This window comes from Flavobacterium hankyongi, assembly GCF_036840915.1.
GTDB classification, from domain to species: Bacteria; Bacteroidota; Bacteroidia; order Flavobacteriales; family Flavobacteriaceae; genus Flavobacterium; species Flavobacterium hankyongi.
This window is the reverse complement of record NZ_CP085725.1, coordinates 2,652,557-2,710,227: the sequence shown is the minus strand read 5'-3', so window position 1 is coordinate 2,710,227 and position 57,671 is coordinate 2,652,557. Positions and strand designations below refer to the sequence as shown.

Annotated in this window: 46 protein-coding genes (1 of these 46 cut by a window edge); 23 read left to right on the top strand and 23 right to left on the bottom strand. The window is 32.7% G+C overall.

Annotated elements, in window-relative coordinates; all coding sequences use genetic code 11:
• Positions 1 to 525, bottom strand: the 5' portion of a protein-coding gene (locus tag LJY17_RS12370) for a 3-hydroxyanthranilate 3,4-dioxygenase (RefSeq protein ID WP_264544132.1). 3 nt of this gene lie to the left of the window's left edge; the window shows 525 of its 528 coding nt (coding positions 1-525); it begins with the start codon at positions 523 to 525; the stop codon falls past the left edge of the window.
• 58 nt (positions 526 to 583) lie between these two features.
• Positions 584 to 1,690: an endonuclease/exonuclease/phosphatase family protein gene (locus LJY17_RS12365; protein WP_264544131.1), complete on the bottom strand. Its 1,107-nt coding sequence runs from the start codon at positions 1,688 to 1,690 to the stop codon at positions 584 to 586.
• A 134-nt stretch (positions 1,691 to 1,824) separates the two neighbouring features.
• On the opposite strand from LJY17_RS12365, the gene LJY17_RS12360 reads away from it, so the two are divergent.
• From LJY17_RS12360 to LJY17_RS12350, 3 genes are read left to right on the top strand one after another with little or no spacing between them, the layout of a single operon-like run.
• On the top strand, positions 1,825 to 4,638 hold the full coding sequence (locus LJY17_RS12360; protein ID WP_264544130.1) for a TonB-dependent receptor: 2,814 nt from the start codon (positions 1,825 to 1,827) through the stop codon (positions 4,636 to 4,638).
• 13 nt (positions 4,639 to 4,651) lie between these two features.
• Entirely contained in the window at positions 4,652 to 5,266 is a 615-nt protein-coding gene (locus LJY17_RS12355; protein WP_264544129.1) for a choice-of-anchor J domain-containing protein, read from the top strand.
• 13 nt (positions 5,267 to 5,279) lie between these two features.
• Entirely contained in the window at positions 5,280 to 6,587 is a 1,308-nt protein-coding gene (locus LJY17_RS12350) for a DUF5689 domain-containing protein (protein ID WP_264544128.1), read from the top strand.
• Positions 6,588 to 6,932: 345 nt separating this feature from the next.
• Here the strand turns inward: LJY17_RS12350 and LJY17_RS12345 are convergent, their stop codons facing one another.
• The 3 genes from LJY17_RS12345 to LJY17_RS12335 form a co-directional block, all read right to left on the bottom strand.
• Entirely contained in the window at positions 6,933 to 8,795 is a 1,863-nt protein-coding gene (locus LJY17_RS12345; protein ID WP_264544127.1) for an OmpA family protein, read from the bottom strand.
• A gap of 16 nt (positions 8,796 to 8,811) precedes the next feature.
• Positions 8,812 to 9,732 (bottom strand): PorP/SprF family type IX secretion system membrane protein, encoded by a 921-nt coding sequence (locus LJY17_RS12340; RefSeq protein ID WP_264544126.1) that lies wholly within the window; start codon positions 9,730 to 9,732, stop codon positions 8,812 to 8,814.
• A 65-nt stretch (positions 9,733 to 9,797) separates the two neighbouring features.
• A complete protein-coding gene (locus tag LJY17_RS12335; RefSeq protein WP_264544125.1) occupies positions 9,798 to 15,260 on the bottom strand; it encodes a fibronectin type III domain-containing protein in 5,463 nt (1,820 codons plus the stop codon).
• Between the two features lie 173 nt (positions 15,261 to 15,433).
• On the opposite strand from LJY17_RS12335, the gene hflX reads away from it, so the two are divergent.
• Positions 15,434 to 16,657, top strand: coding sequence for a GTPase HflX (gene hflX / locus LJY17_RS12330; protein ID WP_264544124.1), 1,224 nt, complete (start codon positions 15,434 to 15,436; stop codon positions 16,655 to 16,657).
• A 149-nt stretch (positions 16,658 to 16,806) separates the two neighbouring features.
• Here the strand turns inward: hflX and LJY17_RS12325 are convergent, their stop codons facing one another.
• From LJY17_RS12325 to LJY17_RS12300, 6 genes are read right to left on the bottom strand one after another with little or no spacing between them, the layout of a single operon-like run.
• Positions 16,807 to 17,757 carry a DUF3078 domain-containing protein gene (locus tag LJY17_RS12325; protein WP_264544123.1) on the bottom strand — a complete coding sequence of 317 codons (951 nt, stop codon included), beginning with the start codon at positions 17,755 to 17,757 and terminating at the stop codon, positions 16,807 to 16,809.
• A gap of 41 nt (positions 17,758 to 17,798) precedes the next feature.
• A complete protein-coding gene (locus tag LJY17_RS12320; protein ID WP_264544122.1) occupies positions 17,799 to 18,308 on the bottom strand; it encodes a DUF2480 family protein in 510 nt (169 codons plus the stop codon).
• A gap of 1 nt (position 18,309) precedes the next feature.
• On the bottom strand, positions 18,310 to 18,633 hold the full coding sequence (locus LJY17_RS12315; protein ID WP_264544121.1) for an SUF system Fe-S cluster assembly protein: 324 nt from the start codon (positions 18,631 to 18,633) through the stop codon (positions 18,310 to 18,312).
• Positions 18,634 to 18,636: 3 nt separating this feature from the next.
• A complete protein-coding gene (locus LJY17_RS12310) occupies positions 18,637 to 19,056 on the bottom strand; it encodes a SufE family protein (protein WP_264544120.1) in 420 nt (139 codons plus the stop codon).
• Positions 19,057 to 19,071: 15 nt separating this feature from the next.
• The gene (locus tag LJY17_RS12305; RefSeq protein ID WP_264544119.1) at positions 19,072 to 19,569 is read right to left on the bottom strand and encodes a hypothetical protein; all 498 of its coding nucleotides are present in this window, start codon (positions 19,567 to 19,569) and stop codon (positions 19,072 to 19,074) included.
• A gap of 15 nt (positions 19,570 to 19,584) precedes the next feature.
• A complete protein-coding gene (locus tag LJY17_RS12300) occupies positions 19,585 to 20,799 on the bottom strand; it encodes an aminotransferase class V-fold PLP-dependent enzyme (protein ID WP_264544844.1) in 1,215 nt (404 codons plus the stop codon).
• A 126-nt stretch (positions 20,800 to 20,925) separates the two neighbouring features.
• Here LJY17_RS12300 and LJY17_RS12295 point away from each other — a divergent pair, with 126 nt between their 5' ends.
• Positions 20,926 to 22,266, top strand: coding sequence for a serine hydrolase domain-containing protein (locus tag LJY17_RS12295; protein ID WP_264544118.1), 1,341 nt, complete (start codon positions 20,926 to 20,928; stop codon positions 22,264 to 22,266).
• Positions 22,267 to 22,300: 34 nt separating this feature from the next.
• Here LJY17_RS12295 and LJY17_RS12290 read toward each other — a convergent pair whose 3' ends face one another.
• On the bottom strand, positions 22,301 to 23,158 hold the full coding sequence (locus tag LJY17_RS12290) for a hypothetical protein (RefSeq protein ID WP_264544117.1): 858 nt from the start codon (positions 23,156 to 23,158) through the stop codon (positions 22,301 to 22,303).
• Between the two features lie 81 nt (positions 23,159 to 23,239).
• Here LJY17_RS12290 and LJY17_RS12285 point away from each other — a divergent pair, with 81 nt between their 5' ends.
• Positions 23,240 to 24,739 carry a S1C family serine protease gene (locus tag LJY17_RS12285; protein WP_264544116.1) on the top strand — a complete coding sequence of 500 codons (1,500 nt, stop codon included), beginning with the start codon at positions 23,240 to 23,242 and terminating at the stop codon, positions 24,737 to 24,739.
• Positions 24,740 to 24,803: 64 nt separating this feature from the next.
• Here the strand turns inward: LJY17_RS12285 and sufD are convergent, their stop codons facing one another.
• The 5 genes from sufD to LJY17_RS12260 all read right to left on the bottom strand — a co-directional run bounded on the left by sufD (position 24,804) and on the right by LJY17_RS12260 (position 30,260).
• Positions 24,804 to 26,120, bottom strand: a complete 1,317-nt coding sequence (gene sufD / locus LJY17_RS12280; protein WP_264544115.1) for a Fe-S cluster assembly protein SufD — start codon at positions 26,118 to 26,120, stop codon at positions 24,804 to 24,806.
• 73 nt (positions 26,121 to 26,193) lie between these two features.
• On the bottom strand, positions 26,194 to 26,931 hold the full coding sequence (gene sufC / locus LJY17_RS12275; protein WP_264544114.1) for a Fe-S cluster assembly ATPase SufC: 738 nt from the start codon (positions 26,929 to 26,931) through the stop codon (positions 26,194 to 26,196).
• A 30-nt stretch (positions 26,932 to 26,961) separates the two neighbouring features.
• Entirely contained in the window at positions 26,962 to 28,410 is a 1,449-nt protein-coding gene (gene sufB / locus LJY17_RS12270; protein ID WP_264544113.1) for a Fe-S cluster assembly protein SufB, read from the bottom strand.
• Positions 28,411 to 28,429: 19 nt separating this feature from the next.
• Entirely contained in the window at positions 28,430 to 28,759 is a 330-nt protein-coding gene (locus LJY17_RS12265) for a HesB/IscA family protein (protein ID WP_136667213.1), read from the bottom strand.
• A 226-nt stretch (positions 28,760 to 28,985) separates the two neighbouring features.
• The gene (locus LJY17_RS12260; protein ID WP_264544112.1) at positions 28,986 to 30,260 is read right to left on the bottom strand and encodes an acetyl-CoA hydrolase/transferase family protein; all 1,275 of its coding nucleotides are present in this window, start codon (positions 30,258 to 30,260) and stop codon (positions 28,986 to 28,988) included.
• A 143-nt stretch (positions 30,261 to 30,403) separates the two neighbouring features.
• Here LJY17_RS12260 and LJY17_RS12255 point away from each other — a divergent pair, with 143 nt between their 5' ends.
• The 3 genes from LJY17_RS12255 to LJY17_RS12245 all read left to right on the top strand — a co-directional run bounded on the left by LJY17_RS12255 (position 30,404) and on the right by LJY17_RS12245 (position 34,917).
• Positions 30,404 to 31,264, top strand: coding sequence for an MBL fold metallo-hydrolase (locus LJY17_RS12255; protein WP_264544111.1), 861 nt, complete (start codon positions 30,404 to 30,406; stop codon positions 31,262 to 31,264).
• 61 nt (positions 31,265 to 31,325) lie between these two features.
• Entirely contained in the window at positions 31,326 to 32,933 is a 1,608-nt protein-coding gene (locus LJY17_RS12250) for a S8 family peptidase (RefSeq protein ID WP_264544110.1), read from the top strand.
• Positions 32,934 to 33,048: 115 nt separating this feature from the next.
• Entirely contained in the window at positions 33,049 to 34,917 is a 1,869-nt protein-coding gene (locus LJY17_RS12245; RefSeq protein ID WP_264544109.1) for a M1 family metallopeptidase, read from the top strand.
• A 44-nt stretch (positions 34,918 to 34,961) separates the two neighbouring features.
• Here LJY17_RS12245 and LJY17_RS12240 read toward each other — a convergent pair whose 3' ends face one another.
• Positions 34,962 to 35,660: a S24 family peptidase gene (locus tag LJY17_RS12240; RefSeq protein WP_264544108.1), complete on the bottom strand. Its 699-nt coding sequence runs from the start codon at positions 35,658 to 35,660 to the stop codon at positions 34,962 to 34,964.
• 255 nt (positions 35,661 to 35,915) lie between these two features.
• Between LJY17_RS12240 and LJY17_RS12235 the strand changes: the two genes are divergently transcribed.
• From LJY17_RS12235 to LJY17_RS12185, 11 genes are all read left to right on the top strand, one after another.
• A complete protein-coding gene (locus tag LJY17_RS12235; RefSeq protein ID WP_264544107.1) occupies positions 35,916 to 39,608 on the top strand; it encodes a hypothetical protein in 3,693 nt (1,230 codons plus the stop codon).
• A gap of 55 nt (positions 39,609 to 39,663) precedes the next feature.
• Positions 39,664 to 42,378, top strand: coding sequence for a hypothetical protein (locus LJY17_RS12230; RefSeq protein WP_264544106.1), 2,715 nt, complete (start codon positions 39,664 to 39,666; stop codon positions 42,376 to 42,378).
• Between the two features lies 1 nt (position 42,379).
• Positions 42,380 to 42,844 (top strand): hypothetical protein, encoded by a 465-nt coding sequence (locus tag LJY17_RS12225; protein ID WP_264544105.1) that lies wholly within the window; start codon positions 42,380 to 42,382, stop codon positions 42,842 to 42,844.
• A gap of 539 nt (positions 42,845 to 43,383) precedes the next feature.
• Positions 43,384 to 43,839, top strand: coding sequence for a toxin glutamine deamidase domain-containing protein (locus LJY17_RS12220; RefSeq protein ID WP_264544104.1), 456 nt, complete (start codon positions 43,384 to 43,386; stop codon positions 43,837 to 43,839).
• Positions 43,840 to 43,848: 9 nt separating this feature from the next.
• The gene (locus LJY17_RS12215; protein WP_264544103.1) at positions 43,849 to 44,208 is read left to right on the top strand and encodes a hypothetical protein; all 360 of its coding nucleotides are present in this window, start codon (positions 43,849 to 43,851) and stop codon (positions 44,206 to 44,208) included.
• 403 nt (positions 44,209 to 44,611) lie between these two features.
• Complete coding sequence (locus LJY17_RS12210) at positions 44,612 to 44,914, top strand: toxin-antitoxin system YwqK family antitoxin (RefSeq protein WP_264544102.1); 303 nt, start codon at positions 44,612 to 44,614, stop codon at positions 44,912 to 44,914.
• Positions 44,915 to 44,919: 5 nt separating this feature from the next.
• Positions 44,920 to 45,417: an endonuclease V gene (locus tag LJY17_RS12205; protein WP_264544101.1), complete on the top strand. Its 498-nt coding sequence runs from the start codon at positions 44,920 to 44,922 to the stop codon at positions 45,415 to 45,417.
• Positions 45,418 to 45,897: 480 nt separating this feature from the next.
• Positions 45,898 to 46,335 carry a hypothetical protein gene (locus tag LJY17_RS12200; RefSeq protein WP_264544100.1) on the top strand — a complete coding sequence of 146 codons (438 nt, stop codon included), beginning with the start codon at positions 45,898 to 45,900 and terminating at the stop codon, positions 46,333 to 46,335.
• A gap of 242 nt (positions 46,336 to 46,577) precedes the next feature.
• Entirely contained in the window at positions 46,578 to 46,724 is a 147-nt protein-coding gene (locus tag LJY17_RS12195; RefSeq protein WP_264544099.1) for a hypothetical protein, read from the top strand.
• Positions 46,725 to 47,072: 348 nt separating this feature from the next.
• Positions 47,073 to 47,549 carry a M15 family metallopeptidase gene (locus tag LJY17_RS12190; RefSeq protein WP_264544098.1) on the top strand — a complete coding sequence of 159 codons (477 nt, stop codon included), beginning with the start codon at positions 47,073 to 47,075 and terminating at the stop codon, positions 47,547 to 47,549.
• A 274-nt stretch (positions 47,550 to 47,823) separates the two neighbouring features.
• Positions 47,824 to 48,861 (top strand): patatin-like phospholipase family protein, encoded by a 1,038-nt coding sequence (locus LJY17_RS12185; RefSeq protein WP_264544097.1) that lies wholly within the window; start codon positions 47,824 to 47,826, stop codon positions 48,859 to 48,861.
• Between the two features lie 38 nt (positions 48,862 to 48,899).
• On the opposite strand, the gene LJY17_RS12180 is transcribed toward LJY17_RS12185, so the two are convergent.
• Together LJY17_RS12180 and LJY17_RS12175 are read right to left on the bottom strand one after the other, a co-directional pair.
• Positions 48,900 to 49,919, bottom strand: a complete 1,020-nt coding sequence (locus LJY17_RS12180; RefSeq protein WP_264544096.1) for a hypothetical protein — start codon at positions 49,917 to 49,919, stop codon at positions 48,900 to 48,902.
• A 125-nt stretch (positions 49,920 to 50,044) separates the two neighbouring features.
• Positions 50,045 to 52,072, bottom strand: a complete 2,028-nt coding sequence (locus LJY17_RS12175) for a M1 family aminopeptidase (RefSeq protein WP_264544095.1) — start codon at positions 52,070 to 52,072, stop codon at positions 50,045 to 50,047.
• A gap of 156 nt (positions 52,073 to 52,228) precedes the next feature.
• Here LJY17_RS12175 and rnpA point away from each other — a divergent pair, with 156 nt between their 5' ends.
• A complete protein-coding gene (rnpA, locus tag LJY17_RS12170; RefSeq protein WP_264544094.1) occupies positions 52,229 to 52,606 on the top strand; it encodes a ribonuclease P protein component in 378 nt (125 codons plus the stop codon).
• 74 nt (positions 52,607 to 52,680) lie between these two features.
• Here the strand turns inward: rnpA and pckA are convergent, their stop codons facing one another.
• Complete coding sequence (gene pckA / locus LJY17_RS12165; RefSeq protein WP_264544093.1) at positions 52,681 to 54,306, bottom strand: phosphoenolpyruvate carboxykinase (ATP); 1,626 nt, start codon at positions 54,304 to 54,306, stop codon at positions 52,681 to 52,683.
• Positions 54,307 to 54,374: 68 nt separating this feature from the next.
• The gene (locus tag LJY17_RS12160) at positions 54,375 to 54,761 is read right to left on the bottom strand and encodes a DUF423 domain-containing protein (RefSeq protein WP_264544092.1); all 387 of its coding nucleotides are present in this window, start codon (positions 54,759 to 54,761) and stop codon (positions 54,375 to 54,377) included.
• Positions 54,762 to 54,882: 121 nt separating this feature from the next.
• Between LJY17_RS12160 and LJY17_RS12155 the strand changes: the two genes are divergently transcribed.
• Positions 54,883 to 56,235 (top strand): saccharopine dehydrogenase family protein, encoded by a 1,353-nt coding sequence (locus tag LJY17_RS12155; RefSeq protein WP_264544091.1) that lies wholly within the window; start codon positions 54,883 to 54,885, stop codon positions 56,233 to 56,235.
• A 54-nt stretch (positions 56,236 to 56,289) separates the two neighbouring features.
• Here LJY17_RS12155 and LJY17_RS12150 read toward each other — a convergent pair whose 3' ends face one another.
• Positions 56,290 to 56,898 (bottom strand): hypothetical protein, encoded by a 609-nt coding sequence (locus LJY17_RS12150; RefSeq protein WP_264544090.1) that lies wholly within the window; start codon positions 56,896 to 56,898, stop codon positions 56,290 to 56,292.
• A gap of 155 nt (positions 56,899 to 57,053) precedes the next feature.
• Between LJY17_RS12150 and LJY17_RS12145 the strand changes: the two genes are divergently transcribed.
• A complete protein-coding gene (locus LJY17_RS12145) occupies positions 57,054 to 57,524 on the top strand; it encodes an Lrp/AsnC ligand binding domain-containing protein (RefSeq protein WP_264544089.1) in 471 nt (156 codons plus the stop codon).
• Positions 57,525 to 57,671 lie beyond the last annotated feature (147 nt).

The window sequence follows — 57,671 nt, the reverse complement described above, 5'->3', positions numbered from 1 at the left end:
CTTAATAAATCTAGAATCGGTTTCCATTAATGTACCACATTTAGTGCAAGTTCTTTTTTCTTCGGATGTATAAAAATCCTTGAAGTGTTGTAGAAAATCTTTTTCGATATCGTTTAAACCAAAATAGACTTCATGTAATTTATGATTGCAATTATCACAAAACCAAAGCAGACCATCTTTCCCTTCGGTTCTTTTACGCTCTATAACCAAACCTATGGAACCTTCGGTACGATTTGGTGAATGTGGGACTTTTGCAGGATGAAGATACATATCGCCAGCCGAAAGTTTCATTGATTTTTTTTCTCCATTTTCCTGAATGTTGACAATGATTTCACCTTCAAGTTGGTAAAACAATTCTTCGGTCTCGTTATAATGATAATCTTTGCGGGCATTCGGTCCGCCAACAACCATCACAATATAATCGTCCGATTCTACATATAAATTCTTGTTTGCAACTGGCGGTTTAAGAAGGTGCCTATTCTCTTCAATCCATTTATTAAGGTTGAATGGTTTTTTTACTGACATGACTTTTTTTTAAGTAAAGTTATAAAATAAAAAATCCCGAACGAATCGGGATTAGTTATTATTTAAATTCTTTTATCAAGTAAATGTAAACTGGGAAGTGATCACTAAATCCAACTTCATTCGCTGTGTGTCGAAGGGGATAACCTTTATATTGACCTTCCTTTTGAATCAAGTAGGATTTATTATAAATTCCCGCTTTCCAATATGTCCATGAAGTATAGTTAGCTTTGACAAATTGTTCAGAAACCATGATTTGGTCAAAAATATCACCTGCATCTCTATGGAAAAGTGTTGCGTTACCTTCTTTAAACATTTGTTCAAATGGGTTATAAATATCTCTAGGCACTTCTAACTCGGTTTTTTTAAGTTTTGCACCTAGTTCAACTTTTACACTTTTATTATATGATCCATCATTTAAATCTCCCATTGTAATAAATTTAGCATTAGGTTTAATTTTAATGATAGAGTCAATAATTTGTCTATTTAATCTTCCAGCTGCCTCACGGAAAGGACTACTTTTTTTCTCACCTCCAGAACGAGATGGCCAGTGATTCACAATAATATTTATCTCTTCTCCATCTAATAATCCAGTTACTAATAATTGATCTCTTGTAAATACTCTATTTGTGGAATTATCAACTTGAACTGCATCATCTGTTTTTTCTTCTTCATCTTTTTTCTCTTTAGATGAAGACTTTTTATTGTATATGTACAAAGGTATATTTACATAACTTGTAGGCTGAAAATGTTTCTTTTGATATAATAAAGCAACATCTATACCACGCTTATCTGGAGAGTCAAAATGTACAATCCCATAACCTTTATCAATTAAATTGGGGTGCTTAACCAAATCTTCTAAAACTCCTCTATTCTCAATTTCACATCCGCCTATTAATACTGGAGAAGCTTTTTGTTGATCACTAGTACCAATTTCTGACAAAACACGACTTAAATTATCGAGTTTTTTCTTATATTTTTTTCCTGTCCAATTTTGCGCTCCATCAGGCAACCATTCTTCATCATTATTTGGTCCATTTATGGTGTCAAATAAATTCTCAAAGTTGTAAAAAGCCACTGTTCGCACATCATATTGTTTAGCTTTTTGTGCTGAAGCGGAATAACCTATCACCATGATAAACAGGCAAATAAAAGTTCTAATTTTCATATATTTACATTATTTTTTTGTAAAATCATTTACAATTTTCTCGCCAAAAGTAAATAATATTATTAAAAAATGTACATTTGTCGCCCTGCTTTTTAAAAATGGGTAGGAAAAAGTAAATTAATTTAATTTTATTTATGAAAAAACTTGTCTTAAGTACAATTTTTGTATTGCATGCTTTTTTTGTTTTTGCACAGCAACCTACTGGAATTTCTGGAAAGGTAATTGATGCTAAAACACAAAATCCATTACGTAACGTGGTAGCATCAATTCAAAACACAAATTTAACTCAGTTAACAGATGCTGACGGTAAATTTATTTTTAAAGATGTTGCTGTAGGTAGCCAATTGCTAAAAATTAAAAGTGATGGTTATAAAGAGCAATTATTACCAATTGAAGTTGTTAAAAATCAAATTCTTGATTTAGGAATTGTTGTTTTAGAAGATGACTCTCAAACAACTGAACAACAAATTAGTTTGGTTACTATTACTGAAAATGATTTAGGTGATGACAACAGTGGATCAGAAAGTACTTCTGGTTTACTACAAGCTTCACGTGATGCTTTTCAACAAGCAGCAGCTTTTAACTGGGGTCAAGCTAGATTTAGAGTTAGAGGTCTTGACAATCAGTATGCTAGCACTATGATTAATGGTGTTCCAATGAATAAAATTTATGATGGAAGACCTCAATGGGGTAACTGGGGTGGCTTAAATGATGCTACTAGAAATCAAGAATTCACTATGGGTTCTGCTCCATCAGATTACACTTTTGGTGGTATTTTAGGAACTCAAGAAATAAATACACGTGCTTCAATTTACAGACCAGGTTCAAGAATTTCATTTTCTGGAACAAACACAAACTACAACTGGAGAATGATGGGAACACATGCTTCAGGTGTTAACAAAGATGGATGGGCTTTTGTTGTTTCAGCAAGTAGAAGATGGGCTCAAGAAGGTTATTTTGAAGGAACAACATACAGTGCGAACTCATTTTTTGCAAGTGTTGAAAAGAAACTTGGGGATAGACATGCATTAAACTTCACTTCAATTTATGGGTTAAATAGCAGAGGAAAAAACTCTCCTAATTCAGATGAAGTAAATAGAATTGCTGGAATTGAATACAACTCATATTGGGGTTTACAAAATGGAGAAAAAAGAAATTCTCGTGTTAAAAGATTAGAAGAACCTATTTTAATGTTAAGTCACTATTGGAAAATTACTGACAAAACAAACTTAAACACTAATTTGATGCACCAAACTGGTAGTATTGGAAATAGCCGTATAGACTACCAAGGAGCTAGAAATCCTGACCCTACTTATTATCAAAACTTACCAAGTTATTACACTTCAAGATATAGCTTATCTGATTACTCTGATTGGCAAGGTGATGATCCTGCAAACATAGCTTTAGCAAACAATGCAAGATTCTATACTCAAAGACAGTTGAACTGGGATGCAATGTATGCAGCCAACACTAATCCTGATGGTGTTGAAAAAAATAGTTCATATATTTTATATGAAGACAGAACAGATGATAAACTTTGGGTAGCAAATACAATCTTAAACTCACAAGTTGCAGATAATATTTCTTTAAATGCTGGTGCAACTTTTAGAAAATTAAAATCACATAATTTCCAAAACTTATTAGATTTATTAGGTGGTGATTATTTTAAAGATTATGATAATTTCCAAAGTGGTTCAGAACAACAATCTGACTTAAACAACCCTAATAGAAAAGTAGTTGTTGGAGATACTTTTGGTTATAACTATAATTTATTGGCAAACACATTTAATGCGTTTACTCAATTCAAATTTAACTACAATATCATTGATTTTTACTTAGCACAAACGTATAGCCGTAATGAATACAGAAGAGAAGGTTTATACAGAAATGGATTGTACCCAACAAATTCATTTGGTCAAAGTGATAAACAAATTTTTGAAAACTTTGGCTTCAAAGGAGGTTTAGTTTATAAAATTACTGGAAAACATATGTTAAGCTTAAATGGAGTTTACATGACTCAAGCTCCAAATTTAAGAGATGTATTTCCTAATGCAAGATTAAATGATAATGTTCTTGAAGGTGTTAAAAACGAAAAAATAACAAGTTTTGACGCTAGTTACATCATCAGAACTCCTAAATTCAAGTCAAGATTAACAGGATACTATTCAAAAACCCAAAACGCATCAGAAACTTCATTCTTCTTTGGGGAAGGTATTTTTGGCGATGATGGTGGTGATGGTGGTGATGCATTCGTTGCAGAATCAGTTACTGATATTGAAAAATTAAACATTGGTGGTGAGTTAGGAATTGAATACCAACTTACATCTACTATTAAGCTAACAGCAAACGCTGCTTATGGAGAATACACTTATAACAATGATCCTCATGTAACTCTTAATAACGATAATTTAGCTTCTCCTACAAACACTAATCCAACTATTGATTTTGGTAGAGCTCATTTAAAAGGATACAGATTAGCTGGTGGACCGCAAACTGCTGCTTCATTTGGTATTGAATATAGAGATCCTAAATTCTGGTGGATAGGAGCTAACGGAAACTATTTAGCAAATAACTATTTAGATATTTCTTCTTTATTAAGAACTGATAATTTCTTTAAAAACCCAATGGATCCAAATGGAGATCCTTTTCCTGAAGCAACTCAAGAAAGAGCGGCAGAATTATTAAAACAAGAGAAATTTGCTGACTTTTATTTAGTAAATTTAACAGGAGGTAAATCTTGGAGAATTTCAGGAAACACTTTTGGATTCTTCGCTTCAGTTAATAACGTATTTGACACTAAATACAAAACAGGAGGTTTTGAACAAGCAAGAAATGCAAACTTTAGAGAGTTAAATCAAGATGTATCAAGTGGCACACCTGCATTCGCTCCTAAATATTTTTACGGTTACGGAAGAACATACTTCGTTAACGTTTATATTAATTTCTAAAAAGCATATTGTTATGAAAATAAATAAAACAACTCTTTTTGTAGCATTAGTAGCTTCAACATTAGGACTTAGCAGTTGTTCTCCTGAGGACGATATTACAACCCCTAATCTTAAGCCACTAATCCTTAACGAAGATTTTTCTAGAGGAGGAGTAGATAATGAAATCCTTATCACTCCAGGATGGACAAATTATGCAGAAACTGGAACTGCAAAATGGAAGGCTCAAGAATACAGTGGAAACCTTTATGCTGAATTTTCATCTTTCCAATCCAATGAACCAGTAAATGTTGCGTGGTTGATTTCTCCAGCTATAGATTTAGACAAACAAGAAGGTGAAAAACTTTCTTTCGAGTCTTCCCAATCATATGTTACTAGTGCTTCTAACTCATTAGAAGCATTAATTTCTACAGATTTCGACGGTACAAATGTAACAACAGCCACTTGGACGACTTTACAAGCTACATTACCTACAACATCTAGTACATATTTTCAATTTATAAAATCTGGTATAATAGATTTGTCTAGCTATAGTGGCAAAGCATATATTGCTTTCAAAGTAAAAGGTTCTGGAACTAATACATCTCTGGATGGTTCATACCAAATCGATAATGTTAAAGTTTATAATTAATAAAACAGTTGTTATGAAGAATATATTTATTAAACCAATACTTTTGGTAGTTTTTGCAGCTGGAATTATAACAAGCTGTGTAAAAGAAGATTTTGATGAGCCAACTAACCCATTAAAAACTTATGAAATGACTCCTACTAAAACTGTAGAAGACATAAACGCAGCAGCTACAACTACACCTACAGAGTATACAGGAAACGACATCATTGAAGCATATGTAACTTCTAGTGATAAAAACGGTAATTTTTACAAGACGGTATCTTTTCAAACAATACCTACAACAGGTAATCCAGTTGGATTTAGCATACCTATTGACGATGTAAGTTTATTCATAGAAGGATTTAATCCTGGAAGAAAAGTATACATTAAATTAGAAGGATTATATATTGCCAAAGTATTTGGTTCTATGCAAATTGGATATCCATTTGAAGGTTCTATTGGTAGAATACCAGTTAATAAATGGAGAGATCATTTATTCCCTTCTGCTACAGTTGTAAGTGAAGATAGCATGACAAGAACCTTAACTTTAGACGCCGCTTATACAGATGCTAATCAAAATACATTAATAGATTTAGAACCAGTACAATTTAATGATGGCTCTATAAACAGAACGTATTATGATGTTGATTCAGGAGGCGGTGCAACAAATCATTTATTAGTAGCTACAAATGGAGGCACAGGAATTTCAAGAATAATCCGTTTCAGTAGTTTTGCACCATTTACAGGTAACACTGTTCCGTTTGGAAGTGGAAAAATAAGAGGAGTATTATCAAAATATAATTCAGACTTCCAATTTATGGTTCGTTATGAAACAGATATAAGGTTAACACAAGAAAGAGTTATACCTCATGGAACACTCCCTTTTAATGAAACATTCACTACAGATTGGAATAATTGGTCAAAAGTTAGTGTTCTAGGAGCTCAAAACTGGACTCTTAATGCCTCTAACGGAAACCCAGGAAGATGTGCTGACATGAATGGATTTTCAGGTGGTGCAAAAGAAAATGATGATTGGTTAATTTCTCCAATTTTAGATTTCAGTAGTCTTACTACTGCAACATTAAACTTTGATTCAGCAAGACCATTTTCAGGAAATGCATTAGAGGTTTATGTTTCTACTAATTATTTAGCTGGTTTACCTTCAACCGCTACATGGACTAAAATAACTGCTAATGTTGCAACAGGTACTGCTTGGTTAAATTCTGGCAATATATCTTTAAATTCATATGCTGGCAAAAACAATGTAAGAATTGCTTTTAGATATACTTCTACTAATACAGCAGCTGCACAATGGCGTGTTGATAATGTTAAAGTAAACTAACTATAAGAGATTATTAAGTTATTTAATAAAGCCACGCAATTGCGTGGCTTTTCTTTTATATTTTATATCAACAAAATAAAAATATAGAAAATACACATTAAAAAATGCTAAACGTTGCATTTATCCGTTCGTAAATTAAAATTGTACTTTGAAGAAATAGAATTAATTGATGATTTTACATTGCTTTGAATCTTAGGTTACCTTGTCTTTATAAAATTTCTAACTTTTAAGCTTTCTTCAATTAAAAATAATAAGATCTGTTTTTTATATTTAAGTAGATCTATAAAAAATTGTAAATAAAAAAACCCATCACAAGGATGGGTTTTTTTATTTGTTATCAGAGAATTATTTCTTAACAATCATAAATTCTGAACGACGGTTTTGAGCATACTCTTCTTCAGTACAATTATCACCACACAATACTTTTGGTTCAGATTCACCAAATCCTTGTCCTGTTATTCTTTCTTTAGCAATTCCTTTAGAAATTACATATTGAACTGTAGCTTTTGCTCTTCGGTCAGATAAACTCATATTATATTTATCATTACCACGTGAATCAGTATGTGATTTAGCAAAAATTACCATTTCTGGATATTGATTCATAACTGCAACTAATTTATCTAACTCAGATGCACCTTGTTGAGTAATATTACTTTTATTGTAATCGAAATAGATGTTATTTAAAATAACTTCAGTCTCCGTTACAATAGCTTCAATTGGCCTTAAACTTACATTTAAAGCAATTTCTCCTTTTTGTTGAGGCACAGTCAAAGTTTCATCATAATAACCGTTTCTAGAGACAGTAATTGTTTTTGCCTGTTCACATTCAAACTGGAAATTAGCTTTCCCCATTTCATTTGAAAGTCCGTTAGCTAGACCATTTTGACTTCCTCCCATAACGCTAACTTTAGCTTCAGATACAGCAGCTCCAGATTTAACATCATTAACATTAACCATTAAATCGATATTACAAACTGGAATAGCAAGGTAAATATCATCATCACCCGCACCACCATCTCTATTACTTGATAAGAAGGCAATGTTTTTGTCTTGATTGAAAGTAAACCCGAAATCATCTTTTTCACTGTTCACAGGCTTACCAAGATTAATTGGCTCAGAACCTTTAGTTGTGTCATAAGCATAGACATCAAGACCTCCTAATCCACCACGACCGTTTGAAGCAAAATAAAGGATATTGTCATCTGCGATAAAAACAGACAATTCGTTTCCTTCAGTATTTACATTTGGTCCAAGATTTTCTGGAGTACCAAAAGTACCATCACTATTTACTGCCACTTTCCAAATATCTGTTTTTCCTATGCTTCCTGGCATATCAGAAATAAAATAAAGAGTACTTCCATCTTTACTTAGTGAAGGACTACTTGTATTAAATTCTTTACTATTGAAAGAAACTGGAGTTATGTTTGACCATTTCCCATCAACATTAGTAGCTTTAAAAATATTAACTTTTCCTTGTTTAGTTTTCTTATCAGCACTTTTCACGAACTTTTTATCAAAAAAACTTTCTCTAGAAAAATACATTGTATTTCCATCAGCGCTTATAGTGACTGGACCTTCATGATAAGAAGAGTTAATTTCATCTACTGGAGTTGCGATAGCATTTAATTGACCATCAACAAAATCAGCTTTATAAATATCTAAATAAGGTTGATCATTCCAATCATATGTTTTTCTTGCTGTGTTTCTAGCACTAGCAAAATAAACGGTTTGATCTTTCAAAAAAGCTCCAAAATCTGAATACTTAGAACTAGTTGGAACTGCTTTAACATCAAATTTCTTAGATAGCGCAATAATTTCATTTAACTGATTCTTATTACTAGCTCTTTGATCATTGGGAGCTAATGATGCAAATTTACTCATAGCAGCATTTGCCTCATCGTACTTTCCGTTAGCTTTTAGCATTTCTGCATAACGAAAATATGTTTCCGCATCCTGTTGAGATGTTATTGCTTGTGAATACCATTTTTCAGCCTCAATAGAGTTAAAAACATTGTAATAACAATCACCTAACTGTTTAAAAACGTAAGCATCTGCTTTGCCTTTATCATTAAGCTTTAAATATTCCTTTGCAGCATCAACAAACTCATAACGATTAAAAAGTTGATCTGCTACTTTAGTTTCTTTATTTTGCGCTCTTGTAGTAGATATTACAAACGCAAAACCTATAGCTATATATATTTTTTTCATTTTAAGTTTGTTTATATTAGAAATAACGTGGCGAACTTGACACTTTCTTAGGGAAGTTCAAATCAAATAACAACATAACTTCATGTGATGAAGGAGTTGTTACATCAAGATCTGAAACAATGTGATCATAAGCGTATCCAATTCTAAGTCCATCAGTAATTCTATAATTTACCAAAGCACCAAACGAATCATCTAGTCTATAAGTTGCTCCAAGTTCGAATTTATCAAAAAACAAAAAGTTAGTTGATACATCCAATGAAGTTGGCGCTCCAAAAGCTGACTTCAACATGAAGTGAGGTTTAAACTTAGTTTTTTCACTCAAATTGAAAACATAACCTCCAGTAAGGAAATAATGTTGTACTTCTGAACCGTACTTAACTCCATTATAATCTAAGTGAGCAGATTTAAGCATATTAGGAATCGAAAAAGCTAAATAATATTTATTTGTATAATAGAACAAACCTGCCCCCATGTTAAGATGAGAATTTGAAGTATCTTGAGCAAAAGGTCCATCATTAGGCACTGCTAAAGTTGAAGCTATCTGACTATTTAGACCAATTTTTTGAAAAGTAACACCTGCCTTAATACCAGCTGCTAATCTATGATCACCTCCAAGATTCAGTGTGTATGAAAAGTCTCCATAAATATTGTTTTCTTCAACTGGACCAATCCTGTCTGAAATAACCGATAATCCAAGTCCGACATTTTTACCCACTGGTGAATGACCAGTTGCAGTAAATGTAGTAGGAGAATCTTCTATTTCTACCCACTGCTTTCGGAACAACAATCCAAAACTTAAATTTTCTTTCGACCCTGCGTAGGCTGGATTCATCACGTTCATATTATACATGTATTGAGTATAATGTGGATCCTGCTGTGCATTAGCATCAGTAAATGCCAAAACAACAACTAGGGCTGTGAAAAATATTTTTTTCATTTTAATTTTATTTTATTTGGTTAGAAATGTAGTCTGTGTAAAAACACACAGACTACATTCTATTTTTATTTATTAATATAAATCCACCCTGATTTGTTTTGACCATCATTTTGTTCAAAAACAAAGTAATAAGTTCCTACTGGTAATTCATCACCTTTATCAGTTTGTCCATGCCATTGATCAGTATAGTTACTATAGCTATAAACTTTAGTTCCGTATCTGTTAAAAATACTTAACTGTTTAACACCTAAACCTCTTAAGTCAAATGTATCGTTATTTCCATCTCCGTTAGGTGAGATACCTTTTGGAATTGTACAAATAGAAGATAATACAACGAAATCTTGAGTATCTGTACATCCATCAGGTGAAGTAGTAACTTTTACAGTAAATGTAAGAGGGAAACTTCCTGATGAAATGTTATTCGTTTGAACATACTGGCTTACATTAAATGTATTTTGATTAAGACCTGAGGCAACTATATCTCCAATAGAGTTTGTCCATTCATATACGGTACTTGATGGATCAAATGAACTATTAATAGGAGAAGCTGTTAATATATAGCTAGATCCTTGACAATCACCTACTGCATCAATTGGAATTTCAGTTGTATCAGGTGAAACTGTAATTGAGTATGTACTAGAACAACCTTGATTTGTAATAGTCACAACGTATGTACCATAATCGTCATAACTTATTGAACTGGTAGTATCAGGTAATGAACCTCCTCCAAGTGTCCATGAATAAGTTACTGGGTCAGCTGCAGTATAATTTACTGGTGTAACTGTAATTACAGAAACTTCATTAATACACTTCACTAGATTAGTTCCACTTATAGTTGCTTGAGGTACAAAGTTAACAGTAAAGTTAGTTGTTATAGAAGTTACATTTGTACAACCATTTAATGTTATTTGAACTTCATACAAACCAGTTTGTGTTGGATTATATTGATAAGATGTTGCTCCAGGTATTACACCTGTATTAAACTTCCAAACATATGTAGCGTCTCCAACTGCAAAGTTTGTTGGATTAACTGTTAATGTTGCAGATTCACCAGCACAAATTGTATTATCCGCATCAGATGAAGTAATACTAGCTATTGGATTAGCATAAATTCTAATTACAAATTGTTCTTGAACTTGAGGACATCCATTAGCCGCAACAATTGTATTATAAACAGTATAGGTACCTGGTGTACTTGATGCCAAATCAATTTCTCCTGTTGTAGCATTTAAGACCAATCCAGCAGATGATGTAAATGTACCAGCAAGACCTCCACCTGTAAATACAGGTAATATAGTACCTTCACTCTGACAATGATCTGCTGTCGTATAATTAAATGTTGCAATTGGTAATGCAGTAATTGTGATTGAAGCAGTTGCAGTTACAATTGGACAAGCGCCATTTGCAGCTATTTCATTAGTTACTGTGTATGTACCCATTGTACTAGCAGCTAAATCAATCACTCCAGTTGTTGGGTTTATTACTAACCCTGTAGAAGAGGTAAATGTTCCTGCTACTCCACCACCAGTAAATACTGGGTTTGCAAATCCACCATTCGAACAATATGGTGCAGTCCCGTAATTAAATGTAGCTACAAGCACAGCGTCAATTGTAACTTGTGTTTGCGTAGTAAATGCTGGACACCCACTTCCTGCAGGAACTGTATAAATAACTGTATAAATACCCGGCGTACTTGTATTTGGTGTAATTGCACCTGTAGTTGGATTAATTGACAATCCAGTTGCTGGTGAAGTTGAGTAAAATCCACTAGCTGTACCTGTTCTAATTACTGGCTGTACTACTGTATTATTTTTACAATAAGAAGGAGAAGCATAAGCAATAGTTGCTGTAGGAGGGTTACTAATAGTAACACTAAATGTCGCAGTTGAAGTTGGACAATCAGCATCTCCAGGAATTGTACTAGTTACTATATAAGTACCAACTGCACTCGCAGCTAAATCAATAACCCCAGTAGTTGGATTAATAATCAAGTTTGGATTTGTACATGCATAAGTACCAGCTGTGGAAGCTGTTCCCAATATAGGTGATGGATTAGCACCATCTTTACAGAAGAAAGAACTAGAATAAGTAAAACTTGCAAATGGACAACATTCTAAAGGTGCTGGCCCTACTGTTCTTGTAATTCTAATATATCCTCTTTTTCCAGGATAACTACTAGAAGCTGTATAATTAGTAACCATAATTATATATACCTGACCCGTTAAAGCTCCATTTATAGTGAAGTTTTCAGTTGGAGCAGCAGAGAAACTACATCCTTGAGGGGCTGGTCTTGTATTACTAACCGAAATCGATGTACAAGCTTGAGCTACGGAAGTAAAAGGTCCCCAAGTTACATAATCCACATCTAAATCAACTGTTGCAAAAGTAGGATCAGTACTTTGCTCCATAAAGTAGTTGTAATTTCCATCTTGTTGAATCGTTAAGAAATAGAAAGTTGGTGATGGTGCAGAACCTAAACAACCAACAGTTGCAGTTCCACTACCACTAATTGGATTAGGAGTTGCTGGAACACCAACATCGTTTCTTAAAATGATAGCATTTACAGCACAAACTGGTACTGAATTCTCACAATAAATCACTTTAGTTCCAACACAAACTTCAAATCGTTTTGTAGAAGCAGCTGTTCCTGGCGAATAAACACGTATCTTATAAGTTTCACCAATAACTAAGCCTGTTTCCATTCCTCCATTAGCTGTTCTACAACTAACTTGTACCAATGAACCACAATTAGTACCTCTATATAGGGAGTAATTTAAACCTCCAGGTGCAGCAGTAGGGAAAGCTGGCGGATTTGCTGTTGACGTATTAGGTTCTAATAATGAAATATAATGTGTTGTCGCTGTTGCCACGAAATGGAACCAAACATCATCATCATCAGCTGTTGCACCACAAGTATTTGCCTGAGGAGATGCTGTTGCCCCTGCTACAGTTCCATATACAGTTTGAATACAATGTGTATTTTGATTTACTGGTACTTCTTTAGAGTTAACACATTCGTCATTTGTATCAGGAGTGTAAAAAGTACGCACTACAGATATAGGGCTAGCATCAGTAGTAGAACAAATTGCTCTTACATAAAAATCATAACATGTTAAAGGAGTCAAACCTAAAACGTTATATGTATTTGTATTAACATTTATCCATCCTGGAGTTGTAGCAGTAGGAGCTGGCGAACCACATGGTAATAAAATAATTTGCCAAGCATTTGCTAAGCTTCCATCAGGATTCAATGGTTGAGTCCAACTTAAAGTTGCAGAAGATGCAGTTATATTTGTAGCTAAAGGATTTGTTGGTCTTGAACACGTTGGTAATGTTGTAAAATCACCAGGTCCTGCCCAAACACTTTGCTGTGTTGCTGAACAAACTGCCTGAACATAATACTGATATGTAGTGTTAGGTAACAATCCTAAAGACGATGGTATCACATATGTAGTTGCAGTTACACCTGTGACTGTTGGTGTTGATGCTGCTGTAGGTGCTGGCGATCCCATTGGTACAATATAAATATTCCAATTTGTTCCACCATTTGCAGCCCAAGTCAAAGTCGCACCATACGTTGTTGGCGTTGTATCATTTAATGCTAATGGAGGCAAACATGCTGGTACATTACAATCAAAAGTGCCTGTATAAATAGGTGTAGTTGAACTAGGTGAAAGCACCGGAGTTATTGTAGCAACAGTTTGATTAAAGTTATTAATAACCTGAACTCCTATTTCTTCAGGATTCAATCCAGGTACTGTAAAATATATTTCAAATGGCAATGTATCACATAAAGCAACTGGAGGGCTATTTAAAGCCGTCCCAGTAGTAAATGTAGAACCAATAGTTGCTACAACAATACCGTTTTGACGTATTTCCATCCTTCCAGCTCCAGCAGGATTCCATCCATCTCCCCACGTATCAGTCATTCTAAAAACAAAATTACACTTGTCTGAAGGGTCACAAATTGATGTACTAAACAAATACGGACCTGCCCATGGGCTATACAAACCACCTCCACAATCAGCTCTTACCCAGTATTCATAAGCAGTAGCTGCAGTAAGTCCAGTAAAATTAAAATTTGTATTAGTAGTTGCAGTTGCCGATAATGGCCCAGGTGCTGTTGGAACACCAGCTCCAGGTGCTTGAACAGTTACCTGCCAAGAAGTTGCAGCAGATGGGTTTGACCATGACATATTAATTGATGTTGTCGCTGGAGTATTTGTTGTTCCATTTGTAGGAGGGTCACAAAATTTTTCTTGAATAATTAATGTATAAGGAATTCCACCTGCTGGTGTTGTACTTGATGAAATAACAAAAATATAAGTTTGACCTGCTATAACAGGTAAAGTAGCAATATTTCTTGGGTTAGCAGTTGCATCTGCAACACCTGCTAAACAGCTAACACCTACGTTAGCACATCCATTATACACATATAAACTCGAACTAACTCCAGTTGGAGTCATTGAAATTGTAATATTTCCTGAAACAGTAGGAGTGTAAGAGTAAAATACTTCTGCTCCTTGCATATAGTTAGTTGTACCACCTGCACAACCCGCTCCTTGAGGTGTGTCTACCTCATCACCATAAGTGCTCGTGTTAGCAGTATGACTATATGGTAAACCACCTATTAATATTGGTGAAGAACATATAGAACCTGCTGGACTTGTCGTGAAGTTAAAAGGACCAACCCAATTACTTACTACACCTCCAGCACATTGAGCTCTTACCCAAAATTTATATGCTGTCCCTGGAGAAAAACCAGTTGCAGGATAAGCAGTAGTATTAACGTCATTAAAAGACGGTGTTGTTGATACGTCTGGCACCGTTGGATCTAGTTGTAGATTATAATAAATGTCCCACAATGTAGCAGAACCGTTATTTGTCCAACCTAAAGTTGCTGTAGTTGGACCTGTTACAGTAGCCGTCAAAATTGATGGATCCAAACATTGTTGTACTAAATTGATATCATCAATAATCCATCTATCACCTGTAGTAACCGTAGAAGGTTGTGTATTTATTTTAACAAAAGCTATATAAACTTGTGTTCCAGCTGGATAAGCTGATAGACTTACTAACTTTTCTTCATACACATTAAATGTAGCATTCAAAGTAGTTTCTGTCCAGCTTTGCACAGTTGTAAAAGCTGCTTGGTTAGTTTGTGATGCATTTGTAGACACTCTTATCTCATAGGTAGAACCATTGTTCCCTGTGAGTGTTTGTCTGGTCCAAAATCTTAACTGGCCGTTTGCAGGCAGAGTTATTTGAGGAGTAATCAACCAGTCCTGAGAAGTGTTCCCTGCACCGATATTTTCTCGATCAATAATTGCTGCTTTTGTCCCCGTATGAACAAATGCTGCGTTTGTTGTTTCCGCCCAATCTATCCCTGTTCCTACGCCGTTATTCATAACAGCCCAGTTCCCAGGAGTGGTTGGCGGGAAAGTCGCTCCTTCAAATCCTTCTGTTATTTGGGAGAATCCCAATAAAGGAAGAATCATCATGAAAAAGCACAAAGTAATTTTTTTCATAGTTTATAAAGTTTCGGTTAACGAGTTTGTATAATTTCCAAATGTAAAAAAAATTAACAATTTAATAACGAATTTTAACATAATGTCATTTTTTTTCGACGAAATGCATATTTTTAGTGAATATAAAATAATAACCTCCTTACATTTTGTTAGTTTTGTGTTTTATTTTTAGTATGTTAGAGAAAGAAAAAATAAATTTCGAAAAAACGGTTGTTGTTGGTATCATAACCCAACTTCAATCCGAAGAAAAACTAAATGAATATCTTGATGAGTTAGAGTTTTTAACTTTTACAGCTGGCGGTGAAGTAGTAAAAAGATTTTCTCAAAAAATGGATAAACCCAACCCAAAAACTTTTGTGGGATCTGGAAAACTTGAAGACATTAAGTATTATATTAAAGACAATGATGTTAAAACCGTCATTTTTGATGACGAGTTAACTCCTGCACAACAAAAAAACATAACAAGAGAACTTGATTGCAAAGTTTTAGATAGAACTAACTTAATTCTAGACATTTTTGCACAAAGAGCTGAAACATCATATGCAAGAACTCAAGTCGAATTAGCACAATGTCAATATTTACTTCCACGATTAACAGGTATGTGGACTCACTTAGAACGTCAGCGAGGTGGTATTGGTATGCGTGGTCCCGGAGAAACAGAAATTGAAACTGACCGTCGTATTGTTCGTGACCGTATTGCTTTACTTAAAGACAAGATTAAGGTTATCGACAAACAAATGGCAGTGCAACGAAGTAATCGTGGAGCAATGGTTCGTGTAGCTTTAGTTGGTTATACTAATGTTGGCAAATCTACTTTAATGAATGCTGTTGGAAAAAGTGAAGTTTTTGTAGAAAATAAATTATTTGCTACGCTTGACACTACTGTTAGAAAAGTAGTTATTAAGAATTTGCCTTTTTTACTTTCTGACACTGTTGGTTTTATCAGAAAATTACCTACTCAGTTAGTTGAATCTTTTAAAAGTACGCTTGATGAAGTTCGTGAGGCCGATTTATTGCTTCACGTAGTTGATATTTCACATCCAGAATTTGAAGATCATATTGAATCGGTAAATCAGATTTTACAAGATATTAAAAGTGCCGATAAGCCAACTATAATGGTTTTTAATAAAATTGATGCTTACAAGCACTTAACTATTGAGGCTGACGATTTAATTACCGAAAAAACAACAAAGCATTACACACTTGCTGAGTGGCAAAACACCTGGATGAGTAAACTGGGTGAGAACAACACCTTATTTATATCAGCTACTGAAAAGCATAATTTTGAAGAGTTGCGCGAGAAAGTGTACGAAGCTGTTCGCAAAATTCATATTACAAGATTTCCATACAACAACTTTTTGTATCCTGATTATAAAGACGCTGTTGAAAAAGAATAAACTAAAAAAGATGCCTTCGAGTACCTCAGGCATCTTTTTTTATAGCCCTGATTGAGCCTTTGTTGAAGCTCTTTTATTTTATGGTGATTGAGGCTCTCGAAATAACCTTAAAATAAAAAGCGACTGGCGAAAGCAGGAATAGCTCCTAATTAAAATCCGTAATTTAATCCTAATCCAAACACTTCACGAATTTGAAAAGCTCCAATGGCATTATCATCATATATTGCTTGGAACGAAAGATTTGTGGAAAGGTATTTATTGATTTTCATGACTAAGTTCATTTGATAATCGATATCGACATTTTGTGGATTTTCTAAATAATTAGAATACAAATTCAATATATTTTCCATCGAAACGTTTTCCATCACATTGAATTTGTAATAGCCATTTAAAGCTGCACCAAATTCAAATCTAAAAGAATCGCCTTGATCAACTCCAAAAGCTGAGCCAAATTCGGTGAAATGATTGTGGACAAAAATAAAACGTGAAGTGGCTGGTGCAATATTCACTTTTAGATTGTCTGATTTTTTCCAGAGCATACCAGGTCCGACTTGAAGATAAGCAGGAGAAAAGAAATGCGAAATGGTTACATTTTGTGTATCAGCAAAATCATCGGTAGTAATTAGAGGTGTACCATTATCATTCGTAAAAGCCACTTTTTTGAAACCCGTATCCATTTGGGTTTTAAAATTTAAAAATGCTGAATAATACCAATACCCTGATGCTTTTTTACCTAATAAAGATGTGAATTCAAAACGATCATCAGATTTGGTAGTTTCTTGATCTTTAAGTTTCGTTAAACCATAAGCAGCAAAGATTTTATTATCCCAAACTATATTTGGAGTCTTATAATTGAAGTCATAGTTTAGGCTTATATTTCCTGCCATATTTGAAGTTCCGCCACCAAGCCATTCATTATTAAAAGCTGATTGGTTGAAAAGAAAAACAAAATTCCCTGCTTTTTTCCAACCCATATTAGTGGTGTCTTTCGTTTTTTCTGCTGCTTCTGCAGTTTTGTTTATCAATGCTTTTTCATTGACTTGAGCCGAAATTAATCCATAAGAAAATAAAATCAAACTGGTTATTATGATTTTCTTCATAGTATTGAGTTTAGCGTTTACTCAAATTTATAAAAAAAATCTTATTTTTTTGATTTATAAATAGGTACAGCAGAGCAAGCCTCGCCATACATTATACTTTTAGCATTTTCTTGTAGTTTTTGTATTGCTAGAATATAAGCCGATTCAGGTACTGGTTTTTTTGAACAACCTTTTAAAATAACTGGTTTGTCTTTGTATTGGGAAAAATCAATAGATGATAATTCTGATTCATAAATTGAAATTTCTAAATCAGAAAGATTACCAAGAACAACTTTTTTGCTAAAAGGTGCTACATATGAAGCAACTAAAATGGAAGCCCAAGCAGGTAAAATAGCATCTGTTGAACAATTAATGGCTACATAATGATTTTGATATTGTGACCAATCGTGATTTTTTAAAGCTTCACGAAAATCTTTTTCTTTCAACAAAAAACCTTCAATAAGCCATTGCGAAATATCAATCTGAGTACGCACGCCTGCCTTATAGTAGTCTTCCAAATCGAAAACTACTAAAGAACTTGTGGCTACTTTATTTATGATTTCGTCTTGCATCTTAAAGCATTCCTAACTCTAGCTTAGCTTCTTCACTCATTAAATCTTTGCTCCAAGGTGGATCAAAAGTGATTTCAACTTCACAAGTTTTCACCTCACCAATCTTTTCAATTTTTTCCTTTACTTCATTTGGCAATGTTTCGGCAACTGGGCAATTAGGCGAAGTTAATGTCATAAGGATTTTTACATCCAAATCTTCATTAACATACACATCGTAAATCAACCCTAACTCGTATATATCTACAGGGATTTCTGGATCATAAATAGTTTTTAAAATCTTTACAACCTCTTCTCCTAAATTTATTGTGTCGTTAAATTCTTCCATTTTTTAATTTTTAGCCTCAAAGGCCAGTGCATACATTTTAATTTGTTTAACCATCGATACCAATCCGTTTGCACGTGTTGGTGATAAATGTTCTTTAAGCCCAATTTCATCAATAAAATTGGTGTTTGCGTCTAAAATTTGTTTGGGTGTTTGATTTGAAAAAGTTCTTATCAGGATTGCAATTATCCCTTTAGTTAAAATAGCATCACTATCGGCAGTGAAAACAACTTTATCCTCTTTTTGTTCAGCATGTACCCAAACTTTAGATTGACAGCCTTTAATTATATTTTCTTCAGTTTTATATTGCTCATCAATTAAAGGAAGTGATTTCCCCAATTCGATAATGTATTCGTATCGCTGCATCCAATCGTCAAACATTGAAAACTCATCGACTATCTCTTCTTGAATTTCTTGAATTGTCATTATATTTTTCTCCTTCTATTTTGTGTAGGAAACCAACTTACTAACAAAATTTTCGATAGCTAAAGGCGGGTTTCCGTGATCAAAATCTACAGTACTATATTCTTTACCGTTTTTGGTTATTTTTAAATTGGCTATTGCAGCTCCATCATAAAAACGCTTTTGCGTTGGATCTTTTAGAGTAGCCAACCCATCAACATTAATCGAACCTAGCATACTATTTAATTCATCTAATTGAGATTTATCTAATTGAACTGCCTTAAGTTCATTAGAATCTCTTTCGTTAGTAAACATCAATTTATTGTTACTAAATACTAACTTCAAAAAATAGCCTCTTGTATTGGCGTTATATTCTACAACAGAAGTTTGCTCTTGATTATTAACTTTTGATTCATCAGTTTGAACATTATCTACCAATGTCGTTTGAGATGAATCACCTTTTTGCACAACTTCTTTTTTGCATTTGCACGAAAGTAAAACGAATGCTAATACTCCAATAAATACTAATTTGCTCATAGTTTTTAGTTTAGGTTATGACAACATCATTTTAGCTTTTTTAACAGCTTCAACAAAGGTATCAATTTCTTCTTTTGTATTATAAAACGAAAAACTTGCTCTAATGGTACCCGGAATATCAAAATAATTCATGATAGGCTGAGCACAATGATGACCAGTGCGAACTGCTATACCTAACTTATCAATAATTGTTCCAATGTCGTAAGGATGAATTCCTTCTATATTAAAAGACACTACTGAAGTTTTGTTTTCTGAAGTACCAAAGATTTTTAAACCTTCAATTTCCAATAACTTTTCAGTAGCATAAGACAACAATTCTTTCTCTTGTTTTTGAATATTATCGAAACCAATTTCATTTAAGTAATCAATCGCAGTCCCTAAAACAATTCCATCAGCAATGTTCGGTGTTCCTGCTTCAAACTTATGAGGTAAATCGGCATAAGTGGTTTTTTCAAAAGTTACTTCCTTGATCATTTCTCCTCCACCCATGTAAGGTGGTAGCTTATTTAACCATTCTTCTTTACCGTATAAAATTCCAACACCAGTTGGCCCACAAATTTTATGTCCCGAGAATACATAAAAATCACAATCTAAAGCTTGCACATCAGGTTTTATATGTGGTGTGGCTTGAGCACCATCAACTAAAACAACAGCGCCAACTTCATGCGCTTTTTTAATGATATGTTCAATAGGATTAATTGTTCCTAATGCGTTAGAAATGTGATTTACAGCCACAATTTTGGTTTTAGATGAAAGTAATCTATCATATTCAGACATTACCAATTCCCCTTTTTCATTCATTGGAATCACTACCAACTTTGCTCCTGTTCTTTCACACAAAAACTGCCATGGTACAATATTACTATGGTGTTCTACAGCCGAAACCATTACTTCGTCATCTTTAGAAATCAATGAAGCAAAACCGTTGGCAACCAAATTAATTCCCTGAGTTGTTCCTGATGTAAAAATTACTTCGTAAACTTCTTTGGCGTTAATATGACTTCTTACTTTTTCACGAGAAGCTTCATAAGCATCAGTCGCTAATTGGCTTAAAGTATGTACTCCTCTATGAATGTTGGCATTTATTTCTTGATAATATTTTGAGATTGCATCAATAACCACTTTAGGTTTTTGTGAAGTCGCACCGTTATCAAAATATATTAAGGGTTTTCCGTTTACTTTTTGCTCTAAAATGGGAAAATCGGCTCTTATTTTTTGGATATCTAACATTTTATTATTTAGATTTTTTCTAAATACAAAAGTAGTTATTTGACCACGAATAGAAGAATTATTTAATAAATCTTTTTTATGCATTCATAGCTATTTCCTAAATTGCAGCAATCTAATTTCCTCTCTATGAAAAAGATATTTCGTTTTTTAGGCCTTGTCCTTTTAGCTGCAATTATTTATTTAGGATTTGACACGTATCCAAAACTCGATTTAATTTCTGGTTTTTCTTCAAAAAGTGTTGCTTCTGGTCATTTTTTAGACAATCGCCCATTGGGGGTTATTGAGAAAGGAGACAATGATATTGACCTCATCGATTTAGCTAAAAATGAAATCAATGAAAAAGGAAAATATGCCGAAGCCTCTGTTTACGGACTAAAAACAAGAAAGGCTGTTTATCGTGAAGGCTTAGGTGCTGTTCTAGTAAATGATGACTATAATGAATCAGAACCTTATTTAGTTCCTAAAAGAAGTTTCACCTTAAATAAAAATATTCCTTTTCCTTATGGTGATGGAGAACCAGTAAAATCAAATTTCACAAACATTGATTACGCCCAATTAAATAAAGCCGTTGCAAAAGCCTTTGACCCTAATTTTGAAGGTAAAAAAAGCACTCGAGCAGTTGTAGTAATATATAAAGATCAAATTATAGCTGAAAAATATGCTCCTGGATTTTCTAAAGATTCAAGATTATTGGGTTGGTCGATGACCAAAAGTATCACTGGAACTTTATTTGGAATTTTACAAAAACAAGGTAAACTAAATGTAAACCAACCAGCTCCTATAAGTGAATGGAAAAATGACGAAAGAAAAAGCATCACTATTAACAACCTTTTACAAATGAATTCGGGCTTAGAATGGGATGAAGATTATGGAAAGATATCTGATGTTACGAAAATGCTTTTTCAGGAAAGCGATATGAGTAAATCTCAAATCAATAAGCCTTTGGTTGGAAAACCTAACGCGACTTGGAATTATTCTTCAGGGACTACTAATTTATTATCTGGAATTCTACGTAAGCAATTTAAAACACATCAAGAGTATTTAGATTTTTGGTACAACGCTTTAATTGATAAAATTGGTATGCATTCCATGCTTGTCGAAGCAGATTTGGCTGGAAATTACATCGGTTCTTCTTATGCTTGGGCAAATGCTCGTGATTGGGCAAAATTTGGATTATTATACTTACACAAAGGAAACTGGAACGGCGAACAATTGTTTGATCCTAATTGGGCCAAATATGTAGCTACTCCTACTCCAACTTCAGAAAACCAATATGGAGCACAGTTCTGGTTAAATACTGGTGGCAAAATGCCAGATTGCCCGAAAGATGTTTATTATGCAGATGGCTTTCAAGGGCAAAGAGTATTTATCATTCCGTCGCACGATATGGTAGTGGTACGCTTAGGAACAGATCATATAGATTTAAATGAATTGATTAAGGAGATTTTAGCAAGTGTTAAGAAATAAAGAAAGCCACTCAATGAGTGGCTTTCTTTATTTCTTATTTCTTCTTTTTTGGACTAACAGCTTTAGCTAGATCCTCAATATTTCCTTTATTTATATTTAATCCCATGATTTGGTAATCGAAGTAAACTACTTCTCCATTAGAAGGATCAAAAACAAACATTGATTTGTTCAAAGTAATTGCAGGTTGAAAATAATAGTATTCAGTACTTTTATCTTTAATTACTTGCTCTAATTTTTCTTTAGAACACATTTCAAATTTGTGTGGGTAAATACCAGCGATATCAGCCTTAGTGATTTTTTTACCTAAACTTTCTTCACAAAATAATAGTGTTCTTTCTTTAATTTTAGGTGCTCTTTCATTATAAACCTCTTGCAGTCCTTTAACGATTTTAGCTGAATTACCTCTTATATCATTTTTTTGCACAAGATCCATAGATAAAATCATTGATTCAATCATGTTTCTTACTCTGTAACTTGAAGCTGTCAACTTGAATTCATTTCCAAAAAAATTAAGTGGACAATAAGCTAACATGTCTTGATATTCATATTTGCTTAATTTCTTTTTTCCTCCATTAAGTAATGCTAAATAGTGATAGTTTTGACCAGCTTTAGCTCCTTCTATAACAATTAAAGTAATAAATGAAGCATTTTTTTCTGTAATTTTTGCTTCAAGTTCTTTTCCTCCAATAAATGAAAACGGAGTAACTTTCCACAAATCATTCATTGCAGCTTTCATTTCTTCATCAAATTTTTTATCTCCACTTAGTACTACATACGTTTTAGAAGCTTTAAATTGACTATACTCTTCGCTTTTATAGTCTACGGCTGATAATTGTGCATTAGCTACGAAAGAGCAAATCAATGCAAATAGGAAAATAATCTTTGTTTTCATTATTGTTTAATTAAGTTTATGAATAATTTTGTGCGCTGCAAAAGTATGATTTTTAATCTATAAACATAATTCCTTTTTAAAATGCGGATTACTTTTTTTAATTCAAAAAGACGCTTCACCATTTGTTTTACATTGTTATTTATAAATTTTATTTATTCTCAAAATAGTGGTTCAAATTTTATAAGTACCAACCCAAATGCCGAAATTTTCGACGACAATAACCAAAAGATTGGAAATACTCCCTTCGATTTAAAAAAACTTAACAAGAATATTGTTAAAATCAATATTGTTAAAGAAAATTTCGACACTATAAAAATCACTCTTAAAGAAAAAAGAAAAGACAACATGGCTTTTTTCAATGCAATAGAAGAGTGCAGTTCTTGTTTATTAGATAAAGGAAAAAACACAGAAGACCTTGTCTTAAAAATGACAAAAACTTTCAAAGAAACAGAAAATACAATTCTTGTAGGTATAGAGGTGCCTATTATAAAAATAGATGAAAATCAAGTCTTAGGAGAATTAAATGGAAATAAGAAAAAACTAAAAGATAAAGATATATACAGACTTTTAGGCTATCCAGAAAATATGGAAATGAGGATTTTAAATGCTTTTCAAAATTCATATGTAAACGCAACTTTTTTTTCAAAAAAAGACAGTAAAAAAGATGTCTCAAATCTTCAAAATCCTAAGATTATTTTCAAGCCTATTGTCAAAAACTTGAATTTCAAATTAAGTGGCAAGTTACATCGTGACTTTTCTGGTCCATGTTTTTTAGAATGTGAATGGCAAGTTTTTGATTTATCAGATTTAGAAAATCCAATAAAGACATTTGAAATAAAAACAAATTATTTTAGATCTGGCAATAATTATGAGTTATTGTTACATGATATGATAGCGCTTTCAGAAAGAGAACTATTAGAGGAAGAATCATTACACAATTTAATTTCAACTTCTCAGCAAAAATATCTTGAAAAATCTAAAGGAAGTGTCATAGAAATACCTCTAATTCAAAATAGGTCTTACACAAACACCTCTGAAATGTTAAAAGAAAGTGTAAATTCTATAGTTACTGTTGAAACTGAAGGAAAGTTTGGGAGTGGCGTTTTTGTAACTGACAACGGATATCTTATCACGAATTACCATGTAATTGAAGGCCAAAAACCTATTTTTATCAAGATTGACAAAGACAGAAAAGTAAAAGCGGAGCTTGTAAAAGCTAACAAAGATTTTGATTTGGCTATTTTAAAAGTAAATGCAAACATTAAAGGTTTATCTTTCTATGATAGCGACAAAACAAATTTAGGCGAAGAGGTATATGCTATAGGAACTCCACTAGATAAAAAATTGATACAAACCATTACAAAGGGAATTATAAGCGGTTACAGAGAATTTAACGGTGTAAATTTTATACAATCAGATGTTAGTATTAATTCAGGAAATAGTGGCGGACCAATGCTAAATAATAGGGGTGAAATAATTGGAATAAATACACTGAAAGCTTCAGGTAAAAACATATCTGGAATAGGGTTTTCAATACCTTCAAATATTGTTTTAAAAATGCTAAATATTAAAACAGAATAATAAAAGCCACTCAGTGAGTGGCTTTTCTGTTTATATAAAGATATTATTTGGTTCTTCGCAACGACTATAAATCAAATCCCATGTTTACACCCAATTTCGTAGCTATGATTTTTGCGATTTTAGCTTTTAATTCCGGTATTTTGATACTTGATGTTACTTCGCTGGTGAAAGCGTACATCAATAAAGCTTTGGCTTCTTTTTTAGGTATTCCGCGTTGTTGCATGTAGAACATAGCGTTATCATCCAACTGACCAATAGTACATCCGTGCGAACATTTTACATCATCTGCAAAAATCTCTAGTTGTGGCTTAGCGTTGATAGTTGCTTTGTCGCTTAATAAGATGTTGTTATTTTGCTGGAAAGCATCTGTTTTTTGAGCTTCTTTTTCTACATAGATTTTACCATTAAATACACCAGTCGAATTTCCATCTAAAATTGTTTTGTAATTCTGATGACTTTCGCAGTTTGGTTGTTCGTGATTTACTAAAGTATAATGATCTACGTGTTGCTTATCTCCAATGATTGTAATTCCTTTTAAAGTAGAATCGATTCTTTCTCCGTGGTGATAGAAATTCAAATTGTTTCTTGTAATATTTCCACCAAAAGAGAAAGTATGTACTGCAACGCGGCTTTCTTGTTTTTGTGAGATATACGTGTTATCAATCAAATTAGCCGTTTGCACATCATTTTGAATTTTGTAATAATCTACAATAGCACGTTTTTGAGCAAAAATCTCAGTAACCGAATTGGTCAACACCGGATTTTCATTTAAACTTTGGTGACGCTCTACAATTTGTACGTGTGCGTTTTCGCCAACGATAATCAAATTACGCGGCTGTGTCATTAAAGCTGCTTCATTACCTGTAGAAAAATATATGATTTCGATGGGCTTTTCAACTACTTTGCTTTTTGGAATATTAATATAAGCTCCTTCGTAAGCAAAAGCAGTGTTCAAAGATGTTAAACTGTCTTCTTTATTGGCTATTTGATTGAAGTAGTTGTCAATTACCATTTTATACTTTGGTTTTGTTAATGCCGATGACATTAAACAAACATCCAATCCGTCATGTGTAGTTGACGATAAAAACGTACTAAAAACACCATCAATAAAGATAACTTTATAAGTATCTACATCGTTGATAAAGTATTTTTTTACTTCCTTGATTTCGATAGCATGTTCCTTTTTAGGAAAAATGCTGAAATCATTTTTTAAAACCGCATTAAGCGAAGTATATTTCCAAGCTTCTTCTTTTTTAGAAGGAAAGCCCTTTGCTTCAAAATTCTTTAAGGCTGAAGTTCTCAAATCGTGTAACTCGGTAGCTACATCGACTTTTTCTTCAAATGCCATGAATGATGATATTAATTTTTCTTTTAATTCCATTTTTTCAAGTTTACAGTTTACAGTTTACAGTTTTGCATCATAACAATGTTTCTGTTCTGTAACTGAAAATTCTTTATTTCAACCAATCGTATCCTTTTTCTTCTAGCTCAAGTGCCAATTCTTTTCCTCCTGATTTAATGATTTTACCGTCCATTAAAACGTGAACAAAATCAGGAACAATGTATTCTAACAAACGTTGGTAGTGCGTAATTACTAAAACTGCGTTATTTTCGTTTTTCAGTTTATTTACACCATTAGCCACAATACGAAGTGCATCGATGTCAAGACCAGAATCTGTTTCGTCAAGAATAGCAATTTTAGGCTCCAACATCGCCATTTGGAAAATCTCATTACGCTTTTTCTCACCACCCGAAAAACCTTCATTTAATGAACGTGAAAGAAACTTACGATCCATTTCTAATAGTTCAGATTTTTCACGAATTTTTTTCAACATTTCATTTGCTGGCATTTCTTCTTTACCATTTGCTTTACGACTTTCATTAATCGCTGTTTTGATAAAGTTAGTTACCGAAACACCTGGGATCTCTACTGGATATTGGAATGATAAGAATACACCTTTGTGTGCTCTTTCTTCTGGTGCTAATTCAGAAATGTCTTCCCCATCTAAAATGATTTCGCCTTCCGAAACTTCGTAGTTTTCATTTCCAGCAATAATTGACGAAAGTGTTGACTTTCCAGCACCGTTAGGTCCCATAATGGCATGTACTTCGCCAGCTTTAATTTTAAGGTTGATTCCTTTTAATATTTCTTTATCCTCAACTGAGGCATGTAAATTCTTTATAGTTAACATACTATAGTATCTTTTTATTTTAAAAATTGATTATCCAACGCTTCCTTCTAAGGAAATTTCTAATAGTTTTTGTGCTTCTACAGCAAACTCCATTGGCAGTTTATTTAAAACATCTTTACTGAAACCATTTACTATTAAAGCGATTGCTTTTTCTGTTGGAATTCCACGTTGATTACAGTAAAACACTTGATCTTCTCCAATTTTTGAAGTTGTTGCCTCGTGTTCTATTTTTGCTGTTGAATTATTAGATTCGATATATGGGAAAGTATGTGCTCCACAATTGTTACCCATTAACAACGAGTCACATTGTGAGAAGTTACGAGCATTTTCGGCACGTGAACTAATTTGTACTAATCCTCTATAACTGTTTTGAGATTTTCCTGCTGAAATACCTTTAGAAATGATTGTTGATTTAGTATTTTTACCCAAATGAATCATTTTTGTACCAGTATCTGCCTGTTGGAAGTTATTAGTTACTGCAATTGAATAGAATTCTCCAATTGAATTATCTCCTTTCAATACACAAGAAGGATATTTCCACGTTACGGCTGATCCTGTTTCTACTTGAGTCCAAGAAATTTTAGCGTTTTTCTCGCACAAACCTCTTTTGGTTACAAAGTTAAAAACACCACCTTTGCCTTCTTTATTACCAGGATACCAGTTTTGTACAGTCGAGTATTTAATTTCGGCGTCATCAAGTGCAATAAGTTCAACTACTGCAGCATGCAATTGGTTTTCATCACGACTTGGAGCCGTACATCCTTCCAAATAAGACACATAACTTCCTTCATCAGCAATCACTAAGGTACGCTCAAACTGACCAGTCCCACCTTGATTAATTCGAAAATATGTCGATAATTCCATTGGACATTTTACTCCTTTAGGAATATAGCAAAATGATCCATCAGAGAAAACAGCTGAATTTAATGCTGCATAAAAGTTATCTTTTTGCGGAACAACAGTTCCAATGTATTTTTGAACCAATTCAGGATGTTCTTTTATTGCTTCAGAAATTGGACAAAAAATAATTCCCTTTTCCGCTAATGTTTTCTTGAACGTTGTTGCTACAGAAACCGAATCGACTACAATATCCATTGCGATATTATTCATCTTCTTTTGCTCATCGATAGAAATCCCTAACTTTTTGTACATTTCCAATAATTCCGAATCAACATCGTCTAAGGTTTTATTAGGATCTGCTTTTTTAGGTGCCGAATAATACGCTATGGCTTGAAAATCTGGCTTGTCGTATTTCACATTAGCCCATTCTGGCTCTTCCATTTCCTGCCATGCGCGAAAGGCTTCCAATCGCCAGTCTGTCATCCATTGTGGTTCTTCCTTTTTCAAAGAAATAGCACGAACAATATCTTCATTTAAACCAATAGGAAACGTTTCCGATTCTAATTCAGTATAAAATCCGTATTCGTACTCTTTGTTTTCGAGTTCGACTTTTAAATCGTCTTCGGTATATTTTGACATAATATTTTATCTAATTTTTTTAAAGAGAAAAACTCTCTCCACACCCACACGTGCGTTGTGCGTTTGGATTATTAAACACAAATCCTTTTCCGTTTAAGCCTCCTGAGTATTCTAAAATTGTACCTATTAAGTATAGATAAGACTTTTTCTCAACAGCAATTTTAACATTGCTATCTTCGAAAACCTTGTCACTATCATTAATTTCTTTATCAAATTTTAACTCATAAGACAAACCTGAACAACCTCCGCTCTTAACTCCTACTCTTACAAAGTCTGTAGAGGCGTCGAATCCATCATCTTTCATCATCTCGATGATTTTCTTACTCGCTGATTCTGAAACTTTTATCATCTATTATTTTGATTTTGTCTAAATTAATCGTTTTAAACCGCAAAGATATAACATAAAAACCCTTTTTCATAATTACTAACATTTTTATAACTAATGTCTTGATAAATAATCTCTATTTACATCGCGATTCCTTAAATAAAACAGTAATATTAGATAAGCCGTAAAGTGTATAAAGCATAATTAAAAACAAACCCTGTCAACACTAAAAACTTTGACAGGGTTTAAACTATTGATTAAATCTTTCAAAAGCAGCTCTCTCTAGCATTTCTCTATCATCAGGATGAGAAATTTCGATTAGTGCTTTGGCTCTTTGTTTTAAATTTTTTCCATATAAATACGCTGTACCAAACTCAGTTACAACATAATGGATATGCCCTCTTGTGGTTACTACACCGGCCCCTTGCTTCAAAAAAGGAACTATCCTTGGAACTCCCTTATTAGTTCTCGAAGAAATTGCTATTATAGGCTTACCTCCTTCTGAAAGGGCTGCTCCACGCATAAAATCCATTTGCCCGCCAATTCCACTAAATTGATAAGTGCCAATTGAGTCCGCACAGACTTGTCCAGTCAAATCAATTTCAATAGCCGAATTGATAGCCACCATTTTTTTGTTTTTCATGATATTGATTGGATAATTCACATGCTCAACGTCCATGAAAGCAAAAGCAGGATTATCATTTATATAATCGTATAGTTTTTTTGTGCCAAATGCAAAACTTGTTATTGTTCTGTTTAAATGAGTTCCTTTGAATTTGTTGTTTATAATCTCTTTCTCCATTAAATCTAGCACACCATCACTAATCATTTCAGTGTGAACGCCTAAATCTTTGTGATTTCCAAGACATTTAAGTACTGCGTCAGGAATTGTTCCAATACCCATTTGCAGAGTAGACTTATCATCGATAATTTGAGCAACATGTTTTCCAATTAGCAATTCTTGTTCACCAACTTTTGCACCATAATCTACCGTCAGTAATTCTTCATCATGCCAAACCATTTTATTTATTTTCGAATAATGAATCATTCCATTTCCGTGCGTTCGTGGCATTTTTGGATTTACTTGTGCTATAATTAATTTAGCAGTATCGACAGCACTTCTTGCAACATCCACTGAAGTTCCTAGAGTGCAATATCCATGATTATCAGGAGGAGAAACTGTAATCATAGCAACATCTATAGAGAGATGTCCACCCTTGAAAAGAAGTGGTATTTCACTTAAAAACACTGGTACAAAATCACCTCTTTCAGAATTAACTGCTTCACGTACAGGTGCTGAAACAAAAAGAGAATTGATATAAAAACTGTTTTTATATTGAGGCTTTGCTATTTTAACATTGCCTTGCTGGGTTATTGAAACAAATTCGACATCCTTTAATCTATCTGATTGCCTTGCCAGTTCATCGATTAACAAATTTGGGGTACACGCACTCCCGTGTGAAAAAACCCTATCTCCACTTTTAATTAAGGACACTGCATCTTCTACAGTTGTATATAAATTCATGATTAAATCATTAAGAAGTTAGCTCTCAAATTTATGGAATTTTTAATGACTAGAATTATGATTAATATCAGTTTGATTGGTAAAACTGAATTGAATTTAATATTTAAAACAATATCACTAAATTTGGGTACTATAAAAATACTATGAAAATATATCCTATAGAAGCCGGCAACTTCAAACTAGATGGTGGCGGTATGTTTGGTGTTGTACCAAAAACAATCTGGAATAAAACAAATCCAGCAGATGCAAATAACCTTATTGATATAGCTGCAAGATGCATGTTGATCGAAGATGGTAATCGTTTGATTTTAATTGACACTGGCATGGGCAATAAACAATCAGACAAATTTTTTGGTTATTATTCACTTTGGGGTGATTTTTCACTAGATGCCTCATTAGCCAAATACGGTTTTCATCGTGATGATGTTACTGATGTTTTTATGACACACTTACACTTTGATCATTGTGGCGGAAGTGTTAACTGGAATAAAGACAGAACCGGTTACGAAGTAGCCTTTAAAAATGCAACCTTTTGGAGCAATGACAATCATTGGGAGTGGGCTACAAAACCCAATGCTCGTGAGAAAGCATCTTTCCTAACTGAAAATATCTTACCTATGCAAGAAAGTGGCCAGTTAAAATTCATCAATCGTCCAGAAAGCGATTTTGGACATTCTTCAGAATTGGGATTTGATATTTATTATGTAGATGGTCATACTGAAAAACAGATGATTCCACATATAAACTATAATGGAAAAACAATCGTTTTTTGTGCCGATTTATTAGCTACTGCTGGACACATTCCTATTCCTTATGTAATGGGATATGACACACGCCCGTTATTGACTTTACCAGAAAAAACAAAATTTTTAAACGCTGCCGCAGAGAATAATTACTATTTGTGGTTAGAGCACGATGCTCACAATCAAATCATCACTGTCGAACAAACTGAAAAAGGAGTACGTCTAAAAGAGATGTTTCGCTGTGAGGATATATTAATCTAATGTTAAAAAATATCGTATTATTACTTAAATTTAGACTTTTATAAAATATTTAATTCATACTATGAAAAATACAAGACCTTTTTACCTTTCAAGCATTTTAGTCTTAGCACTTGCTAGTTGTGGTGGAACTCAAAAAATGGTAACTGTTGATGCTGCCAAAGTTGATCAAATGCCTCTTAAAACATCTAAAATAACCGAAAAACAATTACAAAGATGGAGCCATTTAGATTTAGTTAAAGACACCATTCCTGGTATGAGTGTAGACAAAGCTTATGCTGAACTATTAAAAGGTAAAAAAGTAAATAAAATAATTGTTGCTGTTGTAGATTCTGGCATCGATATCGAACATGAAGATTTAAAAGCAAATATTTGGACTAACCCAAAAGAAATTGCTGGAAACAAAAAAGACGATGACAACAATGGATACGTTGACGATTTACATGGTTGGAATTTCTTAGGAGATGCTGACAACGAACAACTTGAATTGACTAGAATAGTAAAAAAAGGAAACGACGGGTCTGTTCAATATGAAAACGCTTTGGCTGAGCTAACAAAGAAAAAAACTGAACTAGAACCAAACAAACAACAATTAGACATGATTTTGGCTGCCGATGCAGCAGTTACAAAACAATTAGGAAAATCTAATTATACACTCGCTGAAGTTAAGGCAATCAAAACAACAGATCAAGGATTAGCACAATCACAAGCTATTATGTCACAAATATTAGCCCAATTCGCTGATAAAAAAGCATTTGATGCTGAAATGAAAGAATTTAAAGAATACGTTTATGATCAATTAAACTATAATTTAAATACTGAATTCGACGGAAGAAAACCTGTAGGTGACAACCCTAACGACATCAATGATAAAAAATACGGAAACGCAAACGTAATTGGTCCTAAAAAAGAAAGCGGGAAACATGGAACTCACGTTGCTGGAATTATTGCTCAAGTACGTGGTAATGGTAAAGGGGGTGATGGTGTTGCATCTGATGTGGTAAAAATCATGGCTTGTCGTGCAGTACCTAATGGTGATGAATATGATAAAGATATTGCTTTAGCCATTCGTTATGCTGTAGACAACGGAGCTAAAGTAATCAATGGAAGTTTCGGAAAAAGCTTCTCACCTAACAAACAATGGGTTTACGATGCAATAAAATATGCTGAATCTAAAGATGTATTATTTGTTCACGCCGCTGGTAATGATGCAGAAGATATTGATGTAGCAAATAATTTCCCTAATGATGCTGAACCAAAAGGCGCAGAATTTGCAGATAATGTGCTAACAATTGGGGCATTAAACTATGAATACGGTTCTGGTTTAATGGCGAATTTCTCAAACTACGGAAAAGAAAATGTAGACATTTTTGCTCCAGGGGTTAAAATTTATGCAACGACACCTAACAATACTTACGAGTATTTACAAGGAACATCAATGGCTTCTCCAAACGTAGCGGGTGTTGCCGCACTAATTAGAGCGTATTATCCATCATTAACAGCATCTCAGGTGAAACACATCATTATGGATTCTGGAACACCTCTTAACAATACTATCACTTTAGCTGGTGAAACTGGAGGTCAAACAACTCTAGGCGCTATATCAAAAACAGGAAAAATTGTAAATGCTTACAACGCATTAATTTTAGCCGAAAAAACAGTAAAAAAATAAATATAATTTGGGCACACCCCACGCCTTAGGGCGTGGGTCGGGCTGTCCGCAGTACATGGTACTTTGCTCCCATCCCTTGTGCGAAAGCACATTTTTTATTTAAATACATTACAAAATGAAAAAACTATTTTTACTTCTATTTCCTTCGTTAATTCTGGCACAAAACAATCCAAACCCAGGATATTGGCAACAACACGTTGATTACAAAATGGAAGTCAATATGGATATAAAAACCTATCAATACAAAGGAAAACAGACTTTAGTTTACACAAACAATTCGCCTGATACTTTAAAAAGAGTATATTTCCATTTATTCAACAATGCTTTCCAACCTAATAGTCCAATGGATGCTCGATTAAAATCGATTAAAGATCCAGATGGGCGAATGGTAACTAAAGTAAAAGTTGGAGACAAGGAAACAAAAGAAAGCCGAATTTCAGCTTTAAAACCCAACGAAATTGGCTTTTTATACGTAAACAATTTAAAACAAGATGGTATAGCTGTGAACAACAAACGTGTGAGTACCATTTTAGAAGTTGATTTAGCAAAACCACTATTACCTAAAACCTCAACTACGTTCACTTTAGATTTTGATGGGCAAGTTCCAGTTCAAATTCGTCGTTCAGGGAGAAACAACAAAGAAGGTATCGAGTTATCGATGGCACAATGGTATCCTAAGCTAGCTGAATATGACTTTGAAGGTTGGCAAGCTGATCCTTATATAGCTAGAGAATTTCATGGTGTTTGGGGTGATTTTGATGTAAAAATTACCATAGACAAAGATTATGTACTAGGCGGAAGTGGCTACTTGCAAAACGGAAACGAAATTGGTAAAGGTTATGAAGATATTGGTGTAAAAGTAATCTATCCAAAAAAAACAAAAACGTTAACATGGCATTTCAATGCGCCTAACGTACATGATTTTACATGGGCTGCAGACAAAGAATATATACACGACAAATTAGTTCGCCCTGATGGTGTTACATTACATTTCTTGTATCAAAACAAACCTGAATTTATTCAAAATTGGAAAAACTTACAACCAAAAACTTCACAGTTAATGGATATTTACAATAAAACTGTTGGTCAATATCCGTACAAACAATATTCAGTAATACAAGGAGGCGATGGTGGTATGGAATATGCAATGTGTACTTTAATCTTAGGTGAAGGAACCGAAGAAGGTTTAATTGGTGTTACTGCACACGAAATGGCACATTCATGGTTTCAACATGTTTTAGCTACTAACGAAGCGAAACACAGCTGGATGGATGAAGGTTTTACAACTTGGTTAGAAAACTACGGACTAAATGAAATTGCCGATAAAAAAGTAGTTAATCCACATGAAGACTCATACAAAGGATATGCTTCATTGATAAAATCTGGTAAAGAACAACCACAAGGTACACATGCTGACAGATATGACGAAAATCGTCCTTATAGTATCCAAGCCTATAGTAAAGGGAACATTTTCTTATCACAGTTAGAATACATCATTGGTAAAGAAAATTTGCATAAAACTTTAAAACGTTATTATGCTGATTATAAAATGACCCATCCTACTCCAAACGATATCAAGCACACTGCTGAAAAAGTTTCGGGAGCAAATCTTGATTGGTATTTAGTTGATTGGACGCAAACTACAAATACGATAGATTATGGTGTAAAACAAGTAGCCGAAAACGGAAATGCTACTAAAGTAACTTTAGAAAGATTAGGACGTATGCCTATGCCTTTAGATATTACAGTAACTTATGAAGATGGAAGTCAAGAATTGTTTTACATTCCACAAACGTTATTACGTTGGTCAAAACCTAACGAAAGCGGAATGAAAAGAACAGATTTAGAAGGTTGGGACTGGGCATATCCTACGTATGATTTCACAATCAATTCGCAAAAATCAAATATTAAATCTATCGTAATTGACAACAGTGGTTTAATGGCTGATGTGAATAGAGAGAACAACGTTTATTTTAAAAAATAAAAAAAGAAATATGAATTAAAAAAAGCTGCTTGAAGCAGCTTTTTTTAATTCATAGAGTTTATTCTTATGCTTGCTTTGACTAAAGCCAAAGCCCTAATTTTACTCATCTCTACATCTTTATCTTGGTGGTGCTTATTTTGACTAACTAAACGAACATAACCCTCATGCTCAGATTTTTGAATATACTTAACAGTAACATATTCCTCTTCAGCCATATCGATACTTAACAAATACATTTCGCCCCAAAAAATTTCATTCTTAACATCATTAACTTGTTTGTATAAAACAATGTCACCACTTTTCAACAAAGGGTACATACTATCACCTGTTATATAAACTGCACCATCACACTTCGGCAAATGAGGAATCGAAATATGATCTAAAGGTTCTTGTGATTTAGAGTCTTTAAACAATGGTACTAGACCAGCTACAGCTTCTATGTCATACAATGGGATTTGCTGACTTTCTAAGTTAGAATCTGTTTTTAATCTAAAAGCCTCAATAGATTTATTAAGCAATACGGCTTCATTAGACTTGAACATCTCTCCTTCTCCAGTCAAAAGCCATGTAGGATTCAAATCATTGTAAATTGTGAGAATATTTTCTAACATATTTGATCCAATACTCTTTCCTTCTTTTACAGCTTTTGAAATACTTCCTCTGCCAGCGTTAAGGCTATTCTCAAAAGCATAATAGCTTATTCCCTTTTTATCTAAATATTGTCCTAAACGATCTGATACCATGATAATCAATTTTATAAGGTCAAAAATATGAATATTTTCTTTATATACAAGTTTTATTTCTTACAAAATCAAACAATTATGAATTAAATCAAATTTAATTAGATTATTTTCTTTGTTTTATTTGTTTGTTAGATTTTATTCTTATATATTTGCATTGTAATTATTTCGAATCGGATTAATTATAGGAATATATTCTAAGTTGCTTGATTAGCGCAAATCATCGACGCCATAAAATTTAATTTTAAAAACAAAAAAATGAGCACAAAAATCAAAAACACACTCTTTCGTTTCGTTACAATGCGAGCACCAGAATTTCTAGAAAAAGAAAAAGCAAATAAAGAATATGTTTCACATCCTGAAGCAGAAAAATCATCAATTGATGAATTCGAAAGTATTTTTCTACAAGCGTCAAATCATGTAGCATCTGGAATTACAAAAAGAAAGTCCTTAAATAATGCGTCAAATGAGTTTTTAGCAAGTGCTTTAAAAAAAAGAGAGTCTCTTTACCAAAACAACATAGTATCACAAGACTATTATGATTTTGCAATGTGGTTAACAAAAAATAGAACTACGTTGAGCACACAAGAAATAAAAGATAAAACTTTTTACGTAGACGAATCAGCAATTGAGCCTACACAAAAATTCCAACCACTTGATGAAGAAATATTAATTCAGCTATGGGATAATTTATTCTATCAAATTATAACATACAAATCAGGATATATAAGAGAAGCTATTTTAAGTATTCTTGTGGCAGATTTTTTTCTTAAAAATCAACTTTCAACAAACCAAACAAATGAAGATTTAAGAAAATTAGCTCAAGCTAGAGTAGTCATTCCTAAAGTAATTTTCGAAAAAGAAGATATAAACTCACGAAAACAATTAATAAAAGAAACATTAGAGAACCTACCTCTTAATGCAAAGGAATTAGATAAGGAATTGGACATAATTCTTCTTCAAGATGAAATTGAATCGCGTAAAAAAATTGTTACAGAACTAAAAACTGTACAAAGAGCATACAATAAGCAAAACCAAAAAGCATACGATTTAGCTAGAAAAGCATACGAAACAACGGTTTCAAATTTATATGCTAATGCAGAAACTGTAGAAAAAACAATTATAGATCCAATAACAAACCAAGAAAGGACAGTAACAGATTATGTAAATCTGAATATCCCTGCATTTGAGTTTGAGAAAGAACCAGAATTAAATGTGTTTCCTGTAAATAAAACCTCTTCAGGGCCAGCTTCAGAAATAGAACAATTGATTGCTTTAAATGAGTTTGAAACTTTTGACGAACTAATTACAAATTTTGAAGAAACTATCAATCAAGGAAACCAATACATACTTGAAAACATTCAGGCAACCGAGACAATGATTAATGCTAATGGAATCATTTTACCTGTTGTAAACACAAGTATTATTCCGTCATTTACAATTGGTGCAACGTCCACAATTGCAAAATCTCCATTAACATTTTTATTTAATGATAGCGTAGAGCAATCTGATATTGTAGCGGCGCAATACAAGATCACTTTTGATGATGAGACTTTTGTTACAGATACAAGCTTTACAGATAGCATTATAAACAACAAACTATCAGTCAAAGTGTTCTTGAATGGATTAAATTACTTTGACAAAACAAGTTTTATAATTGAAGGTTATTTCACTAGAAGTAATGGTACAAAAATTAAATTTTCAACAAATGGATCTATAATAGAAACAATACTTGGTGGCTTAAAAATTATTCCTGAAAGTAGCATTATCACTTACAATTTAAAAGCTAAAGGAAAATACTCCATAAAGCCTGTGCTTGATAGTGACGACAACTCAAACAACGATGATAACACATCAAATAATGATGGAAGTGTACTAGATTATATCCCTTCAGGTTTTGGGGTTAAACAAGTTGGAATCGTAGATTATCGTAAAGTTGAGCAGGAAGTATGCTGTTATGTCCCTGGTGAAGTTTCACATATTGAAAATATAATGGCTTCTGAATACAAAGACAGAACAACGCGTTCATTACAACGTCGAGAAGAAACCAACACCAGCACAACAGAAAAAGAAACTGAAAAACTTACTGATACCACTACGAGTAATCGTTTCGAAATGAATCAAGAAATAAGTAGCTTATTAGCACAAGACGATCATTTTGGAATGAATAGTAACTTTCAATCTAATTGGGGTACTCCAAAGACCACAAGCTATGGGTTGTCTGTAGGGGCCGATTTTGCCACTAATACAACTAAAGAAGAATCAAACAACCAAGCAGTAACTATGGCTAAAGATGTTACTGAAAGAGCCCTTGATAGAATTGTACAAAAGGTAAAAGAGGAACGAATTGTTAAAGTGACTAATGAGTTTGAAGAAACAAACACACACGGCTTTGATAATCGCAAAAACACAAGTCACATTTCTGGAGTATACCGCTGGATAGACAAAGTATACCGTAACCAAGTTATAAACTATGGCAAACGATTAATTTACGAATTCATGATTCCTGAGCCTGCTGCTTTTCACAAACTAGCCTCTACAATTACAAGTAGTACAGGTGAAGTTTTGACCATGCCAATAGATCCTAGAAGCACAGAAAATAATCCTTTAGCAATAACTAAAATTAGTGATTTAGATTGGACAATAGCTTCACATTGGGCAAAACAGTTAAATGCTATAATTGAGGAGAATCCTGAGCAAAGAATCTACCATCCAGTTAGTTTTAGTGAAAACAACATGGGAATAGATGTTGATGCAGGACGAGGCTTAAAATCTAGCAGTAAACATTTTGCATTAAAACTGCCTGAAAAGTACCAAGCAACATACATTCAAGGACACATTGCTATTGGGAAAGGTTATTGGGAAGGGGTCTTTAATAGATTTTCAGCAGAAATTGCTGTTGGCGAAACATTAATCCCAGTCTATTCACCAGATTGGTATATTTCACAAATTAGCACAAAAGTGTCTATAAATTTACAACCCAAACCGTATGTAGGAGAAATACCTGTGTCTGTAACCTCTTGGGATGTAAAAGGTGTTAGTGGTAGTTTAATAGTAACTTGTGAGCTTACCCCCGATGCATACAAAGAATGGCAAATTAAAACCTTTAACGCAATTATCTCAGCCTACGAACAAAAGCTTGCAGAATACAATCAAAAACTAAAACAATTAAAAAGCGAAATTAAAGGCACAAATCCAGGATTCTATCGTGAAGTAGAAAATACAGTATTGCGTAAAAACTGTATCGAATACTTAAATAGTTACGACTTGACAGGAATTATGGTGACTAAAAATGAAGATTCATTAACAACTGGCAATACCGCCTCAGATTTTCATGTTAAGTCCGATTCTCCTGAACTGGAAAAATATGCAGCAAGAGTTAAGTTTTTCGAGCAAGCATTTGAGTGGAATTTAATGAGCTATAATTTTTACCCAATGTATTGGGGCGAAAAAGGGAAACTACAACAAAAATACAATGTTGATGAGTATAACGATCCTATATTTCGTGCCTTTTTACAAAGTGGTATGGCCAGAGTGATGGTGACAGTACGTCCTGGATTTGAAGAAGCCGTTAACTGGTACATGAACACCGGTCAAATCTGGAATGGAGGTCAAGTCCCTACAGTTAGTGATCCATTATTCTTATCGATTGTAGATGAGTTACGTGAAACTAATGGTGAGGTAGAAGAAACTTGGGAAACACGTGTACCAACATCACTTACAGTTATACAAGCAGGAAGCATAGGCTTAGAAGTTGAAGGATTACCTTGTGATGATGATTGTGATGACTATAAATTATTTGACTCAGATGGACAGCCAGTATTAGACGGCAATGGAAACCCTATTTCAACAAACCCTATCAAACAAAACAACGGTTTACCCGGAGAAACTCAAAACACTCCACCAATAGTTCTTCCAGATCCTAATGAAGAACCAAGCCAAGAAGTGTAAACCTTTTGTTTAACAATAACCCCAGCCTAAAGCTGGGGTTATTAAAACTACAAATATGAACGAGATAGATCAAATAATAAATTATTTGCGATTAAATAGAGTTGCAGATGAAATAAAGCAATCAAATATTGAAGAGGGTTTTGTATCATTACAAATACTAGATAATTTTGGTATTAACACTGATTTTGTAAAAGTTCCTATCGCTGAATTCGAAGATTTTAGTGGTTATATCAGACTAGTTACTACTTTTCATATGTATGAACCAAAAGAGATATTTCTTAAAGTTACGAATACTTCAGGCGGTCACGATAATATAAATTATTATATCAAATCGCAAAGTAATCCAACAGTACTTTTTACCAATATTATTACTGGATTAGTTGAAAATATATTAGAAAATGAACTTATATCAATAAATGTAGAAGATTATAAAGCCAACCAGTTTTTTTATAGTGTTGCTATTAATAAAATTGTAATCAAACCAAATCTATTAGATGAAATTGTTATAACAGATTATTCTATAATTTATAACCCTGATAATATTAGCTACATTAGTAATGGTGAATACGAGTTCAATTATAAAGATCATAGCGGTTGTAAAGCAACTTTAACAAGTAAGTTGTTACAAACATTGTCTTTTAACCCTGATATGGCATTTCGTCAAAGACTAATTGAATTTGAAAAACAATTAAAAAAAGGAAGAGTAAGCCTAATTCCTAATATTTATATTCGTTCCAGCAAATATTACATAGAATATCCCTATACTTCAAAAGATCTAAGAAGCTTTTCGGGAGATGAACTACCAGCACTAACATTTGAATTTAATTTTATTGGTTGCTTTCTTGAATTTTTGAACAAAACCATATTTACTCAAAATTTTAACTTTGAAGATCCAAATGGTAAAAGAACTCAAAAGTTCAAAGAAAATTATCTTAAAATTGTAAAAGAACATTTTCTAAGAACCTTAGAATGGGGTGAATCAAGTTATAGAGATGCTTTAACTTTAATGTATTATATACCACAATTTGTTTTCGAAACCTTTGATGTAGATGTAATGTGGAAACTACTACAAAAAGCAGTTGAATATAATACAATAAATAACCGTTATAACCTAGATGAAGAAGACCTAATCCTCGATTTAATAGAAATCATCGCAAAAGTTGAGAAAAAACCTACTTTGATGTTGAACAAATTATTAGAGAATAAGGTGGGTAAAGATGAAGGGATGTTTCATAGATTATACCGTAAAGTGAATGGCAATAATTTTGTTAGATTTGTAGAGTTAATCAAGGCAATTTGGATAAAAAGTGAATATTTTATCCCTTCAGACAAAAGGTATCCTGATCAATCAAAATACGGACCATTTTTAATACCCTATGAGTCCGAAAAAACACTAGGAATTTATTTTAGTAATGCTACAGTTAGTTTTAGCGAAAACAATCGATTAGTGAATGTTGATTGTAAGACTAAAGAAGACATTATAGTAAAACGATTAAATATCAAAACAGGTACTTTTTATGAGACTAGAGAGAAAAAAGTAGAGCACTTTACATACCATCCTTTTTATCCTATTTACATAAAAAATTTAGAAGAACAAGAAACAAGTATAAAACTTGATGCAGTTGTTCCAGCATTTGTTTTAAAAGCAAATGAGGACAAGCAATTCTGGCATAATGTTATCAAGACAACCGAGTATGCTGTAGATGCACTTACCTTATTATCAGGAGTTGGCAATTTATACAAGTTTAGATACTTAGCCCAAGTGGCTGCAAGAGCCGAAACTTTAAATTTTGTGAGTAAAATAGGAAGAGCTGTGGCTACAGCAAGACGAGTTGTAGCAGGTACAGCAGCTACTGTCGAAATTACTAGTGGTTCTTTGAATGCGTTATTTAAACTTACGGGTTTTGAGGATACAGATCTTGGAAAATCACTTCAAGAGTATTTATTTTGGTTAGAAATATTATCTTTATCAGGTGAACTCACAGTTGCAATTCATAAAGGCATACAAAAAAGTGCAAAGGAAATTTTAACAAATAAAGATGAATTACTTAAAAATTTAAAGGAACAAGGAGTTGACGATGTAACAAAATCAAAAATACTTAATGAAATAAGTCAAATAGCTAATTCAAATGCAAAAAATAGCTTATTAGATGACTTTATGGAATTAAGAGCTAAATACTTTAATACTTCTGCTACTGCATTTAACAAATTAATCAAAGAAAGCTTAGAGTTAAATCATTTAGGAAAAACAGAATTATTTAGTTTATATAATAAGCATTTGAAGCAATTTCCTAATTTAGCCAATGGTCACAATCAAGCAATTTTTAAAATTAAATTCTTTGAAAATGGCAAGTTATTTGACCAAGTAGAAGAGTTTTCATTATCAGGAGACAAAATTAAAATGTTTGATAATTTTGGTAACCCTCCAAAATTTCCACCAAACACAGTAAACGTGTTGAATGATTTTGAAGAATTTGAAACATTTGTAACAGGTGCTTATGATTTATTTGGTAGAAGTAGAAAATTTGACAGTGAAATTAAATTCATTTACAATTTCCTAAAAAATCACGCATATAAAGCAGATGAGTTTATCATAGAAACAAGTAATATTTTTAAAACCTGTGGAAGCTGTAGTAGAGAATTTGTACTTTTGAAACAATTACTAGAAAATCAAGGTAAAAAATTGAGAATAATTGTAAAAGCAGATGAGTCTATTAAAGGAACTAGTAACTTAATGAAAAAATATCCTGAATTAAAAAAAATGAAATAAAATGGAAATAAAATATTTAAAACAATTAAAAGACAGCCCTAATCTAGAACCTTCAATTGGGCCGAGAGAAGGCTGGGATATGACTAAAATAGAACTGTTAGAAACGAAATATAACAAAGGAAGGAAATTTCCTTTAGCATTTAGAGAATATTTGTTCTTAGCCGGAGATTTTGGTGGTACTGGAGTGGTAAATGAAGATTGGGATGATTTACATTCTGATTGCCAGGAAGATTTAAAACGATTTAACTACAAAGTAGAAAGACCTTATTTTGTATTTGATAACTACGATAGTCAATACAGTATTTTCTTTTTAGATGAAGAGTTTGAAGATCCAAAAATATATATTTTAGATCCTTATGGTAAAAATAGAGGTGAATATGACTTGATAAGACCAGGTTTTATAGTTACTTTTTCTAAATTAATAAATGAAGCTATTCATAGAATAAAAAATAACATTCCTTTTTAATAATTAATTTTTCCAACCACCTTTTGGTGGTTTTTTATTTCTATAAAAATATTCAATTAAGTAATCAGAGTCAAAACAGGTGAAAATGTAACTTTAAATTCAAATTTTCCAAGTAAACAAGTTTCACAAATTGCAACTATTTTTAAACTAGATATTGATGAAAAAAGCATCCAAGAAGTAATTTCTCTGGCGCTCGTCTGTGACGAGTGCCTACCTACAAGTAAAAGACATAACAAAGCGTTTGCAACGCGGGTCATAACGATACTATCATTTTAAAAAACCGCTATCACTAGCTAGTAGCGACTAACTACGCATAAAATAATCTTCTATTCTAAATAGTGTAGCGATTTATTTTGATATGTTTTTGCAGAGCTCAAATAGGAACACACTAAATCCTTACTATTCATAAAGGCATACAAAAATGTGCCAAAGAAATTGTAGCTAATGCCGAAAAACGTGCTAAACTTGAAAAAGAATTAGATAAATTAGTCGAGGAAGGAAAAATTTCTCGTAAGGAAGCGGATCAGGTTGTTGAGCATTTGGATGAAGTAATTGAAGGAGGGGCAAATAAAAAACTTTTAAGTATATGGAATGTTAATGCTAAAAAAGGCAAGTTGAATTGTGCTAATTGTGCGATTGCTGTAGATTTAACATTGGCAGGTAAACCCACTTCAGCATTGCCTTGGACATATAAAAAAGTAATGAAAAACGGGAAATTAGTTGATAAAATTTCTTATGATGTGGGAACTAATTATACATTTTTAGAAGATTTTTACAAAAGTAAATTTACAAAAGCAATGTCGGTGAGTGATATCAAAACTTTTATGAAACCTAATCAAAGAGCAATTGTATTTGCTTATAACAAAAATTCTAAAATAGGACACTATTTTAATGTTTATAATGAAAATGGAGTTGTTAAATTTTTGGACGGCCAAATAGGTAAAAAGGCTATACTTGATTATGATGTTTACCATATTTTACTAACTAATTTTTAATTTTTATTTATGTATACAGAAAAACAAGCAAGAGCTAAAATGCAAGAATATATTGATTATATGAACAATTCATTTTTTTGGAATTATGATTGGAAACCCGGTATAATTATATACGATAATTTAACAAGAGTTGAAGAGTTTGGCTGGATTTATTTTTGGCAGGTACAAGAAGTAAGAGAAGATTTATCAAATGTTATATCTGGAAATGGTCCAATTTTAATTGAAAAAGAGACTTTGGATATGTATAAAATGATGACAGGATTAACAGTTGAAGAAAATATAAAAAAATATCTAAAATGTAAAAATGATCTAGCAAAATTAGAGAAAGATGAGGATGGGAATTTTGATATTATTAATATTGATAATTAACAACTAGATTGTATTGTCCTTAAATAGGTTTACACTTATTGCATTTATAAGTAAATCCTCGTCTGGCGCTCGTCTGTGACGAGTGCCTACCCAGCTCTCCGAAGTCTGCTCATAATTTTAATAAACGCACGCTACGCAAAGTCTCCTGACTTTGAGCTAAGATAATTAAAAGCCACAGTATTTACATTGTGGCATTTTTATTCGAAATCTAATAAGTTCATTTTTGAAAAAGTATGTTTATTTTTAATAGCTCAAAGTCAGGAGACTTTGCGCAGCGGGGGTTATAATAGTTACTTAAAAAAAGAAGGTATTCAACATACCTGTGCGGATTATTTTTATTTAACTTATGGTGTAACTTATATAAAATAATTATTATGATAAAGATGTAGATGATCTTTTGGATATGGTTGATGTTGATAATGCAGGAGGTCCAGTATATCAATACAAAGGAAAACCTTTTAATGGTATTATCCAATCCTTTTATGAAAACGGAAATTTGATGGATGAAGCAGAGTTCACTGATGGTCACATAGGTGGAGTCCAAAGAGAATATTACGAAAATGGACAAATGAAGTCAGAATATTTTAAATATTTTGCAAAACCTGAAGGCGACTGGCGAGGATGGGATGAAAAAGGAAATCTATTGTATCATTCTATATGGAAAGAAGGAGAAAAAATAAAAGAAATTATTCCTCGTAAAGAGTAAACAAAATGGTATTAGCAATCGATGTTTATTATCGAGAAACATTTGCAAAAGTAGTTGGCATTTTATTTAATTGGAAAGATGAAGAACCAACAGAAATTTTTACTACTAATATAAAAAATGTAGAAGAATATCAATCAGGGCAGTTTTACAAAAGAGAACTGCCTTGTATTCTAGAACTTTTAAAAGAAATAGATATTCAAAACCTAGAATGTATTATTGTTGATAGTCACGTTTATATTGACAATGATAAAAACTTTGGTTTAGGAGGCTACTTATATGAGTCTCTAGAGCAGCAACTTCCAATAATTGGTGTGGCAAAAAAATCATTTTTCAATACAGCTAATGTCTCTTTTCCTGTTTATAGAGGGATTAGTGATAACCCATTGTTTGTGTCTTCAATTGGAATCGATGTTGAAACAGCAATCGAAAATGTTAAAAATATGCACGGAGAATATCGAATACCTTCGCTTTTAAAAAAACTTGATGGACTAACAAAATCTTAAACAAACCCCGATCGCTCTGGATTACGAAAACAAAATCTAAGCAACAACAGTTAGGGCAAAAATGTTTTTTGAGTGCACTATCTCGACCCAGCTCTCCGAAGTCTGCTCATAATTTTAATAAACGCACGCTACGCAAAGTCTCCTGACTTTGAGCTAAGATAATTAAAAGCCACAGTATTTACATTGTGGCATTTTTATTCGAAATCTAATAAGTTCATTTTCAAAAAGTATGTTTATTTGTAGTGGCTCAAAGTCAGGAGACTTTGCACGGCGGAGTATTATAAAGATTATGGCGGACAGTCTATCAATCTAAAACAATTTTGGGAAGCAGTAGATGCCGGGAAATCTTTTGAAGAAGCTGCTTTTGAAACCTTTACTGGACAATGGGCTAAAAAAAATGGGGTTACAAAGGTTGTTTTTGATCCAAATAGAAAAGTATTAGATTCAGAAGTTGTTGTTAAATTTTTAAAAAAATAAATTATGGATGGCATATTAATTACAAATGAAACTTATTTCGATAAAGAGCACAATACCACATTTAGGTATCAAGATAAGTATAAATCTTTCAGTATTGGTAGTGATTTTAGCACCCTCGTTCCTTTTTACCAAAAACTTTTAAAACAAGTAATTGGTACTAAAGCGGATGAAACTTTTAAAGATTTTGCATTGAGTAAAGAACAAACAGAGAAAATTAAAACAATTTTTGAAGAACAAATTGATAAAACATTGCCTGTTTATGAAGATTATAAAGGAACAAAAATACCACACAAACGATTGGAGTGGAAAGGTGAAATTTATGAATTACATTTAGGACTTAATAGTCCAAATAATAGAAAAATAGATGATTTTTATAAAATAGTCACTATAGCTAATGAATGTTTGAAAGAAAATAAACCGATGTATTTATCGATAGAATAGTTAAATTTTGCCGCCTTCATAAGAGGCGGTTTTCTATTAAATAAAGCTTTACGTGGAGAAATTGAAATGACTGATGAGTTTTTAGCACAAGAACAATTAATGAATCAAGCATTAGATAATTTGCCAAACCAGCTCTGCAAAGTGTTCATTAGTAACGGATACTGCCACCCAAAGTCTCTCGACTTTGAGTAATAATTATAAAAAGCTACAGGACTCTATTGTAGCTTTTTTTGTAAAAATACATGTTTACTTCTATAAATGTATTAGTTTTAAGTAGCTCAAAGTCGGGAGACTTTGCGCAGGTAGTAATCATGATTTTATTATGGATTCTTGGAATTACAATAATTGTAGCAAAAAAATTTGATGTAGACCCTAATACGTTATTTTAAGACAATTGGGGCTATTTCTGCGATTCATGACAAAATTTAAATTATTATTTTAAAAAACTAATAAAATTCTGTACTCTCAACTAAAATTTCGACAAATACATACTAGTGTTGTCAAAATAGCACGGTAATATTGAATTTTCAAAGAAGTCTATAATAAATCAATATTCACTTGAACATACTCCGTACCAAAGCCGTACCAAAGCCGAGTATAAGCCGAACAATCCCCTAAGAAGCATTATTTAGCTAACTCATAAATTCTTAATTTATAATTAAGATTATTTTCTTATTTTACTTGTTATTAAGATTATTTTCTGTTATATTTGTATAACAATTACAAAGTAGAAAAAAATGGACAAATACACTATAGAACGAATACAAAAACTACACCCTTCTGTCCGTGAAGAAATTACAAAAATCATCAACGAATGCAATGTGTCGTTAACTGATAAAGCTCAAGTGAGAATCACACAAGGGTTACGTTCCTTTAAAGAACAAAATGATTTATATGTACTAGGACGAACCAAACCTGGCAAGAAAGTAACCAATGCAAAAGCCGGGAAATCGATACACAACTACGGTTTTGCTGTAGATATATGTTTAATCATTGACGGCAAAACTGCCTCTTGGGATGCAGCAAAAGATTGGGATAACGACACAATTGCTGACTGGTATGAGTGTGTAAAAATTTTTGCTAAATACGGTTGGGATTGGGGAGGAAACTGGAAAACATTTAAAGACTTACCTCATTTTGAAAAAAAAGGTTTTTCCGACTGGAGAGAACTTAAAAAACTACCTTTTGACAACCAAGGTTACATAATATTATAAGAAAAAAATCTAATTACAAAAACACTATCTAAAATCATTGCAACACAACTATTATTAAGTTCATGCCAACCAATAAAATTGTAAAATTTGACATGTATTTGTTTGAAAAAAGAAAAATATCACCAAATTTTATTCGCAAAGCTGTTAAGCAAACCAATGAAGCTTTTGACAAACTAATAACATTTGAAGTTAAAAATGAATCATAAAATAGACATTTAAAAAACCATTTAATCCATAAAAACATACTTAAAGCCATTATCCTGAGAATATAGATATGAAAAAGAAAATTAGAATATTGAGCCTAGACGGCGGTGGAATACGCGGAATCATAACTTGCGTTATTCTAAAATACATTGAAGAAGAACTACAAAAAATAGATCATCCCAATGCAAAAATTGGTGATTATTTCGATTTGGTTGCTGGTTCAAGTACTGGTGGCTTAATCACAGCACTTGTTTTATTTCCTGATAGCACAAAAAAAGCTAAATATTCAATCCAAGAAGCCTTAGAATTGTATGCGAAAAAAGGAGATGAAATATTCAACGTAAGCTTTTGGGAGCATTTTATTAATCCTTTTGGCTTATTTAATGAAAAAATATCGCAGAAAAACCTAGAAAAACAATTGGCTGAGGTTTTTGGAGATTTAGAATTAAAACAACTTACAAAACCATGCCTGATAACAGCTTATGACATTAGTTCTCGGAAAGCTAAATTTTTTTGTAGTCATGAAGCTATTCAACCTCTTGAAAATTTTTATCTCAAGGATGTTTGCAGAGCAACAAGTGCGGCTCCAACCTATTTTGAGCCTGCAAAAATAAAATCATTATACAATCAAGAATATACTTTTGTTGACGGTGGTGTTTATGCTAACAATCCAGCGATGTGTGCTTTTGCCGAAGCAAGAAAAATTGCTTTTAGCAAAGAATTACAAGATATTTCAAAACCAGATTATCCTGACATTAATGATATGCTTATTGTATCTATAGGAACTGGGCAAGTACTGAAACCTTATAAATTCAAAGAGTTTGAAAATGCAGGAAAATTAAAATGGGTCTCCCCTTTAATCGATATTTTGCTTACTGCAAATGCGGAAACAGTAGATTATTATCTAGAAAAAATGTTTGAATCACTGGGTCCTAGAAACAGAAAAAACTATTACCGAATTATGCCTGATTTAAAAAATGCTTCTCCTGAAATGGATGATACTTCAAAAAAAAATATTTATGAACTTATCCAGGCTGGATTATTTTATATCGACCAAAATAGAGAATTACTTGACACTATTGCTAAGAAATTAGTAAAAAACAAATAATTCAAAAGGAACTATATCTCACAAAAAAACAAAACACCTTATGAATATTCTAATGTATATCCTGGTTTTTCATCTATTTTATAAGAAATAGTCAATGTTTGAGGTTCATTTGTAACATCGGGCATTTTTAAAAAAATTGGCAATGTTAAACCACTTTCGTTCATTAAAATTTCCTCATCTTCAAAAACTTTAATTCTAGTTATAAGCGCCAAAACGTTAAGTTCATTATCTTGCTGATTCGGTTCAATTACAATTTTTTCTTGTGCTAGAATTTGAACATCAGAATTATCAAAATCAAAAGTTAGATATTCATGCGACCTTTTATTGATTTCTATCAAACGCTTTATTGGGAAACAATATGATTCTTCATTGGTTTCTATACTTCTATTTGCAAAACTATTGTGGTTCATCCAACACACATCTAGCGCTAATAGCTCAGGAATCAATATAATAGGTTGATCAATTTGTTTGAGTAAATTAATAGTTATGGGAACTTGTTGTTCTACAACCAAACCTCTCTGCAAGGTTTCACTTAATACAATATCTATAGTTTCTGGATTATTAATTTTAAGTTTTGTAGCATCTTCATTTTTATAAGCAATTATATGTTCATCGAAACCCAACTGCTCAATAAGAGCTTTCATGAAAGTAAAACTCTCTGTATTTATTTCTATTAAAGTTGCTTTTAATTCTGTAGATGAATAATATGCTAAAACGGGTAAAAGCAAAGTGGCAAATGGACCTGTACCTGCATATAAAATATGAATTGTTTCTTTACCTTCTTGCTTAAGTTTTGCTATTGCTTTAAAAATACCATTGATAAACTTTTTAGTTCTTAATATGTCTTCTAAACACATCGCTGCCCAAGTTGTTCCTATTGCCTTACCATTTAAGGAATGAATATCCTGTCGATTTACATCTGAATCGACATCAATATTTGTTAATGCATATATAATCTGTTTATAATTGTTAATTGCTGAAGAAAGTTCTAGAAAATCGATTTTTTCTTTCTGAAAAACGGCACCAATCTTCAACAATTCATCTCTATAATGTTGCATCTTTTTATTTCAAACATACATAAAAATAAATTTATACTTATAATGTTTATTCGAACTAAAGCTTTTAATTTAAAATGAAAGGCAATAATCTTTTGATAATTATTGCCTTTTAAAATTATGTCTGATTATTTCTTGATTACTTTAGTAGAATATTGCTTTCGTCCTTGACTAAAATGAAGAATATAAATTCCAGTTGATAGATGACTACCAAAAGAAATCGTTTGATTTGACTTTAGATTCTCTTGATGTTCCATAATACTTCCCATTTCATTAACAACATCCATAATTATGGGTTCTTTAGTATCCTCTGAAAACACATTTGCATTAAACTCTCCTGAACTTGGATTAGGGAATATCTGCGTTTTTAAAGTTTGCTCTTTTTCTCTTTCAGCAACTTCTTCTATAATTCCTTTTTGTGTCAATGCCGAATTGTAAGTCACTGTTCCTGTAGCAATAGTTACGTTATCCGGGTCAAATTGAACTGTACTTGGTGTAAAAGGCAGTGTAATTGTAATTTTATTTGTTCCTGTTGCCGTCCCAATTGTACCATTTCCTGCAAGAGACAAATTACCACCATTATCATATATAATAATATCTTGAGAAGTTCCGGAAGCATTTTTAACTCTAATAGCCACTGGCATTCTAAAATAAGTAACATTAGAATTAGAACTTCTAGTTTGATTCAATTTCAAAGTAATTGCAGTTCCCACATTATTCCATTCTAGAGCGTAACTTGGTGTTCCTACTCCATTTACCCAATCTGTAAAAAAACCAGTCAGATTGGCTCCGCCCAAAGCTGTTTGAAAATGTTGTCTTAAATTATCAGTATCAGCTGACTTATAGGCTAGGTTTGGATCATTAACATAGTTTTTGGTAGCCTCAAAAAACTTAGTATCTCCAGAGAGTGCTCTCAACATAGAAACAATCATAGCTCCACGATCATACACTGCTGTAGTATTAGCTCCAGTCCAAACCGTATTAGAATTACTTACATTAGCAATATAAACAGGTACTGTAGTCGTTCTGGCTGAACTCTTAAGTGACGTTCTTCTTGACAAGGCACTTACACCGAGTGAAGGTATTTGTTCGGCCGCTAGAACCTCCATATAAGAAGCAAATCCTTCATTAAGCCATAAACTGTTCCAAGTTTTACACGTTACTGCATCACCAAACCACTGATGGGCTACTTCATGTGCTATTGTCGACCAACTTGTTAATCCTCCTGAACTCAATCCAATATTGGTCTGATGTTCCATACCTCCAGAAAATCCAAATTCGTACACACCAAATTTCTCGTTCTTAAACGGATAATCTCCAAATTTTGAACTAAACAGTTGTAATTCTAGTTTACAAAAGTCTAAAGCATTCAAAATAGATGTATAAGAACTTCTATTGAATAATTGATAAGTAATAGGAACACTTGTACCGTCTATCGTAACTGGAGTTCTATTAAATTCGGTAAACTTTGCCACACAAATACTCACTAAATAAGATGCGATTGGATATTGATGTCTGTAAGTATATTTCGTATTGGTTCCACTCCCAACTGTTTTAAATAATTTTCCTTGCGTTGCTACTTTAAACGCTGATGGCGAACTTACAGTTATATCCATTGTTTCAACTTTATCCTGCATATCGGCTTTACAAGGCCACCAATCTTTGTCTTCATAAGATTCTGATAACGTATAAATATAATTGCTCCCATTAAAAGACGTTTTCTGATAACCCAAAGCTTGTCCACTAGCTGCTGGTGGAACACCTCTGTACGAAATTGTGACTGAATCCAATACATTATTTGCCAAAGGAGTTGGTAGGGTAATCGTTAGTAAATTAACATTTCCACTCGTTGGGAATGATTTTGAAATCGTATTTCCATGATACTTAACTACCAATCCAGTATTATTAAAAGATGTTTTGTTTAAATCGAATGTAATAGTACTTACATTAGAAGCTTTTGTAAGAAACTTAGTTGTTACAGTTCCTCTAATGTACTTAGTCGAATCGGGATTAATACGCCAATAAATATTATGATGTTTCACATCGATATTTCCTCCAGACCCACTTGTTCCCGAGGTTTGGCCTAAGGCATTTGTTGTTGTTGCTATTCCGGCCAATGCCAAGAACAGTGTTAAACTCTTAAATAGATTTTTCATTGTATTGGTTTTTAGGTTGTTAAGGATAAATGTAACAAAAAAACAATAATGAAGAATATTCTTACAAATTATTTTAGGTTCCTAAAATAGACTCACTAAAAAAGGCCGTTATTCATTTTTTTATATTGAAGACAAACTTAGTATCTTTGCTCACAGATGAAATTTACATACCCAAAACACGAAAAGCTTAAAAGTCGTACTTTGATTGACCAATTATTTTCTGAAGGAAAATCGGTTACAAAATATCCGTTGCGATTGGTATATGCGCAAGTTGGTGAATTAAATGATTCTAAAATTAAAATAGGCGTTTCAGTTTCAAAAAAACATTTCAAGAAGGCTGTTGACCGAAATTATTACAAACGTGTCTTACGTGAAACCTATCGCCTTAATAAAGATGTTTTACTAGGTAATCTTGAGCAGTCTTATGCTTTTATGATTATGTATCAAACGAAAGACAGACTTACCTATCAAGAAATCAACGAAAAAACCATTCAGCTATTTGAAAAGTTCCAAAAAGATATTCAAAACAAATAACTTCAATTAACATAAACAAAAAAGAGTTGCCATAAGGCAACTCTTTTCTTATTTCAATAGAATTAATAACCTGACTATAATTGAGGTCCTGCTTTTACGAGACTTTGACCTTCTTCATTATCTGTATATTGAACAAAGTTTTTAATAAATCTACCTGCCAAATCTTCTGCTTTAGTATTCCATTCAGAAGCATCAGCATACGTATTTCTTGGATCTAAAATGTTAGTATCAACATTTGGTAATGAAGTTGGTACATTAAAATTAAATACTGGAACAACAGCTGTTTCAGCATGCTCGATAGAACCATCTAAAATAGCATCAATGATAGCACGAGTATCTTTAATGGAAATACGTTTTCCAGTTCCGTTCCAACCTGTATTTACCATGTATGCTTTAGCATTGTGCTCTTCCATCTTTTTTACTAACTCCTGACCATATTGAGTTGGGTGTAATGATAAAAAAGCTTTTCCGAAACAAGCTGAGAATGTTGGTTCTGGTTGAGTTACTCCTCTTTCTGTTCCTGCTAACTTAGCTGTAAAACCAGACAGGAAATAATATTTAGTCTGTTCTGGTGTCAATTTAGAAACTGGAGGCATTACTCCAAAAGCATCTGCTGTTAAGAAGATTACCTTAGTTGCGTGTCCTGCTTTTGAAACTGGAGTTACAATATTATTGATATGGTAGATTGGATAAGAAACACGTGTATTTTGTGTAACTGAACCATCTTTGAAATCGATTTTACCATCAGCATCTACAGTTACATTTTCTAATAATGCATCTTTTTTAATTGCTCCGTAAATATCTGGTTCGTTTTCTTTACTTAAGTCGATAGTCTTTGCATAACAACCTCCTTCAAAATTGAAAACACCATCGTTATCCCATCCGTGCTCATCGTCTCCAATTAATTCACGTTTAGGATCTGTAGATAAAGTAGTTTTTCCAGTTCCTGACAATCCGAAGAATACCGCAACATCACCATCTTTTCCTTTGTTGGCCGAACAGTGCATTGAAGCCATACCTTGAAGTGGTAAGTAATAGTTCATCATCGAGAATAAACCCTTCTTCATTTCTCCACCGTACCAAGTGCCACCTATTAACTGGATTTTTTCAGTTAAGTTGAACGCCACATACACTTCCGAATTTAAGTTATGTGCTTTATAATCAGAAAAACCTCGTTTTGAAGCATTCATTACTACAAAATCAGGCTCACCATAAGCAGCTAATTCAGCATCAGTAGGACGGATAAACATGTTTTTCACGAAATGTGCCTGCCAAGCCACCTCAACAATAAAACGAACTTTTAAACGCGTATTTTCGTTAGCACCACAAAAAGTATCCACTACGAATAATCTTTTGGCAGATAACTGCTCAACTGTGTTTGCTTTTAAAGCATTCCAAGTTTCTGTAGAAATAGGTTTGTTATCGTTTACTGCCTTTTCTGAAGTCCACCAAATAGTATTTTCTGTAACAGCATCTTTTACAATGTATTTGTCTTTCGGAGAACGACCGGTAAACTCACCTGTCATTACGTTTACAGCCCCTAGTTCGGTTAACTGTCCTTTTTCAAATCCTTCTAAGTTCGGATTTAGTTCTTCATGATATAATAGTTCGTATGAAGGATTATATACAATTTCTTTAACGTCCTTGATTCCGTATTTTTCTAACGAAATCGTTTTCGTAGATGGGGTGTATGTTTCCATAAATGTAACGATATGTTGTGTTTTTTATAACGGCAAAAGTAAAAATATTATTTGAATAGCCTCACAGTTTACCCTTTTTTTGTGATAATATAGTAGATTGTAACTGCCCAAGCAGCAATTAATAACACCCCTCCTATTGGAGTTATTGGCCCTAAAAATTTAAAATTAAAACCTGATAAAGCTTGAGTGGAAAGTAAAAAAATAGAAACAGAAAAAAACAGAGTCCCTGCTAAAGTTAAATTGTAAACCACATTTTTTTGTTCGGGCAATAGTATTGAAGTTGTCCCTAAAAACAACAAAAACAGTGCATGATACATCATGTATCTAACACCAACTTCAAAAGAATTTAATTGGTCTAGTGTTAGAACTTTTTTTAATGCATGCGCTCCAAAGGCGCCTAACACAATCGATATAAGACCAAAACTCAAAGCTGTTATCAATATTTTTTTATCCATTTTAATTGAAAATTTTCTTCAAATTTACTACACAATCACTAATAATTTTTGATTTTTTGAACTAAAGCTTTTTAAAAAATAACATTTTGCTACATTTGTGTGATTTTTTACCAAACCAATAATGAAAAATGTATTAATCATTGGAGCTGGACGTTCAGCTTCATCCCTTATAAAATACCTTTTAGATAAATCTGAAAGCGAAAATTTACATATTACCATTGGCGATTTATCTTTAGAATTAGCACAACGCAAAACTAAAGGGCATAAAAATGCGACAGCTATTGCTTTAGACATTAACAATACTGAACAACGTCAAAACGAAATTCAAAAAGCAGATATTGTCATTTCGATGTTACCGGCTCATATGCACATTGAAGTGGCAAAAGATTGTATTACATTTAAAAAGCACATGGTAACTGCATCTTACATTAGTGATGCTATGCAAGCTCTAGATATTCAGGCCAAAGAAAACGGATTAGTTTTCATGAATGAAGTTGGTCTTGACCCTGGAATTGACCACATGAGTGCCATGAAAGTTCTAAACGAAATTAGAGAACAAGGCGGAAAAATAATTTTATTCGAATCATTCTGTGGCGGCTTAGTTGCTCCTGAGAGTGATAATAATCTTTGGAACTATAAATTCACTTGGGCACCACGTAACGTAGTTTTAGCTGGTCAAGGTGGAGCTGCAAAATTCATTCAGGAAGGCACTTACAAATACATTCCTTATAACAAATTATTCAGAAGAACTGAATTTTTAGAAGTTGAAGGTTATGGTCGTTTCGAAGGTTATGCCAATAGAGATTCATTAAAATACAGAAGTGTTTACGGACTTGACGATGCTTTAACTGTCTTTAGAGGTACAATTCGCCGTGTGGGGTATTCAAAAGCTTGGGATATGTTTGTACAATTAGGTATGACTGATGATACTTATGTAATTGATGATTCTGAACATATGAGTTACCGCGGATTTGTGAATTTATTTTTACCATATCACCCTACTGATTCTGTTGAAATTAAGTTACGTCATCAATTAAAAATTGACCAGGATGATGTGATGTGGGATAAATTAGTTGAATTAGACTTATTTAATGATGACAAGAAAATTGGTTTAAAAAACGCAACTCCAGCTCAAGCTTTGGAAAAAATTCTTACCGATTCATGGACACTTAAAGAACATGACAAAGACATGATAGTAATGTATCATAAATTTGGATACGAGCTTAATGGAGAACGTAAACAAATCGATGCCACTATGGTTTGTATTGGAGATGATCAAACATATACAGCCATGGCAAAAACTGTTGGCTTACCAGTTGCTATGGCTACTTTACAAATTTTACATGGAAACATAAAAACTCCAGGAGTCCAACTTCCAATTAAAAAAGAAGTATATGAACCAATTCTAAAAGAATTAGAAGAATACGGGGTAATTTTCCATGAAAAAGAAGTTACTTATAAAGGATACAATTAATACTTACACTTTTTGTAAAAAGACCTGCTTCTAAATAGAGCAGGTCTTTTTTTATCAAGCAACTGCAATTGTTTGATTTTTCTTCTGCTTATTTAACTCGTCTTGTAATTGTCGGCTAATTTTTTGTTCACGTTCAATTGCGCTTCTTTTGTAAGACTGATATTCTTCTTCTAAATCATTTAAAACACTTTTAGAGTGCTTTGTCGCTAAATTCATCTTCTTAAATTGAAAAAAGAAAAAAACTACAGAAACAATAGATCCCAGTAAAATAAAACTCAAAAAAGAATTGAAAAAACTTTTATTAAACTCAATCCCTAGAAAAGTGATTGTAGGACCTTTATTTGTATATGACGATAAAACAGCGTTTGTTTTGCCCAACTTTTCTTTAAGGGTAGAAATTTCTTCACTTTTTTGATTCAAAACTGCTTTAGAACTCAAAAGGTCATTTTCGATTTTAGAAATTGAACTCAAAACATCTCGTTTTAAATTTTGTATCAATTGCCCCTTGACAATTTTAAGATCTCTATAGCTTTCTGATTTTTCTAAAATAGTATTAAATTGGTTTCCAATTGCGGTTGTTGAAACTTGATTTTCCTGCGCCATGAAAGATGTAACTGTAAAAAAACAAATTACAACCCATGACAAATTTTTAAGATTCATCATTTGTAGTAGATTTAGGTTAAACATATAGTAGGTTGATTATGAAACGGTAAGAAAAAATATTTATTGTGCAATTTTTACGTTTCCAAAAACATAATTGTTATGAAATCGTTAGCGAAAGAAGAAAAAGTGTATATTTAGCTAACAATTTTTTTAAAATGAAAATTAATCAGTTACAAATTGAAATTGACGGAATAGATAAAGTAATTCTGAGAGATTTAATGGAAGATGCACGAAAACCAATTCTTCAAATTGCTAGTAAAATAGGAATTTCAGGTGCTGCAATTCATCAACGGCTTAGAAAGTTAGAAGAAGCTAAAGTAATTTCAGGATCAAAATTTACTGTAAACAACAAAGTATTAGGCTACAGCACTATGGCTTTCGTTGGAATATATTTGGATAAAGCAGCTCGAAATCCTGAAGCAGTAAAAGAATTGCGTAAAATACCCGAAGTCTTAGAGTGCCATTATACCACAGGAAACTGGAGTATCCTCATCAAAATCATTTGTCGTGATAACGAACATTTAATGCATTTATTGAACACTAAAATTCAAGCAATAGAAGGAGTTTCAAGAACAGAAACTTTTATCTCTCTTGATCAACAAATAGAAAGACAAATACAATTATAAATAATCAAAATAATAACAAGAATTTGTTTTTTGCGTAAATTTAAAATCTCCATCCTACTATTAACACAAACCTTTCAAGAAAGCAGTATTCCTAATTAATTAGCACTTTTTTTACATAAATAAAATTTTAAACGATTAGATTTTAAA

Excerpts from the sequence above, each read along its gene's own strand:
- LJY17_RS12365 (WP_264544131.1), bottom strand. The coding sequence starts at position 1,690 with ATGAAAATTAGAACTTTTATTTGCCTGTTTATCATGGTGATAGGTTAT.
- LJY17_RS12360 (WP_264544130.1), top strand. The coding sequence starts at position 1,825 with ATGAAAAAACTTGTCTTAAGTACAATTTTTGTATTGCATGCTTTTTTT.
- LJY17_RS12355 (WP_264544129.1), top strand. The coding sequence starts at position 4,652 with ATGAAAATAAATAAAACAACTCTTTTTGTAGCATTAGTAGCTTCAACA.
- LJY17_RS12350 (WP_264544128.1), top strand. The coding sequence starts at position 5,280 with ATGAAGAATATATTTATTAAACCAATACTTTTGGTAGTTTTTGCAGCT.
- LJY17_RS12345 (WP_264544127.1), bottom strand. The coding sequence starts at position 8,795 with ATGAAAAAAATATATATAGCTATAGGTTTTGCGTTTGTAATATCTACT.
- LJY17_RS12340 (WP_264544126.1), bottom strand. The coding sequence starts at position 9,732 with ATGAAAAAAATATTTTTCACAGCCCTAGTTGTTGTTTTGGCATTTACT.
- LJY17_RS12335 (WP_264544125.1), bottom strand. The coding sequence starts at position 15,260 with ATGAAAAAAATTACTTTGTGCTTTTTCATGATGATTCTTCCTTTATTG.
- hflX (WP_264544124.1), top strand. The coding sequence starts at position 15,434 with ATGTTAGAGAAAGAAAAAATAAATTTCGAAAAAACGGTTGTTGTTGGT.
- LJY17_RS12325 (WP_264544123.1), bottom strand. The coding sequence starts at position 17,757 with ATGAAGAAAATCATAATAACCAGTTTGATTTTATTTTCTTATGGATTA.
- LJY17_RS12320 (WP_264544122.1), bottom strand. The coding sequence starts at position 18,308 with ATGCAAGACGAAATCATAAATAAAGTAGCCACAAGTTCTTTAGTAGTT.
- LJY17_RS12315 (WP_264544121.1), bottom strand. The coding sequence starts at position 18,633 with ATGGAAGAATTTAACGACACAATAAATTTAGGAGAAGAGGTTGTAAAG.
- LJY17_RS12310 (WP_264544120.1), bottom strand. The coding sequence starts at position 19,056 with ATGACAATTCAAGAAATTCAAGAAGAGATAGTCGATGAGTTTTCAATG.
- LJY17_RS12305 (WP_264544119.1), bottom strand. The coding sequence starts at position 19,569 with ATGAGCAAATTAGTATTTATTGGAGTATTAGCATTCGTTTTACTTTCG.
- LJY17_RS12300 (WP_264544844.1), bottom strand. The coding sequence starts at position 20,799 with ATGTTAGATATCCAAAAAATAAGAGCCGATTTTCCCATTTTAGAGCAA.
- LJY17_RS12295 (WP_264544118.1), top strand. The coding sequence starts at position 20,926 with ATGAAAAAGATATTTCGTTTTTTAGGCCTTGTCCTTTTAGCTGCAATT.
- LJY17_RS12290 (WP_264544117.1), bottom strand. The coding sequence starts at position 23,158 with ATGAAAACAAAGATTATTTTCCTATTTGCATTGATTTGCTCTTTCGTA.
- LJY17_RS12285 (WP_264544116.1), top strand. The coding sequence starts at position 23,240 with ATGCGGATTACTTTTTTTAATTCAAAAAGACGCTTCACCATTTGTTTT.
- sufD (WP_264544115.1), bottom strand. The coding sequence starts at position 26,120 with ATGGAATTAAAAGAAAAATTAATATCATCATTCATGGCATTTGAAGAA.
- sufC (WP_264544114.1), bottom strand. The coding sequence starts at position 26,931 with ATGTTAACTATAAAGAATTTACATGCCTCAGTTGAGGATAAAGAAATA.
- sufB (WP_264544113.1), bottom strand. The coding sequence starts at position 28,410 with ATGTCAAAATATACCGAAGACGATTTAAAAGTCGAACTCGAAAACAAA.
- LJY17_RS12265 (WP_136667213.1), bottom strand. The coding sequence starts at position 28,759 with ATGATAAAAGTTTCAGAATCAGCGAGTAAGAAAATCATCGAGATGATG.
- LJY17_RS12260 (WP_264544112.1), bottom strand. The coding sequence starts at position 30,260 with ATGAATTTATATACAACTGTAGAAGATGCAGTGTCCTTAATTAAAAGT.
- LJY17_RS12255 (WP_264544111.1), top strand. The coding sequence starts at position 30,404 with ATGAAAATATATCCTATAGAAGCCGGCAACTTCAAACTAGATGGTGGC.
- LJY17_RS12250 (WP_264544110.1), top strand. The coding sequence starts at position 31,326 with ATGAAAAATACAAGACCTTTTTACCTTTCAAGCATTTTAGTCTTAGCA.
- LJY17_RS12245 (WP_264544109.1), top strand. The coding sequence starts at position 33,049 with ATGAAAAAACTATTTTTACTTCTATTTCCTTCGTTAATTCTGGCACAA.
- LJY17_RS12240 (WP_264544108.1), bottom strand. The coding sequence starts at position 35,660 with ATGGTATCAGATCGTTTAGGACAATATTTAGATAAAAAGGGAATAAGC.
- LJY17_RS12235 (WP_264544107.1), top strand. The coding sequence starts at position 35,916 with ATGAGCACAAAAATCAAAAACACACTCTTTCGTTTCGTTACAATGCGA.
- LJY17_RS12230 (WP_264544106.1), top strand. The coding sequence starts at position 39,664 with ATGAACGAGATAGATCAAATAATAAATTATTTGCGATTAAATAGAGTT.
- LJY17_RS12225 (WP_264544105.1), top strand. The coding sequence starts at position 42,380 with ATGGAAATAAAATATTTAAAACAATTAAAAGACAGCCCTAATCTAGAA.
- LJY17_RS12215 (WP_264544103.1), top strand. The coding sequence starts at position 43,849 with ATGTATACAGAAAAACAAGCAAGAGCTAAAATGCAAGAATATATTGAT.
- LJY17_RS12210 (WP_264544102.1), top strand. The coding sequence starts at position 44,612 with ATGGTTGATGTTGATAATGCAGGAGGTCCAGTATATCAATACAAAGGA.
- LJY17_RS12205 (WP_264544101.1), top strand. The coding sequence starts at position 44,920 with ATGGTATTAGCAATCGATGTTTATTATCGAGAAACATTTGCAAAAGTA.
- LJY17_RS12200 (WP_264544100.1), top strand. The coding sequence starts at position 45,898 with ATGGATGGCATATTAATTACAAATGAAACTTATTTCGATAAAGAGCAC.
- LJY17_RS12195 (WP_264544099.1), top strand. The coding sequence starts at position 46,578 with ATGTTTACTTCTATAAATGTATTAGTTTTAAGTAGCTCAAAGTCGGGA.
- LJY17_RS12190 (WP_264544098.1), top strand. The coding sequence starts at position 47,073 with ATGGACAAATACACTATAGAACGAATACAAAAACTACACCCTTCTGTC.
- LJY17_RS12185 (WP_264544097.1), top strand. The coding sequence starts at position 47,824 with ATGAAAAAGAAAATTAGAATATTGAGCCTAGACGGCGGTGGAATACGC.
- LJY17_RS12180 (WP_264544096.1), bottom strand. The coding sequence starts at position 49,919 with ATGCAACATTATAGAGATGAATTGTTGAAGATTGGTGCCGTTTTTCAG.
- LJY17_RS12175 (WP_264544095.1), bottom strand. The coding sequence starts at position 52,072 with ATGAAAAATCTATTTAAGAGTTTAACACTGTTCTTGGCATTGGCCGGA.
- rnpA (WP_264544094.1), top strand. The coding sequence starts at position 52,229 with ATGAAATTTACATACCCAAAACACGAAAAGCTTAAAAGTCGTACTTTG.
- pckA (WP_264544093.1), bottom strand. The coding sequence starts at position 54,306 with ATGGAAACATACACCCCATCTACGAAAACGATTTCGTTAGAAAAATAC.
- LJY17_RS12160 (WP_264544092.1), bottom strand. The coding sequence starts at position 54,761 with ATGGATAAAAAAATATTGATAACAGCTTTGAGTTTTGGTCTTATATCG.
- LJY17_RS12155 (WP_264544091.1), top strand. The coding sequence starts at position 54,883 with ATGAAAAATGTATTAATCATTGGAGCTGGACGTTCAGCTTCATCCCTT.
- LJY17_RS12150 (WP_264544090.1), bottom strand. The coding sequence starts at position 56,898 with ATGATGAATCTTAAAAATTTGTCATGGGTTGTAATTTGTTTTTTTACA.
- LJY17_RS12145 (WP_264544089.1), top strand. The coding sequence starts at position 57,054 with ATGAAAATTAATCAGTTACAAATTGAAATTGACGGAATAGATAAAGTA.